The sequence below is a fragment of the Rhizobium zaerense genome (genome assembly GCF_051810725.1).
GTDB lineage: Bacteria > Pseudomonadota > Alphaproteobacteria > Rhizobiales > Rhizobiaceae > Rhizobium > Rhizobium leguminosarum_I.
The window spans coordinates 960,001-1,015,799 of the sequence record NZ_CM132690.1 but is presented as its reverse complement, the minus strand read 5'-3'; the positions used below and the strand labels follow the sequence as shown (position 1 = coordinate 1,015,799).

Annotated in this window: 51 protein-coding genes, 1 tRNA gene, 2 rRNA genes and 4 pseudogenes (1 of these 58 running past the window's edge); 28 read left to right on the top strand and 30 right to left on the bottom strand. The window is 59.1% G+C overall.

Going from position 1 to position 55,799, the window contains the following annotated elements; translation table 11 throughout:
* From ACS4RR_RS04960 to ACS4RR_RS04950, 3 genes and pseudogenes are all read left to right on the top strand, one after another.
* On the top strand, positions 1 to 670 hold the 3' portion of the coding sequence (locus ACS4RR_RS04960) for an AraC family transcriptional regulator (protein ID WP_170262965.1). The gene continues 320 nt to the left of window position 1, outside the view; 670 of the gene's 990 nt are visible here — the last part of the coding sequence; the start codon falls outside the window, past its left edge; it ends in the stop codon at positions 668 to 670.
* Positions 671 to 727: 57 nt separating this feature from the next.
* Entirely contained in the window at positions 728 to 1,936 is a 1,209-nt protein-coding gene (locus tag ACS4RR_RS04955; RefSeq protein WP_456189778.1) for an MFS transporter, read from the top strand.
* A 145-nt stretch (positions 1,937 to 2,081) separates the two neighbouring features.
* Positions 2,082 to 2,207, top strand: a pseudogene (locus ACS4RR_RS04950) (helix-turn-helix domain-containing protein); the annotation flags it as partial.
* Positions 2,208 to 2,259: 52 nt separating this feature from the next.
* Here the strand turns inward: ACS4RR_RS04950 and ACS4RR_RS04945 are convergent.
* Positions 2,260 to 2,418 (bottom strand): annotated as a pseudogene (locus ACS4RR_RS04945) (integrase); the annotation flags it as partial.
* A gap of 508 nt (positions 2,419 to 2,926) precedes the next feature.
* Entirely contained in the window at positions 2,927 to 3,964 is a 1,038-nt protein-coding gene (gene lov / locus ACS4RR_RS04940) for a blue-light-activated histidine kinase (protein ID WP_456189777.1), read from the bottom strand.
* Between the two features lie 207 nt (positions 3,965 to 4,171).
* Here lov and ACS4RR_RS04935 point away from each other — a divergent pair, with 207 nt between their 5' ends.
* On the top strand, positions 4,172 to 5,197 hold the full coding sequence (locus ACS4RR_RS04935; protein ID WP_456189776.1) for a sensor histidine kinase: 1,026 nt from the start codon (positions 4,172 to 4,174) through the stop codon (positions 5,195 to 5,197).
* A 51-nt stretch (positions 5,198 to 5,248) separates the two neighbouring features.
* On the opposite strand, the gene ACS4RR_RS04930 is transcribed toward ACS4RR_RS04935, so the two are convergent.
* From ACS4RR_RS04930 to ACS4RR_RS04920, 3 genes are read right to left on the bottom strand one after another with little or no spacing between them, the layout of a single operon-like run.
* Positions 5,249 to 5,752, bottom strand: a complete 504-nt coding sequence (locus ACS4RR_RS04930) for a gamma-glutamylcyclotransferase family protein (protein ID WP_456189775.1) — start codon at positions 5,750 to 5,752, stop codon at positions 5,249 to 5,251.
* A 2-nt stretch (positions 5,753 to 5,754) separates the two neighbouring features.
* Positions 5,755 to 6,018, bottom strand: a complete 264-nt coding sequence (locus ACS4RR_RS04925) for a hypothetical protein (RefSeq protein ID WP_456189774.1) — start codon at positions 6,016 to 6,018, stop codon at positions 5,755 to 5,757.
* A gap of 57 nt (positions 6,019 to 6,075) precedes the next feature.
* Positions 6,076 to 7,245 carry a zinc-dependent alcohol dehydrogenase gene (locus ACS4RR_RS04920; protein ID WP_456189773.1) on the bottom strand — a complete coding sequence of 390 codons (1,170 nt, stop codon included), beginning with the start codon at positions 7,243 to 7,245 and terminating at the stop codon, positions 6,076 to 6,078.
* 203 nt (positions 7,246 to 7,448) lie between these two features.
* Here ACS4RR_RS04920 and ACS4RR_RS04915 point away from each other — a divergent pair, with 203 nt between their 5' ends.
* The 4 genes from ACS4RR_RS04915 to ACS4RR_RS04900 all read left to right on the top strand — a co-directional run bounded on the left by ACS4RR_RS04915 (position 7,449) and on the right by ACS4RR_RS04900 (position 9,640).
* On the top strand, positions 7,449 to 8,225 hold the full coding sequence (locus tag ACS4RR_RS04915) for a cytochrome c oxidase assembly protein (protein WP_020486207.1): 777 nt from the start codon (positions 7,449 to 7,451) through the stop codon (positions 8,223 to 8,225).
* Positions 8,226 to 8,415: 190 nt separating this feature from the next.
* Positions 8,416 to 8,943 carry a DUF4142 domain-containing protein gene (locus ACS4RR_RS04910; RefSeq protein WP_017967272.1) on the top strand — a complete coding sequence of 176 codons (528 nt, stop codon included), beginning with the start codon at positions 8,416 to 8,418 and terminating at the stop codon, positions 8,941 to 8,943.
* Between the two features lie 114 nt (positions 8,944 to 9,057).
* A complete protein-coding gene (locus tag ACS4RR_RS04905; protein ID WP_456189772.1) occupies positions 9,058 to 9,318 on the top strand; it encodes a hypothetical protein in 261 nt (86 codons plus the stop codon).
* A gap of 67 nt (positions 9,319 to 9,385) precedes the next feature.
* Complete coding sequence (locus ACS4RR_RS04900) at positions 9,386 to 9,640, top strand: hypothetical protein (RefSeq protein WP_456189771.1); 255 nt, start codon at positions 9,386 to 9,388, stop codon at positions 9,638 to 9,640.
* Between the two features lie 23 nt (positions 9,641 to 9,663).
* On the opposite strand, the gene ACS4RR_RS04895 is transcribed toward ACS4RR_RS04900, so the two are convergent.
* Positions 9,664 to 10,806: a Crp/Fnr family transcriptional regulator gene (locus ACS4RR_RS04895; RefSeq protein WP_261327171.1), complete on the bottom strand. Its 1,143-nt coding sequence runs from the start codon at positions 10,804 to 10,806 to the stop codon at positions 9,664 to 9,666.
* Between the two features lie 412 nt (positions 10,807 to 11,218).
* On the opposite strand from ACS4RR_RS04895, the gene ACS4RR_RS04890 reads away from it, so the two are divergent.
* Positions 11,219 to 11,959 (top strand): Crp/Fnr family transcriptional regulator, encoded by a 741-nt coding sequence (locus ACS4RR_RS04890; RefSeq protein WP_222386961.1) that lies wholly within the window; start codon positions 11,219 to 11,221, stop codon positions 11,957 to 11,959.
* Here ACS4RR_RS04890 and ACS4RR_RS04885 read toward each other — a convergent pair.
* From ACS4RR_RS04885 to ACS4RR_RS04875, 3 genes are all read right to left on the bottom strand, one after another.
* Positions 11,943 to 12,182, bottom strand: a complete 240-nt coding sequence (locus ACS4RR_RS04885; protein ID WP_026154468.1) for a DUF6894 family protein — start codon at positions 12,180 to 12,182, stop codon at positions 11,943 to 11,945. The genes ACS4RR_RS04890 and ACS4RR_RS04885 overlap by 17 nt on opposite strands.
* Before the next feature lie 133 nt (positions 12,183 to 12,315).
* Positions 12,316 to 12,624, bottom strand: a complete 309-nt coding sequence (locus ACS4RR_RS04880) for a hypothetical protein (protein ID WP_261327172.1) — start codon at positions 12,622 to 12,624, stop codon at positions 12,316 to 12,318.
* Complete coding sequence (locus tag ACS4RR_RS04875) at positions 12,621 to 12,920, bottom strand: hypothetical protein (protein WP_222386962.1); 300 nt, start codon at positions 12,918 to 12,920, stop codon at positions 12,621 to 12,623. Before ACS4RR_RS04875 ends, ACS4RR_RS04880 begins: the two co-directional genes overlap by 4 nt.
* Before the next feature lie 256 nt (positions 12,921 to 13,176).
* Here ACS4RR_RS04875 and ACS4RR_RS04870 point away from each other — a divergent pair, with 256 nt between their 5' ends.
* Entirely contained in the window at positions 13,177 to 13,548 is a 372-nt protein-coding gene (locus tag ACS4RR_RS04870; protein WP_260297218.1) for a hypothetical protein, read from the top strand.
* Positions 13,549 to 13,905: 357 nt separating this feature from the next.
* Here ACS4RR_RS04870 and ACS4RR_RS04865 read toward each other — a convergent pair whose 3' ends face one another.
* Positions 13,906 to 14,625 (bottom strand): Crp/Fnr family transcriptional regulator, encoded by a 720-nt coding sequence (locus tag ACS4RR_RS04865; protein ID WP_456189770.1) that lies wholly within the window; start codon positions 14,623 to 14,625, stop codon positions 13,906 to 13,908.
* Positions 14,626 to 15,190: 565 nt separating this feature from the next.
* On the opposite strand from ACS4RR_RS04865, the gene ACS4RR_RS04860 reads away from it, so the two are divergent.
* Together ACS4RR_RS04860 and ACS4RR_RS04855 are read left to right on the top strand one after the other, a co-directional pair.
* The gene (locus ACS4RR_RS04860) at positions 15,191 to 15,637 is read left to right on the top strand and encodes a DUF2231 domain-containing protein (RefSeq protein ID WP_170258592.1); all 447 of its coding nucleotides are present in this window, start codon (positions 15,191 to 15,193) and stop codon (positions 15,635 to 15,637) included.
* The gene (locus ACS4RR_RS04855; protein WP_456190125.1) at positions 15,637 to 16,983 is read left to right on the top strand and encodes a PQQ-dependent sugar dehydrogenase; all 1,347 of its coding nucleotides are present in this window, start codon (positions 15,637 to 15,639) and stop codon (positions 16,981 to 16,983) included. The genes ACS4RR_RS04860 and ACS4RR_RS04855 overlap by 1 nt, the downstream gene beginning before the upstream one ends.
* A gap of 52 nt (positions 16,984 to 17,035) precedes the next feature.
* On the opposite strand, the gene ACS4RR_RS04850 is transcribed toward ACS4RR_RS04855, so the two are convergent.
* Positions 17,036 to 17,296 carry a hypothetical protein gene (locus tag ACS4RR_RS04850; protein ID WP_017967256.1) on the bottom strand — a complete coding sequence of 87 codons (261 nt, stop codon included), beginning with the start codon at positions 17,294 to 17,296 and terminating at the stop codon, positions 17,036 to 17,038.
* 353 nt (positions 17,297 to 17,649) lie between these two features.
* Between ACS4RR_RS04850 and ACS4RR_RS04845 the strand changes: the two genes are divergently transcribed.
* The 5 genes from ACS4RR_RS04845 (at position 17,650) to ACS4RR_RS04825 (ending at position 21,371) form a co-directional block, all read left to right on the top strand.
* The gene (locus ACS4RR_RS04845) at positions 17,650 to 18,069 is read left to right on the top strand and encodes a response regulator (RefSeq protein WP_017967255.1); all 420 of its coding nucleotides are present in this window, start codon (positions 17,650 to 17,652) and stop codon (positions 18,067 to 18,069) included.
* A gap of 59 nt (positions 18,070 to 18,128) precedes the next feature.
* Positions 18,129 to 18,281: a hypothetical protein gene (locus ACS4RR_RS04840; protein WP_017967254.1), complete on the top strand. Its 153-nt coding sequence runs from the start codon at positions 18,129 to 18,131 to the stop codon at positions 18,279 to 18,281.
* Entirely contained in the window at positions 18,281 to 18,451 is a 171-nt protein-coding gene (locus ACS4RR_RS04835) for a hypothetical protein (protein ID WP_456189769.1), read from the top strand. Before ACS4RR_RS04840 ends, ACS4RR_RS04835 begins: the two co-directional genes overlap by 1 nt.
* Before the next feature lie 114 nt (positions 18,452 to 18,565).
* The gene (locus tag ACS4RR_RS04830) at positions 18,566 to 20,368 is read left to right on the top strand and encodes a thiamine pyrophosphate-binding protein (protein ID WP_456189768.1); all 1,803 of its coding nucleotides are present in this window, start codon (positions 18,566 to 18,568) and stop codon (positions 20,366 to 20,368) included.
* Between the two features lie 163 nt (positions 20,369 to 20,531).
* Complete coding sequence (locus ACS4RR_RS04825) at positions 20,532 to 21,371, top strand: c-type cytochrome (RefSeq protein ID WP_456190124.1); 840 nt, start codon at positions 20,532 to 20,534, stop codon at positions 21,369 to 21,371.
* A 1-nt stretch (position 21,372) separates the two neighbouring features.
* On the opposite strand, the gene ACS4RR_RS04820 is transcribed toward ACS4RR_RS04825, so the two are convergent.
* The 7 genes from ACS4RR_RS04820 to ACS4RR_RS04790 form a co-directional block, all read right to left on the bottom strand.
* Positions 21,373 to 21,780 carry a c-type cytochrome gene (locus ACS4RR_RS04820; protein WP_017967250.1) on the bottom strand — a complete coding sequence of 136 codons (408 nt, stop codon included), beginning with the start codon at positions 21,778 to 21,780 and terminating at the stop codon, positions 21,373 to 21,375.
* Positions 21,781 to 22,171: 391 nt separating this feature from the next.
* Positions 22,172 to 22,774 carry a cytochrome c oxidase subunit 3 gene (locus ACS4RR_RS04815; protein ID WP_162115705.1) on the bottom strand — a complete coding sequence of 201 codons (603 nt, stop codon included), beginning with the start codon at positions 22,772 to 22,774 and terminating at the stop codon, positions 22,172 to 22,174.
* On the bottom strand, positions 22,771 to 24,684 hold the full coding sequence (ctaD, locus tag ACS4RR_RS04810) for a cytochrome c oxidase subunit I (protein WP_170258596.1): 1,914 nt from the start codon (positions 24,682 to 24,684) through the stop codon (positions 22,771 to 22,773). The genes ACS4RR_RS04815 and ctaD overlap by 4 nt, the downstream gene beginning before the upstream one ends.
* The gene (gene coxB / locus ACS4RR_RS04805) at positions 24,681 to 25,673 is read right to left on the bottom strand and encodes a cytochrome c oxidase subunit II (RefSeq protein WP_456189767.1); all 993 of its coding nucleotides are present in this window, start codon (positions 25,671 to 25,673) and stop codon (positions 24,681 to 24,683) included. The genes ctaD and coxB overlap by 4 nt, the downstream gene beginning before the upstream one ends.
* Positions 25,670 to 26,275, bottom strand: coding sequence for a c-type cytochrome (locus tag ACS4RR_RS04800; RefSeq protein ID WP_456189766.1), 606 nt, complete (start codon positions 26,273 to 26,275; stop codon positions 25,670 to 25,672). Before ACS4RR_RS04800 ends, coxB begins: the two co-directional genes overlap by 4 nt.
* 134 nt (positions 26,276 to 26,409) lie before the next feature.
* The gene (locus ACS4RR_RS04795; RefSeq protein ID WP_456190123.1) at positions 26,410 to 28,809 is read right to left on the bottom strand and encodes an FdhF/YdeP family oxidoreductase; all 2,400 of its coding nucleotides are present in this window, start codon (positions 28,807 to 28,809) and stop codon (positions 26,410 to 26,412) included.
* Between the two features lie 234 nt (positions 28,810 to 29,043).
* A complete protein-coding gene (locus ACS4RR_RS04790) occupies positions 29,044 to 29,601 on the bottom strand; it encodes a DUF1003 domain-containing protein (protein WP_170282042.1) in 558 nt (185 codons plus the stop codon).
* A gap of 206 nt (positions 29,602 to 29,807) precedes the next feature.
* Here ACS4RR_RS04790 and ACS4RR_RS04785 point away from each other — a divergent pair, with 206 nt between their 5' ends.
* On the top strand, positions 29,808 to 30,020 hold the full coding sequence (locus ACS4RR_RS04785) for a hypothetical protein (protein WP_170282043.1): 213 nt from the start codon (positions 29,808 to 29,810) through the stop codon (positions 30,018 to 30,020).
* Positions 30,021 to 30,059: 39 nt separating this feature from the next.
* Here ACS4RR_RS04785 and ACS4RR_RS04780 read toward each other — a convergent pair.
* Both ACS4RR_RS04780 and ACS4RR_RS04775 read right to left on the bottom strand, forming a co-directional pair.
* Positions 30,060 to 31,081: pseudogene (locus ACS4RR_RS04780) on the bottom strand (Gfo/Idh/MocA family protein).
* Entirely contained in the window at positions 31,081 to 32,067 is a 987-nt protein-coding gene (locus tag ACS4RR_RS04775) for an MDR/zinc-dependent alcohol dehydrogenase-like family protein (protein WP_456189765.1), read from the bottom strand. Before ACS4RR_RS04775 ends, ACS4RR_RS04780 begins: the two are co-directional and overlap by 1 nt.
* Positions 32,068 to 32,340: 273 nt before the next feature.
* Here ACS4RR_RS04775 and ACS4RR_RS04770 point away from each other — a divergent pair, with 273 nt between their 5' ends.
* From ACS4RR_RS04770 to ACS4RR_RS04735, 8 genes are read left to right on the top strand one after another with little or no spacing between them, the layout of a single operon-like run.
* Positions 32,341 to 33,447: an NAD-dependent epimerase/dehydratase family protein gene (locus ACS4RR_RS04770; protein WP_260297224.1), complete on the top strand. Its 1,107-nt coding sequence runs from the start codon at positions 32,341 to 32,343 to the stop codon at positions 33,445 to 33,447.
* Positions 33,444 to 35,486 (top strand): NAD-dependent epimerase/dehydratase family protein, encoded by a 2,043-nt coding sequence (locus ACS4RR_RS04765; protein ID WP_162115714.1) that lies wholly within the window; start codon positions 33,444 to 33,446, stop codon positions 35,484 to 35,486. Before ACS4RR_RS04770 ends, ACS4RR_RS04765 begins: the two co-directional genes overlap by 4 nt.
* A 23-nt stretch (positions 35,487 to 35,509) precedes the next feature.
* Positions 35,510 to 36,589, top strand: coding sequence for a glycosyltransferase family 4 protein (locus ACS4RR_RS04760; protein ID WP_260111077.1), 1,080 nt, complete (start codon positions 35,510 to 35,512; stop codon positions 36,587 to 36,589).
* Positions 36,586 to 37,716 (top strand): CgeB family protein, encoded by a 1,131-nt coding sequence (locus tag ACS4RR_RS04755; protein WP_260109544.1) that lies wholly within the window; start codon positions 36,586 to 36,588, stop codon positions 37,714 to 37,716. Before ACS4RR_RS04760 ends, ACS4RR_RS04755 begins: the two co-directional genes overlap by 4 nt.
* Positions 37,713 to 38,801 (top strand): CgeB family protein, encoded by a 1,089-nt coding sequence (locus tag ACS4RR_RS04750; protein WP_456189764.1) that lies wholly within the window; start codon positions 37,713 to 37,715, stop codon positions 38,799 to 38,801. The genes ACS4RR_RS04755 and ACS4RR_RS04750 overlap by 4 nt, the downstream gene beginning before the upstream one ends.
* Entirely contained in the window at positions 38,798 to 39,916 is a 1,119-nt protein-coding gene (locus ACS4RR_RS04745; protein ID WP_260109546.1) for a CgeB family protein, read from the top strand. The genes ACS4RR_RS04750 and ACS4RR_RS04745 overlap by 4 nt, the downstream gene beginning before the upstream one ends.
* 10 nt (positions 39,917 to 39,926) lie before the next feature.
* On the top strand, positions 39,927 to 40,982 hold the full coding sequence (locus tag ACS4RR_RS04740) for a UDP-glucuronic acid decarboxylase family protein (RefSeq protein WP_162115715.1): 1,056 nt from the start codon (positions 39,927 to 39,929) through the stop codon (positions 40,980 to 40,982).
* 33 nt (positions 40,983 to 41,015) lie between these two features.
* The gene (locus tag ACS4RR_RS04735; RefSeq protein ID WP_162115716.1) at positions 41,016 to 41,777 is read left to right on the top strand and encodes a TIGR04290 family methyltransferase; all 762 of its coding nucleotides are present in this window, start codon (positions 41,016 to 41,018) and stop codon (positions 41,775 to 41,777) included.
* 44 nt (positions 41,778 to 41,821) lie between these two features.
* On the opposite strand, the gene ACS4RR_RS04730 is transcribed toward ACS4RR_RS04735, so the two are convergent.
* Positions 41,822 to 43,219: a cytochrome P450 gene (locus ACS4RR_RS04730; RefSeq protein ID WP_456189763.1), complete on the bottom strand. Its 1,398-nt coding sequence runs from the start codon at positions 43,217 to 43,219 to the stop codon at positions 41,822 to 41,824.
* 175 nt (positions 43,220 to 43,394) lie between these two features.
* Here ACS4RR_RS04730 and ACS4RR_RS04725 point away from each other — a divergent pair, with 175 nt between their 5' ends.
* On the top strand, positions 43,395 to 44,495 hold the full coding sequence (locus ACS4RR_RS04725; protein WP_222280631.1) for a flavodoxin family protein: 1,101 nt from the start codon (positions 43,395 to 43,397) through the stop codon (positions 44,493 to 44,495).
* Positions 44,496 to 44,553: 58 nt separating this feature from the next.
* On the opposite strand, the gene ACS4RR_RS04720 is transcribed toward ACS4RR_RS04725, so the two are convergent.
* On the bottom strand, positions 44,554 to 45,354 hold the full coding sequence (locus ACS4RR_RS04720; protein WP_222280630.1) for an SDR family NAD(P)-dependent oxidoreductase: 801 nt from the start codon (positions 45,352 to 45,354) through the stop codon (positions 44,554 to 44,556).
* 195 nt (positions 45,355 to 45,549) lie between these two features.
* Positions 45,550 to 46,077 (bottom strand): sigma-70 family RNA polymerase sigma factor, encoded by a 528-nt coding sequence (locus ACS4RR_RS04715; RefSeq protein WP_170262995.1) that lies wholly within the window; start codon positions 46,075 to 46,077, stop codon positions 45,550 to 45,552.
* Positions 46,078 to 46,540: 463 nt separating this feature from the next.
* Here ACS4RR_RS04715 and ACS4RR_RS04710 point away from each other — a divergent pair, with 463 nt between their 5' ends.
* Positions 46,541 to 47,041, top strand: coding sequence for a YciE/YciF ferroxidase family protein (locus tag ACS4RR_RS04710; RefSeq protein WP_017967227.1), 501 nt, complete (start codon positions 46,541 to 46,543; stop codon positions 47,039 to 47,041).
* Positions 47,042 to 47,708: 667 nt separating this feature from the next.
* On the opposite strand, the pseudogene ACS4RR_RS04705 reads toward ACS4RR_RS04710, so the two are convergent.
* From ACS4RR_RS04705 to ACS4RR_RS04675, 7 genes and pseudogenes are all read right to left on the bottom strand, one after another.
* Positions 47,709 to 47,861: pseudogene (locus ACS4RR_RS04705) on the bottom strand (NADP-dependent oxidoreductase); the annotation flags it as partial.
* Between the two features lie 654 nt (positions 47,862 to 48,515).
* Positions 48,516 to 49,316 (bottom strand): ATP-dependent metallopeptidase FtsH/Yme1/Tma family protein, encoded by an 801-nt coding sequence (locus tag ACS4RR_RS04700; RefSeq protein WP_260109548.1) that lies wholly within the window; start codon positions 49,314 to 49,316, stop codon positions 48,516 to 48,518.
* Positions 49,313 to 51,169 carry an AAA family ATPase gene (locus tag ACS4RR_RS04695; protein ID WP_456189762.1) on the bottom strand — a complete coding sequence of 619 codons (1,857 nt, stop codon included), beginning with the start codon at positions 51,167 to 51,169 and terminating at the stop codon, positions 49,313 to 49,315. Before ACS4RR_RS04695 ends, ACS4RR_RS04700 begins: the two co-directional genes overlap by 4 nt.
* Before the next feature lie 18 nt (positions 51,170 to 51,187).
* Positions 51,188 to 51,742, bottom strand: coding sequence for a hypothetical protein (locus tag ACS4RR_RS04690; RefSeq protein ID WP_260109550.1), 555 nt, complete (start codon positions 51,740 to 51,742; stop codon positions 51,188 to 51,190).
* 226 nt (positions 51,743 to 51,968) lie between these two features.
* Positions 51,969 to 52,045: transfer RNA gene (locus ACS4RR_RS04685), tRNA-Met, on the bottom strand.
* A gap of 145 nt (positions 52,046 to 52,190) precedes the next feature.
* Positions 52,191 to 52,305, bottom strand: a 5S ribosomal RNA gene (rrf, locus tag ACS4RR_RS04680).
* 253 nt (positions 52,306 to 52,558) lie between these two features.
* Positions 52,559 to 55,436, bottom strand: a 23S ribosomal RNA gene (locus ACS4RR_RS04675).
* Positions 55,437 to 55,799 lie beyond the last annotated feature (363 nt).

Genomic DNA, 55,799 nt, shown 5'->3' with positions numbered 1-55,799 from the left:
AAGTCTGGGCAGCAACGTCTGCGAAGTGGTTCGGGAAGGAACGGGTGCGACCAGTACCCTCTTCTGCGGTTCTATGGCTTTGAGCGCGTATGCGCTTAATCCTTTGATCGCTTTGATGCCGCCAATCATCAAGGGCTGCGATGTGGCCGGCAATGACCCGATCGTTGGTCCCCTGCTGGCCGCGATGACGGCGGAGGCTTCACAGCCCCAGATGGGCAGCGCGACCGTCCTATCGCGTATGGCAGACTTGCTTGCAGCGCGGCTTATCCGCTGCTGGGTGAATTGCAGCGGAGCCTCGACCACCGGCTGGCTCGCCGCCATCCGCGACCCCCACATCGGTCGTGTGTTGGCAGCGATGCACCGGGACCCCGGCCATAACTGGACCCTCGAAAGCCTTGCGGCCGTGGCAGGCCAGTCGCGCTCGATCTTTGCCGAGCGCTTCAGCGCTATCTTAGGAGAAGGCGCGGCACGTTATCTTGGCCGTCTGCGGATGCAACTTGCCAGCGAGTTGCTGGGCCAAAGCGGCATGTCAGTTGCCGAAGTTGCTTCCCGTTTAGGTTATGAATCCGAGGCATCCTTCGCTCGCGCCTTCAAACGCATCACCAGCGTGTCGCCGGGCATTGTGCGTCGCACAAGTTCTGGACGAATCGACATGAATTTCGGATTTTAAGATACATAACATCTTAAGAAGTTCGTCTATGAAATCTCCAGACGTGGAGATAATTCAATGACGGACACGACATCAGAACTCGACGACGCGGCGATAGAGTTTGATACCGGCGAGCCAGCCGCCTGGAGTGCCGCGACTTGGTTTGCCGTTCTTTCGATGGCCGCAACCAGCTTTGCGCTGGTATCGGCTGAATTCCTGCCGGCGGGCCTGTTGACCCCAATGGCGCGCGATCTCAGGATTACCGAGGGGACAGCCGGACAGGTCGTCACCGCGACCGCTTCCGTCGGCGCCGTGACGGCCCTATTGAGCAATGTTCTTATCGGCACACTGAACCGCAAGGCGGTGCTGGTCGGTCTTAGCGCGTTGGCGATCGCATCCAATATTCTCGCAGCACTAGCGACCGATTTTTGGCTATTGTTGTTGGGACGGGCTGGGCTAGGCATCGCCCTTAGCGGCTTCTGGGCGCTTTCAGTCGCGGTCGTCGCTCGGTTGGCTGGCGCCAATGCAACAGGTCGGGGCATGGCTGTTGTCACCCTCGGCGTCTCGCTCGCCACCATAGCTGCGCCATCGATGGGCGCTTTGATCAGCGATTGGCTGGGATGGCGCATCGCCATGGCGATGACCGCCGGGCTTGCCGCACTTGCCATGGTGCTGCAGGCGCTCAGCTTGCCAACGCTGCCCGCAAGCACAAGCAACAGGCTCGCCGACGTGTTCCGGCTCACAAGCCGGCGTGGCGTTCAACTGGGAATGCTTGCCATCCTTTTGCTAATGACGGGGCATTTTGCTGGCTCGGTTTATGTGCGACCCTTCCTCGAACAAGTGACGCTCCTTAAAACCGAATGGATCGCCTTAGCGCTGCTTGGGTTTGGCATCGCCTCTGTGATCGGCAACGTCGCCGGTGGCCGAATGGCCGACGCAAGTATCCGCCTGGCGCTTGGTGTTACCGCCGCACTGATGGCGATTGCGGCGCTCGCCTTGGTGCTTTGGGGTGCTTATATCGGCGTTGCGTTCGCCTTCGTTTCGCTTTGGGGTCTAGCGTTCGGCATGGCGCCGGTGGTGCTGCCGACCAATCTGTCCCGCGGAGCAACCGACGCTCTGGAGGCAGCGGGGAGCCTGATGGTCGTCTCTTTTCAGGTCGCCATCAGTATCGGCGCGGTTTTCGGCGGCTATGTCGTCGATCACTGCGGCGCTGTCGGTCCTTTGACCGTTACCGCTGTCCTAGCCGCATCGACGGTCGCCTTGGCGCTGCTGCAGCCTCGCAGCTGATCTTCCCCTTCTGGGTTGAGCAAGTGCGACTCTCGTTGACAGGCAAGCGTCCTCGAGAGCTGGACACCGTGCCCGACCTGAGAGGTAGGTGACGTTTTGTACCGGAGACATGGGTAACACTTTCCGTTTTGAGCGGGAGGTGTTGATGCCGTGGAGAGAGACTTCGGTCATGGAGGAACGTCTTCGATTTGTCGCCCGGCTGCTTGAGGGCGAGGGTATGAGCGATGTTTGCCGGGAATTCGGCATCTCGCGCAAGGCCGGCTACAAGATCGGTCGCACTTTTGGTTCAGGGCTGTCAATCGGCCCTTTAATTGCGGGACTTAGTCAAGCCTTCGTAGCTTGCTGTCGATTGCGAGATCGAACAACGCCCGGTCTCTCATGCGCCTCTCCCTATCGAAGAAGAAACGAATTGCCCAAATCTGGCGCTGCTTCAAGGGCTTCTTTACGCCGACCTTCCGGCCGGCGTTCCATGCTGGTCGAATACGGTAGAAGGTTGCCGCACAGTTTAGTCCCGCATGAAAGTGCGAAGGAAGGAGCGAAGTCGTTGCTCCTTCGCCAATCCATTAAGCCGAGTCTCGGCATGCCAAGGGTCCCTCTTATCCTCGCAAGTAGCGTTCGCCATCTGCTGCGAAAACTCGGTCGCAGCAACAACACTAAAACCTTACTGCCCTTTCAACAAAGATGAGGAACGTTAGTGGCGACCGCCTGCGGCGTTGTGCAATAGCATGACGGCCTGGCGCACGATTCACATACTTAAAGGGGCGTTCTCAAAGCGAGGTTGCTTTCGGAACTGACGGGGTTGTGCGTCCGGTGCCCCGCACCCCGCCGGGCCTGGTGGATAAGGAAGCCTTCATTGAAATTGTCACAAAGGGATGAAGGAGCAAAGCTCCCTTCATCTTCCGCTGACGCCGCGAGAGCATGAAGTGGGCGACCTTTTATGGACCGCACCAATTCTGAGTCGTCAACTGCTGAGGCGAGTGCACAGATCCGTCACATGGAGGTCGAGCCTGCCGATGGGATCTCAATGTCGATAAGCAGCCCTTCATCCGACCAGATTTTCTGAAGACGTCCTTTAAGCTGCTTTTCAACCATTGCGCCGACAATCACCGTGCCAAAACCTCGTTTGGCTGATCTAGGCGGAGTGTCGATGCCCACCTCCTGCCACCGGATGTTAAAGCCTGCCCCGGACGGTCTTGGCTTCCAACTGATTGAAAGCTTACCTTGCGTAGCGGCAAGCGCACCGTGGTGGGCTGCGTTGACAGCGAGTTCATGGAGCACGAGCGCAAGGGGCTGGACGACCGGCGCAGCCATTTTGATATCGGGTCCGCTAAAAAAAGCGCGGGTGGCCGCAAACGGCGACACCTGCTGGCGAATGAGTTCCTCAAGAGAAACGCTTGTCCATCTTCGTGCAGCAAGCAAGGTATGGGCACGGGCGAGCGCCTGCACGCGGTGTTGAATAGCGGCGGCGTAAAGGGCCGGGTCATCGGCATTGCTCAGACGGACAATGCTGTCAACGATTGCCAGGACATTCTTGGACCGGTGGTCGACTTCCATCAGCAGGCGGTGCTCGGAGGCCTCCAGTGCCTCGATCCGCCGATATTCCGTCATATCGATCTGAGATCCAAAGAAATACAATATCCTTCCGTCATCCCCATGGATGGGACTTAGATGCAAGCGGTTCCAGAACTGCTCCCCGCTCTTCTTATAATTGAGGATCTCTACGCTGACCTCACGCTCGCCGGCGATGGCGGCACGAATTTCGGCGACGGCGATCGGAGACGTCGCAGGGCCCTGCAGGAAACGACAGTTGCGGCCTAACACTTCATGGGCCTCATAACTTGTCAATGCGAGGAATGCCTTGTTTGCAAGCACGATCGGCTGATCGGATTTGCGCGCGTCGGTGACGACCATCGGCATCCTGGTGCGTTCAAACGCGATCGCTGCCAGCTCTTTCCGATCGGCGGAGGCTGCTTTTGAAGATGCAGAAGGCAAATCCCCATGCAGTTTTTCTCTCGAATGGCCTGTCATGCTTTCACGCTCACTAAGACGTCGGCTGATAACGCGGCTCGCGTATCTTTGTTTCCGAGAAGGTCGCTCGTTTGAGTGCGTGATTCACTCATCCGACACCTGCCCGGCGAAGAGCCACATCCGCATCTTGGCCAACACGATGGCCTCCGCTATAGAATCGGGATGTGGTCGATCGGCCTTGCAGCTCCGGAGGATCAGGCGCACCATATGATCATGAAACTCTTTTCCAATTCCAGCCGGTCACGGGAGCGCTTTCTCGAAGCCATCCTGCAAAGCGCGATCGAGTATGCGATCATCTCCACGGACTTGGATGGGCTGATAACCACATGGAACGAGGGCGCGCGCCGGATTCTCGGATGGGATGAGCCCGAGATTATCGGCCAGCCCGCGGCCATGATCTTCACCGCGGAAGACCGGCAGGCCGGGATTCTCCAGCGGGAAATGGCTGCCGCTTTAACGGAAGGTCATGGCAATGATGAGCGCTGGCACGTTCGCAAGGACGGCTCATCGTTCTGGGCATCCGGGCAGATGATGGCGTTGACGTCGGACAACGGGGAAGTCGAGGGCTTCGTAAAGATTCTGAGAGATCGCACCGAGCAGCGAGAGAATGAGGAGCGACAGCGCGTCCTGATGCACGAACTCTCTCACCGCATGAAGAATACGCTGGCCGTCGTTCAGGCTATCACCAGCCAATCCTTCCGAAACGCCAGCTCTATGGAGGATGCGGAGCAGTCGATCGCGGCACGCATCAATGCTTATTCGAAGGCGCACGACATTTTGCTTCAGCAAAACTGGCTGGGCACGACCATGGCGACGATCGTCGAGGCGACCGCGATCAATCTTGGGCTTGAGGCATCACGACGTTTCGAAGCACGCGGTCCTGCGGTGGAACTGGGGCCTCAGGCGGCTCTTTCGTTTTCCCTCGTGCTTCACGAACTTGTCACCAATGCCAACAAGTACGGCGCGCTGTCGGTCGATACCGGGACGATTGAAATCGAGTGGTCTGTGCGCGGCGCGGCGGGCGAAAAGCGCCTGGACTTCAGGTGGCAAGAAGCCGGGGGCCCGGCGGTGGTGGCGCCGAACAACAAGGGGTTTGGCACGCGCCTCGTCAACTCCAGCCTTGCGGCCTTCGGAGAGGTCGCTCTTGATTACCCGCCGACAGGGTTCATCCTGAAGCTCGATGCGTCGCTCCAGAAGCTGCAATACAAGACCTATTCCGACGCCGAGGAATAAGTGGAATGTTGAGCGGGCATTGGGGAAACCACACGGCAGGCTGCAGGCGTCTCAGTCTCTCCGATCGAATGGGATAAACCGCCTGTCCTCATAGACTCGCAAATAGTTCGAGTGAACAGGTTCGGCGAGCCGACGCGATTTCATGTACACCAGTGCTGAACATATTGGCCCGCCGGCGACTGGTTCCACGTCTAGCACTACGCGCAGGTTGTCGGGTATGCCGATCGATTCCAGCCGATCCAACCTTGCTATCGTATCCTCGCCAGGCTCATAAAGTTCACCGACGACGCGATAGCCAATGCCCGGTTCATTGAACATCATCGGAGCGAACCAAGGGCCGGCAATCAGCATCGGATAACATTCCCGCGTCCGGAAAATTCCAAGAAACCTGGCGCGGAAAAGTCCCTGCTCATGAAGAGGAAAGCCTTTTTTTAAAGTTCCAAAAACGAACAGGTTCCGTGTCATCCGGGCCAGCCCCATGCGTGATCGGCTAATCCCCCAAAAGTTTGAAGCGATCGTGATCGCCTGCGTTTCCATCACGCCGACGAGGATCACGCTTAGTCACGCTTCATCACGGGTGGCGCCGTCGCCAGGTTGTCTGCTGCGTCTGTTTCGGGCAATCCTTCTACCCTTTCATTGTCCGGCTGGGCGCGGTGCGGCGCCCATCTCTCCGAAGGACGGCCGGATCGCGCTTTAACGCGCTTGCCGACAACTGCACCGGGGTCTTCACCTCCACCTTCGGAGCGGATCGGCTCGAGCTCCATCTCCGGTGGGCGCAGCTTATTCCGGTCTTCGATAGGGCCGTTTGATTTCTTCTGCATGATCCATCGAGCCTTTCTTCAATGCCGGCGGTGATCCCAGGACGTCAGCGGCTTTCCCTACGGCTTGAGAACGACCTTTATGCAGCCGTCCTTCTTGTCGCGGAAAGTCTTGTAGAGATCCGGACCTTCTGCGAGAGTCGCGCGATGCGTGATAATGAACGACGGATCGATTTCGCCCTTTTGGATGCGTTCCATGAGTAGTGGCAGGTAGTGCTGCACCGGGGTCTGCGCCATTCGGAACGTCAGGCCGCGATTGATCGCCGAACCCATCGGGATCTTATCGAGGAACCCGCCATAGACGCCAACGATCGACACCGTGCCGAAATTGCGGCAGCAATGGATTGCCTGGCGAAGAACGTGGGGGCGATCGGTTCCCATGAACGTAGCGATCTTGATGCGGTCAAGCCTTGAGTCCCAGCTCGCCGACGGATCGGCTTCGGTGCCAACCGCGTCGATGCACGCGTCGGCGCCGCGCCCGTTGGTCAGCTCCATGAGCTTGTCGTAGATGTCTTCGTCCATGAAATCGAGGGTGGTTGCTCCCGACGCTTCGGCAAGAGCAAGCCGCTCCGGCACGGTATCGATTGCGATAACGCGTTCGGCGCCGAGGATGAAGGCCGACTTGATCGCCATCTGTCCGACAGGGCCGCAGCCCCAGATCGCAATCGTGTCCCCCGGCTGGATATTGCAGAAGTCAGCCGCCATGTAGCCCGTCGGAAAGATGTCGGAGAGAAAGAGCACCTGCTCATCTGTCAGTCCGTCCGGCACCTTTATCGGTCCGACGTCCGCATAAGGCACGCGCAGGAACTCCGCCTGACCTCCACTGAAGCCGCCAAGAAGATGCGTGTAGCCGAACAGGCCCGCGGGTGAATTCCCCCACATCTTCTTGACCTTCGACGGATCGGGGTTGCTGCGTTCACATCCGGAATAAAAGCCGCGCTGGCAGAAGAAGCATTCGCCGCAGGAGATGGTGAAAGGCACCACGACACGGTCACCGACCTTGAGCTTTTTATTGTCATTGCCGACTTCGACGACCTCGCCCATGGTCTCGTGGCCCATGATGTCGCCGCTATGCATATCCGGCATCACACCGTTGAACAGATGGAGATCCGACCCGCAGATCGCGCAGGCTGTCACCCTGATGATAGCGTCGCGCCCTTCCTCGATTTGAGGATCGGGAACGCTCTCGCATCGGATGTCATGTTTGCCATGCCAGGTAAGTGCTTTCATGTCTTCGCCTGCCTTTCGATCGGAAGCGCAAAACCAACACGCCGCCTTGCCCATTCGGCCTTCATCCCTCGGTCTGAAAATTCAAGACAGCCAAACCGTGATCCGCGGGAGTTGTTCCATCAGAAAGCGAGACGGACCCGTTTGGCGGGAACAAATCCGCGTTAGGCTTGTTTAGCGGCCGAATCGACAATGGCGGGCATGAAATGACCTTCAATCTTGATCCGTATTGCGGCAGCGCGCCGGCACCTCAGTTGCTGATGTCGGATTGGAATTTCGATCCCTATCTGCTGCTTGCGATAGGCATTGCGACTGCGTTGACTTGGTTGCCGGCGCGTCGGGACAAGCGCGTCGGGCAGTGGCTTACCGCCATCGCTCTTTTCACCGTCGCCTTCGTTTCCCCGCTTTGTGCGCTCAGTTCAGCGTTGTTCTCGGCAAGGGCAGTTCATCATATCGTGTTGATCTCGCTCGTTGCGCCGCTTACGTGGCGCTTTCTCTTCAGCCACGCGATGCTCCTGGATCGAGTGCCGTCGATCTTCATATTCGTCTTTCACACGACGATGCTCTGGCTATGGCATTTGCCCCTGCCCTACGCCTGGGCTCTCTCTGGGAGCATTCCCTATTGGATCATGGAAATCCCGCTTTTCCTGTCGGCGGCTTGGCTGTGGAAGGAAATCCTCGATGCTCGACGGCCTTCAGGCGGCGCACTTGTGGTCTGCGCCGCAACCCTTCTGCAGATGACAGCGCTCGGTGCGTACCTGACCTTTGCATCCCATCCTCTGTTCAGTCCGCACTTCCTGGCGGCGCCGGCCTATGGCCTGTCGCCGCTTGAAGATCAGCAACTCGCAGGTCTGTTGATGTGGATTCCCGCATCACTGCCCTTTGCCGCGGCCTTCCTGTTCAGGATCGCTCAAGCCATCACCCGGCCAGACGGAGGGCTCTCAGCCGGACGGTACCCAGTCGCGGCGAGATTGCCTCGTTAGGCTTCGGCGCATGGCCGGAGCGTTTCGCCGAGGCAGCGCCGCGCCATCGTGGTCTCTTTGTGCAGCCGCCCGACGGCAGGCATGCCGTTTGCGTCTGATAAGGCCAGCGGGCGCCGTGACAATTGCTGAGCGGGCAGGGAACAGTTTGGCGCTTTTGAAGTTCTGATGCCACCAACCAGGAGACCAGACCATGAAGAAAATCATCATCGCCTCCATCGCGGTTTCGCTTGCTGGACCCGTTATGGCCCAATCAGCCGCGGAAAAGACCGGAGTCAACTCGCTGATCGGCGTTGCACCGAAGACGGCGGACTTCGTGAAGGAGGCCGCCACCAGCGACATGTTCGAGATCGAATCCAGCAAGCTGGCACTCGAGCGTGGCGATGCGGCAACCAAGACCTTTGCCCAGCAGATGGTGACGGACCATGAGAAAACGAGCAGCGAGCTCAAGGCGCTGATTTCCGGCGGCAAGGTTAAGGCGCAGCTGCCAGCCGCCATGACCAGCGCCCAGCAGAAAATGCTCGACAAGCTGAAGGGCCTTCAAGGTAGTGATTTCATCAAGCAATATCATTCCGATCAGGAATCCGCGCACGAAGATGCGGTCGACCTCTTCAAGCGCTATGGCGAAGGCGGCGACAATGCGGAGCTGAAAGCTTGGGCGGCAAGCACGAGGCCTGCGCTTGAACACCATCTGCAGATGGCGGAGGAGCTTAACAAATAAGATTGCGCCGAAGCTGCGATGGAGCATTTCCGTGACTTGGAGAGAACGGAAATGCTCCAGGAACCTTTCTTTCCCCTCCAGGGTTAGGCGGCCGGACATTGGGAGCCTATGCTGATGAATTATCTCTGGCTGTTTGCGGTGGCAGGAGGAGCAGCGCTTCTCGGAATTGCCCTTGCTTTCGGAATGATCAAGCAGGACGGGCGACGGTCTGTCTTCGCCATAGCCGGTGCTTTCATCGTGGCGATCGGCGCGCTAGGAGCGGGCGTCTATATTGCCCGGGCGCCGGCGGCCCCGGTGCGCGGCTCGGACAGGGAGCAGTCGCAGCAAAGGCTTCCAGGTGCTGGGACGACCGAGAAGGACCTGCCGGGAAAGTGACGCCCAAACAATTGCCGATCAGTGCTTTCTGGCTAAGGCCCAGAAACGCGCCATCGGCAGGAGGTGCATGGTGATGAATTTTGCGGCTGTCTCGGAGCGTGAGTTCGCCTTGGCTCTCGAGGCAATGACGGACGACGAGCTTTTCGAACTGGTGGCTGATCTGGAGAAGCGGAGTGAAGCATTGAATCGAGCTTCGCCGACCGATGAGATCTTCGCAAAAATCGTTCTGACGGAGAACGCGATCGAAAGGCGGTTTCCCGGCCAGATGCTGTTGCCATACAAGGAATGGAAGGATCGGCCCGACCGGTTGACGCTGCAATAGCGCCCACATCTTATATCAATGAACTACTGAACCGCAGCCAATGAGCGATGGCCGGAATCCGGCCAACTGCGGCCTGATACTCCCGGAACATCGTAGGCGTCAGCTGCGAACGCTTCCAGGGATGTGCGATTGCGAACGATAACAAGCCCCCGGTGAGAATAGATGAAGTGCTCGCCTTCGAGGATGTGCAGCGCTTCGGTGACGCTGGAGCGGCGCACTCCGAGCATGGTCGCCATATATTCATGCGTCAGCTCGATTTCCTCGCCATCCATACGGTCATGGCACATCAATATCCACTTCGCCAATCGGACGTCGATCTTGTGAACGGCATTGGAAAGCGCATTGTAGGCGACCTGTGCGAAGAAGCCTTGAAGAAAGCGTGCTAGCAGTTGCCGAACGGCGGGCTGATCAAACAGAAACCCTGCCAGAGCGCGCGCTTCCACGCGACGTCCCGCGCCACCGACCTGCATCATTACGTCAAACGAAAATGCCTCCGCCTCCATCGTCAGGGCCGGCGGCGATACGCCGTCTCTGCCGACCAGGCCGATCTCGGCTTTCTTGCCTTCGGGCGAAGTTGCCACCATGGAGGCGATGCCGCTTTCCAGGAAATAATAGTGGCTGACCGGCAGCCCTATAGAGGCGAGTTCGAAATCGCGCGGCAAAGCGAGCGGCTCGAGAATTCTCTCGAAAACCAAAAGCTGTGGCGCCGTCAAATGGAGCAGGAAGAGATTTTTGCTTTCGAAAGGAGGCATCGCCTTGCCCTCTTGTGTGGCAAGAGCGGATCGTCTCCCAGCCGTCGGCGCCAAGAATTCTGCCAACGATGATCGAAGTATGGGCCGCAAGAGACCCCATTGCAAGTCGTTTGTCCATCGGCCCCGAATGTGGGCGGGCCATCTATCGCTTTCCGCGTCGCGGTGCTGGTCGTTCCTATCTTTGTACGCAAACGACTTGCAGCGAAATCGCCGTAGGAGGTGCGAATGTAAGCCGGCGCCAGCCGCATACGAGACGGTGGATTTGGCGGACTTCCTGTCGAACCTCTGCCAATGCCTGCGGCAGTCTGCCTCCCAGCACACAGTATCCGTCGAGATGGAGCCACGCGCCGTCGATGCCGATCGCGCAATAGAGATCGCCCTTCTCATCAACGGGTTGGTGACGAACGCCTTCAAACACGCCTACCCTGATGTCCCCCGGCACGGTTATCGTCAGGGCGCATAGTACCGACGACCAAATTCCTTGAAATCGCCGATGGCGGAAAAGGCCTGCCGCCGGAATTTTCGTCCTTTGAAAACGACGTCAAAAGCCTGGGAATGAGGGTGGTACGCGGTCTCGTGCAGCAGTTGAAAGCCAAGATCGAAGATCAACGGCCGAGTGCGCGATTTTTGATCCGCTTGCCTCGCAATCCATAACAATTGTCCCGGGCGATGAATCGGTTCTGGCGCCTCGTAGCGGAATTGTCAAAACCGCACAAAGCCCCTTCCGAATATGGCTATACCAGCCCTTTTGACGCATAAGCTGATCATTACCACGATCGTGACGGCTGCTGGTATGAGCGCGGGCTCTCTCCCGAAGGAGACGTGCATGCCCGCACCCGACCAGCGTAACGTTCGTAACTTGCTGCTGAAGGCTCTGCCCGTCGATGCCTTCGACCTGCTCACTGCAGATGCCGAAACGGTCCACCTGCCGAACAGGCATGTCCTGGTCGAATCCGATCAGCCGAATGAGCATGTCTGTTTCATCGAGGAGGGTCTGGCGTCGATGGTGGCGACCAGCGCCGAAGACGAAGCTGTCGAAGTCGGGCATGTCGGATACGAGGGCATGGTGGGAGCCCATGTCGTCCTGAAGACCGATACGACGCCCAACCGCACCTTCCTTCAAGTCGCCGGCTCTGGCCTGCTCGTCGCCGTCAAAACCCTCAAGCGGGTGTCGGCCGAATTTCCGGCGGTCAACGATCTGCTTCTCAATTACGTGCATTGTTGCGACATACAGCTGTCCCAATCGGCTCTTGCCAACGGGCGCTACAATATGCATGAGCGGCTCGCTCGCTGGCTGCTGATGTGCCATGATCGTCTGGTCGGAAACGATCTGCCCCTCACTCATGAATTCCTGTCGCTTATGCTTGGCGTACGCCGATCGGGGGTCACCAACGAGCTGCATATTATCGAAGGGATAAAGGCGATCAGGGCCACCCGCGGAAATGTCAGGATCATCGATCGGGCAAAATTGGAAGAAATCGCCGCGGGCAGTTACGGCATACCGGAGCGGGAATATGAACGCCTGATTGGCCTGCCGATCCGGCGATCGGTTACTCGAAAGGTCTGATCGTTTCCGTGAAAGGGACGATCAATAGAACAGCGCCCTCTTCGTTACAAACCTGGATTTCCCTGGCTGAGATATCTTTCCCAGAAAGCACTGCTTGGCTCATCAGCGCTCTGGCGTCGCGTACAGCCTCATGCCTGGCGTCCTCGAGCGTCGCTAGCTCGGTACCTTCGAAGTCGGCGATCGTCCCTGCGCCGGAAACGATGTTGAAATAAAATCTTGGCATCGCCCGCCCCATCGCTGCGGAATCAATGCCATAAATTTCTAGTCAGTTCCTTAGAAATATTTCGCCTGCTGTCTCGGTTCGAAGATAGCGGAAGACGATCAAGAGGGTCCTGCCCACGACTGTTTTAGGCGCCTCAATGGGAAATCCTGCTGCTCTGGCCGCCCTTCAAATCGACCATTGTCGCGCGAAGTTGTAGGAGCTCATCAACGATCCTCTGCCAACACTCGTCGTCGGCTCTGGCGATCGATAGCATCGAAGCGCGGATCGTCTGAAGCAGACGAATGAGCGCCGGGTATCGACCGGCACCGCCGCCTGCAGCGTCGCCATCGCAGATTTCTTGAAGTTCATCAACGATCTGCCCCACGACAATCTGCCGATCGACGGCATCGAGCGCGCCCGGATCCGCGGCGATCGCCTTGAAATAGAGAAGTCTGTCCATCATAGCACACTGGTTAAGCCAATATTGACGGCAGGACGCAGCGTTTCGCAATGCGGTGCTTTCGTCGAGGTCGATACGCTGTCGAAATCCATATGCATATATCGCATCAGGCCACTGAGTTTGCGCTGGTCTCGAATGCCGCACTCGAACCAAGATACAAGTTCCCTCGCGACATGCTGCGCCGCCGGACTGGTAATCCCATATGACTTCTCTTGACACCATCCCTGCAAAACAGCCTGCAACATGGCGATATCACCAGGCTGCAGAGCAGGCTTCGTAATTCCAGAGTGCTGCGTCATCGTGTTCCTCCCAAGCATATGAGACGATCCTAAAATTCCAAATTTTCGATTTCAACCGCTGGTGCGGAACCGTACGAGTCCGGATCCCTTTCACCTTGCCGTCGGCCAGGGAACCAACGCGGCACGATCGGGTTCGGCGGATTAAATGAACATGGTATGGCAAGCTTGAATATGATACCCACAGCCCTGCCAGAGCGGCCTGAAATGCCATTTGGCGGCATGATCACGGTCCAACCGACTTTTGCAGGCGTCCGCTATGAAATCGCTCAGTCCGGTCGCTGGAAAGACGATCGTCATCATCGGAGGCCCCGGCTTTGTCTCAGACGGCGTCAAGGAGGCATGGGCCGCCCGCCAAGCCATGGTCGTCATCAGCAGCGTCGATGTGGTCGCGATGCATAGCTCAGATGAAACCTTGGCATGCGACGCCGCGATCATCGACGTCACCATCCCCGACCAGGCGATGCTGACAATGAACGAATGGCTGGAGACGCGGCGAATACCCTTCGTCTTCGCGCAAGGGCATCGGTCCGAAGCGCTCTCAGCCGGCTTCGTCCTCAGCGATCGCCCCGCCGATATCAACGCGATCGTCGCCGCATTGTTCGGACCCGGTTCGGGTTACTATCACTAGATCCGTGCGCTTGCGTACGCAGCGTTGCACTTGATGTGTGCGGACCTCATGATGATGGCTGCATAATTCGAAGCCTTTATTCGAGGAAAGGCACTATGCTCGATTCTCAGTCTGCTCACTTGATGGCCCTTGATTCAGCTGACCTCAGTCATCTTCGGGCGATTTTGAACACCATATGTCGCGAGACGGGAAAGCCTCTGCGAGCGCCTGAGACGCAGGAGATCGCGGCTTTGCTGATCAGCCTTTACCGACGTGGAGTGGCAGACCAGAACAAATTGCTTTCGGTGGGTCGCCTGGCATCGGTCCGCAAGCGCCGCCGCTGACCGCGCATCACAACCCGGTTTGATCAAAAGATCCTCAGCGCGCAAGTGGGCTGCCGATCAGCCGTCGATATTCCTCCTCCGCCGCCCCGTAGGAGCCATGCGCCTCTTCGATCAATCCGCGCCTGTTAAGGATGACGATCTGCCTTCGGGTGGACCGGATCAGACCTTTGCCTTCCAGCAGATGCAACGCGACCGTCACTCCGGCGCGGCGGACCCCCAGCATCACGGCGAGAAACTCGTGCGTCAGGGATATCGTCATGCCGTCCGTCCGGTCATGGACCATCAGCAACCACCGCGCGAGCCGCTCTTCGAGTTTGGCGTGACCATTGGCCAGCACCGTCGACGTCGTTTGCGCAAGCAGCGTCTGGACATAGGCGAGAAGCAGGCTGCGCAAGGCGCGGCTTTCTTCCATGGCCGCGGAAAGGATGGGTGCCGGCAATTTGAACCCGTGGCCTGAGACCTGCATGAATGTCCGGTTGGCGGACTGGTCGCCGCCGAGCATCACCGCGGCACCTGTCATTCCCTCCCGGCCGACGATGCCCACTTCGATATCGCGCCCGCCTGGAAACCGCGCCACGATCGATGCAAGTCCGGATTCAAGAATGTACACGTCGCCGACCGGCGTTCTCTCCATCTCAAGGATCAAGGGGACATCGAGAGTGATTGGCTCCATATGAGGCACGATCAGATCGCGCTCTTGTGGGCCCAAAGCCCGCAACAGCTCATTTCTAAAATTCAATTGCTCGTCATCCATGTTTCGTCCACATGCGGCCGTCCTTCGCCCGTTGCTGCTGCGAACCTAACCATCTAGAATCGTTGAGCAATACACTGTGCCATACCGTACAGACGGTTCGAAGTCTGCGCGACCCTGTTCGCCGTGAACAAGAGGGCCTGACGGTTTCGATGGCCGAAACCACTCGAATGACGGCCCGTCGGCTACCCCTCGTCGGCAGCCCCTTTCCGGTGGAAGTGGCCAGGCGACGAGGGCTATTTTCAGATGGAGAGCGTGAGCCGGAGCAGTCGGTCTCAGCGTTGGATTGGGGAGCGCCAAGACGGCATCGAGATCAGGACCTCGGACAATCCGCCCTCCAGGTAGCACACCAAGGCAGAGCCAAACGCGATTTGAACCCTCGGCATGACTCTTCTCAGTCGCAATGATTAAACATCAGATTATGTCGGACTTCAAAGCGCAAGGCGCGCTTTACACCTCTCAAGGACCCGCGCCACCGCGTGGTTGCACGAGCCACGACACCCTTTGCGGGAACAATTCGCAATGGCGAAGGTTAGCTGCACCTGAGCGCCTCATGTGGATCTAAGACATGACCTATCCAACCCCTTCTTCGCGCGTACTCATCTATTCTCACCCGTTTCGCGCTGTCCCACTTCATTTTTCAGCGGCGTGTTTTGTCGGAGCGTTGGCCACGGATATCGCCTATTGGCGGACCGCGGAGATGATGTGGACGAACTTTTCGTCATGGCTGCTGGCCGCTGGCCTGCTGCTTGGCGGAATCGCCGCAATCGGAGGCATTGCCGATTTCGCGACTGGGCGGCTGCCGTTAAGAGCAGGCATCGGATTGCTCTACGCGCTCGGCAATCTCGCGGTCTTTGTACTCGCGCTCTTCAACGCCTTCGTTCACAGCCGCGACGCATGGACATCCGTGGTTCCGACCGGCTTGACGCTGTCGGCGGTGACGGTGGTCGTCATTGTCATCAATGCGGTTCTTGGGCGGATGGTACAGCGGCAGTTTTTTGAGGACGCTGCATGATGAGCCGATCTTTTCTCTCCCGCAATCTCCGTGTCCTGGCCTTCTCGCTGCTTTGCGGTTGCAGCCTCGGCCTGACAGCCTGCAGCGAGGATGAAGCCGATCCCAGCAGCGAAATCGGTGCCAATCCGAAACTGCCCGCACAATCGCAATATCTCCTCCCGCCGATGCATATCGCCTCGGTCGTCGGGTGGAAGGAAAGCGAGACGCCAGTGGTTCCGAAGGGTCTTCAGATCAAGGCTTTCGCCACAGGACTGAAACATCCTCGCGCCGTCTACCTGCTGCCGAATGGCGACATTCTCGCAATCGAATCGGTCGCGCCGCCGGAGGCGGCCATCAAGCGCCCGAAGGACCTTGTCATGGGGTGGATCGAGGCAATGGCAACGTCAGGCGGCAAAGCGAGCACCGAAGGGAGCAACCGCATCACTTTGCTTCGCGATGCCGACGGTGATGGCGTGGCCGAGGTCAAGGAGACTTTTCTCGATCATCTCAACTCGCCATTCGGCGTGGCGCTTGTCGGCAACGATCTCTATGTTGCGGCGACCGACGCGATCATCCGTTATCCCTATCAATCGGGTGAAACCAAGATCAGCGCGCCGGGCACGGTACTGACGGACCTTCCGGGTGGACCGATCGACCACCACTGGACGAAGAGCCTCGTTGCCAGTGAGGACGGCAGGTTGCTCTATGTCGGCGTCGGTTCGAACAGCAATATCACGGAGAATGGCTTGGAGGCGGAGAAGGATCGTGCGTCGATCTGGGAGGTCGACAGACAGACGGGACGCCACCGCATTTTTGCAGACGGCTTGCGCAATCCCAACGGATTGAGCTGGGAACCACAGACCCATGCTCTTTGGACCGTGGTCAACGAACGTGATGAACTCGGCCCCAATCTGGTTCCGGACTACATGACGTCGGTCAAGGATGGCGGCTTTTACGGATGGCCCTACAGCTATTTCGGCCAGAATGTCGACCCGCGGGTCGAGCCCCAGCGGCCCGACCTTGTCGCCAAGGCGATCATTCCCGACTACGCGCTGAGCTCCCATGTCGCGCCTCTCGGCATGGTGTTTTACACCGCCGAAAATCTGCCGGCGCAATATCAAGGCGGAGCGTTCATCGGCGAACATGGAAGTTGGAACCGTTATCAATTCAACGGCTACAAGGTAGTCTATGTGCCCTTCAAGGACGGGCGTCCGAGCGGCAAACCGGAGGATGTCGTCACCGGCTTCCTGCGAGGCGAGGACGAAACACACGGCCGGCCGGTCGGACTTGCCGTCGACAAGGCCGGGGCGCTGTTAATCGCGGACGACGTCGGCGATACGATCTGGCGCGTCACCGGCGCGCTTTAGCTCCTGGCGAACATAGAGATGGCAGCACGGCCTATTCGACGATGTCAGCCAATCATTTTCGACTGACGAATTTGTTGAACCGGCTTGTCCCATCCTCGGTCTTGTCCTGATAAAGAAAGGCCAGCTCGTTTTCATCGAAAATGGCGAAGAATTCGTCCCAGGAGATCTTTTCCAGGTTCTCTTCCGGCTCTCCGAAGTCAATCCGCAGTATGCCACCTTGCTTGGCGCCTTTGACACGGGAGGGTTGTCCCTTGCGCGCTTCCACCCATTTGCGAATTGCCGAATGATCGGTCGTTGTAGTTGCGGTTGTCATTGAAACCTCCGTTCGATTTCGGCCCCGCGGTCTCTCGCGGCACGGTGCCGAACCGATCTCACGAGGGAAAGTTCCAGGCGATAGCGTGCCTCAACATGACGCGGGGCAAGAGGCAGAGATCGTCTCGCGCTGGAGCGGAGCTTCCGACACCTATGGAAAATCTGAGGAGGAATATGAGCGACTGATTAAGCCTCTCAGAAGATCGAAACGATGAAGGATCGCGATGGTACTGATATTTGATAACCGACATGCCGCAACAGATGCTCAGGTGAGATGACGGTGCGATAGCGCACGATCCCTGCATTTTGGCCGGAAAGGTTTATTGTATCACCCTGTATTTTAGGAGTTTGGCCATGAACGTTGCAGGGACGACGTCCATCCTTCTGATGGAGGATGAGATTTTCATCGCGATGGACGTGGAAGACATCCTTCATGGCGCCGGCTTCGATCGGATAGAGACAGTGTCGTCTTGTCGAGCAGCCGAAGAGTGGCTGACAGCGAACGATCCCGATCTCGTGGTGATGGACATCGAATTGACGGACGGGGTCGCTGGAGCGATTGCCAGATCTTTGCGCGACCGCAATATCCCATTCATCGTTTACACCGGTGCTCAGCGGAAGATGCACCCGGATGCCTTATCATTTTCCGAAGGCGTGTGGTTGGAAAAACCATGCGAGCCGGCGACATTGCTGACGGAGGTTATGCGCTGCATACGTCAGGGGCCGACGTCGATTGTGGTCGATGGCTGCAGGGAAAGCAAAAAGACGCGATAAGGCCATCTGGCGGGAACATTGCCGTTGTTCTTTGGTTTGGCGAACCAAGGGAGAGGCAGATGAACCAGGAATCGGACGGTCGGGCTTTGATCATCTACATCGGCGCCAACACGTTAGTCGGGCTTTTGATCGTTTTCGGCTCAATAATCTCGTTTACCGCAAGCGGCAGAAATGACGAGCCTGCAAAGATTTCGACGGAAGTGAAGCCCTGATGGACAGGCCCGAAAACGATCCCATTCAGGCAACCCATACCAGCGCTGAACAACAGCGAAATAGCCTTTCAGGTGGGCGGATTGCGGTCATCTTGATCGCGACCGTGGCCGCCATCGCCTTCCTGCTTTACACCATGATCCTCGTCTACGGGCTGGCGCACAGAACGTGACTGCATCCGTGGCGGATCTGCCTGGCATATTTGGGTGCTGGCCCAAGGACGCAAGCTCGGAACCTTTCATTGCGACAAAGGTTTGCGGTCTTTGACAAGCAGAGGACGAGTTCGATGCCCAATGCCGCCGATATATTGATAGACACGCTGATCGAGTGGGACGTGAAGGTCATCTTCGGCCTTCCTGGAGACGGGATCAACGGGGTCATGGAGGCGTTGCGCAAGCGCCAAGATCAGATCCGCTTCATCCAGGTCCGGCATGAGGAATCGGCCGCCTTCATGGCGAGCGCCTACGCCAAGTTCACCGGAAATCTCGGCGTTTGCCTTGCGACGTCTGGACCGGGAGGCACGCATCTGCTGACGGGTCTCTACGATGCCAAGCTCGACCAGATGCCGGTGCTTGCGATCACCGGAACGCAGTTTCACGACCTGATCGAGACCTTCACCCAGCAGGACGTCGACCTGACCCGCGTTTTCGACAATGTCGCTATCTACAATGCGCATGTCAGTGATGCCTCGCATATGGAAAATCTCGCCAGCCTTGCCTGTCGTTCTGCGCTTTCGCGCCGCAGTGTTGCGCATCTCTCCATCGCCAACGACATCCAGGAGATGGACTCGAAATCGCGCTCGAAACGCAACCGGCCAAAACACGTGCCGAACCGCTTTTTCGGCGGCCGCCAAGTGCCCGACGATAGCGAGCTCGATCATGCCGCCGAGATATTGAATAGCGCCCGCAAGGTTGCCATCCTCGCTGGCCGGGGCGCCGTCGGCGCCCAGGAAGAATTGCGCGAGACTGCCGACCTGCTCGCCGCGCCGGTCGCCAAAGCCTTGCTCGGCAAAACGGCTCTCGCCGACGACGATCCATTGACGACCGGCGGAATCGGAATTCTTGGCACTGGACCGTCGCAAGAGGTCATGGAGCAATGCGACTCCGTGCTGATCGTCGGCTCCTCCTTTCCCTATATCGAATATTATCCGCGACCCGAAGCCGCCCGTGGCGTGCAGGTCGACAGTGACCCCCAGCGGATGGGTCTGCGCTTCCCTATCGATGCTGGCCTAGTGGGCGACGCGAGGGAAACGCTGCGGCTCCTCAATGTCAGGCTGAGGAGGAAGACGGATCGCTCGTTTCTGGAACAGGCGCAAACAGCAATGTCCGGCTGGCGCCGAAAGATGGAAATGATGGAGACGGAGCGAAGTGCGCCCTTGAAGGCGCAGGCGGTGGTCCGCGCCTTCGGCAATCGCATTGCACCTGACGGTGTCCTCGTAGCCGATTCCGGACAGAACACCGAACTCGCGGCCCGCCATATTGATCTCGGCACGGGGAACCGGTTCGCCGTCTCGGGCGCGCTCGCCTCGATGGCCTCGGGCCTGCCTTACGCGATCGCCGCTGGCGTTGCCGATCCGAAACGACCGATTTACGCGGTCGTCGGCGATGGCGGGTTCGGCATGCAGCTCGGAGAGTTCTCGACGGCCGTCCGTCTCGCTCTCCCGCTGAAATTGCTGGTGATTTGCAACGGCATGCTCAATCAGATTGCCTGGGAACAGATGATGTTTCTTGGAAATCCGCAATTCGCCTGCGAGTTGGCACCGATCGATTTCGCCCTCGCCGCAGAAGCAATGGGAGGCCGCGGCTTCACGATCCGGGAGTTCGATCAGATCGAACCGACTTTGACTGAAGCTTTCTCAGTTGCCGGGCCTGTCGTCGTCCAAGCCTTCGTCGACCAATACGAGCCGATGATGCCGCCTAGGATGCCGAAAGACTACGCCAAGAACTTTCGCGATGCTCTTCCCGAGACGCCTGGTCATGAGGCGATCGAGGCAAACATATCCCGCTCGCCGCTTCGCGAGATGATGATCGCTGGCGAACAGCAACAGGAGATATCCGAAACTACGACCGATTTGCCGGGCACGCCGTGAACTGTGAGCTGGCGGAAAGAACATTGTGAGCAGTTTGTCTACTATCGATGACTGTCTTCGCGGCGTAGCGCATCGCTTGCGCAGCTTGTTGTCGCCCCTACCAATTGGGCTAATAGCCGGGGTTCTGGCTTGCGCTTTCGCCTTGGTTTTTCTCTTTCGCTACATCATCGATGCTGATCCGCACTTCGATTCAAAGACCGCCGCGTTAACGGCTGGCGACGCAACGAAAGGAAAATTGGTTTTTTTGGCCGCCGACTGCACGTCTTGCCACGCGACCCCGGGCCAGCCCGACCGATTGAAATTAGGTGGCGGTCTGGCTCTCGCCTCACCGTTCGGAATATTCAGGCCGCCGAACATCTCGCCGGATCCAACGGACGGAATCGGAGCGTGGTCGGTCGCCGATCTCGCCAATGCATTGATCGCCGGCGTTTCTCCCCGTGGCGAGCACTACTATCCGGCATTCCCCTATCCAAGCTATACCGGCATGTCGCTCGACGATGTGAGAGACCTTTACGCCTACCTGCAGACGTTGCCGCCGGTAGCCGGACGGCCGCCACCACACGATCTGGCTCTGCCGCTCAAATTTCGCCGTCTCCTTGCGTTTTGGAAGCTGCTGTTCTTCCGCGAGGGTAAGTCGGGGGCGACGGTCGGGGGCAACGCCGCTGATCGCGGCGCTTATCTGGTCGAAACGCTCGGCCACTGCGCCGACTGTCATTCGACCCGGAACGTGCTTGGCGCCATCAAGCCGTCGACACGCTTTGCCGGAGGCTCGGACCCCGAGGGCACCGGCTTTGTGCCGAACATCACTCCGCGCCGGATAGGCCACTGGTCTGAGGCGCAGATCGCCCTCATGCTTAGCACCGGTGAGACGCCGGACCATGGCCGGGTTGGCTCGTCAATGGCGGATGTCGTCATCAACACTGCACAGCTCCCGCAAGGCGATCGTGATGCGATTGCACGCTATGTCAAATCGCTGCCGCCTCGGCCGACGCCGCATCCGTGAGTTACTGCTCGTAGAGATAGGCGGCGAGATCCCTTGCCTCGGCCTCGGAAATCCCGGTTGCCGGCATGGCCGAATTCGCCGAAAACCGTTGCGGAAAAACGATCCATTGCACGAGGTTCTCCGGCGTGTTGTTGACGACGCCGCCGATGTAGACGCGTTGCCGTAGATCGGTCAGCGGCCCGCCGACCTTCCCGTCGGCGCCGGGAACGCCTGGGATAATGTGGCATCCCACACATCCATAGCGGCGAAATATCTCCGCCGCCCGCGTGGGGTCGCCTGATGTCATGGCAATGGCAACGTTCTGCCGCCTCTCCCGGTCTTTGACGATATTGGCTGCGACGCCGATCGAGACCAGTATCAGGACGACACCGGCCATGACGTAGCTAAGGCGAGCATAAGAGATCTGCATTGGCGCCTCTCTTGTCTATTGTATCGATCTGCAGCAACGCCATATCGAGCACCGCAGAACCGGGATCATCAGGATGAAGGTGATCAGTGCGCGCATGGATTCAGCAGCAGCGTCGCCGCCCCCTGTAGAATGAGAGCAAAGGCGAAGACGGCCCCAAACAAGACACCCACATTGCTGATGAAGCTGGCGCTGCGTGAGACAGCGGAGAGATGGCTCCGCCATGAGATCAGCGCGCCTGCCATAGCCAGAGCAGCTGACAGAAAAGTTGCGAATATGATCCATCCGGTTCCCGTGTCGCAATCTGCGGAGGGAAGCATCTGCCCGAGCTGGGTGCTTACGGCCCAGGCGGCCGGGGACAGTGTCAATCCTGAAATTCTTGCGATAGCGACACTCATTGGCGAGGCACCCAATAGATGCAGAGGTAGAGCGGAAGCCAGGCAATGACGACAAAGTTCCAATAAAGCGCGTTGTCCTGGACGTCGCCGTAACGACGGGCGTTGTCGCCGTGCCGGGAAAACATCAGACATGTCAGCACCAGCGTGTCGATCAGATCGGTAAGGATATGCGTCGTATGCAGTCCGAGCAGGGTCCAGACGATCGAGCCATAGGCGTTGTCATCCCAACTGATATGAAGAGCCGGAAATTCGAAAACGCGCAAAGCAAGCGGAGCAATGCCCAAGAGCGACATCACCACGAGGCCGAGCTGTACCCTTCTCAGTTTCTTATGCTTTGCCCAACGCGATACCATCATATTAGGGATGACGCTGATAAGAAGCAGGCCTGTCAGACACGTACCGGCCAGCAAGTCTGGCGGTGGCGCATCGATCGGCCACTGCGGTGCGAGGCTCATCAGGTAGAAGTAGACGGCAATCGCCAGGCCGAAGCCCGACCCTTCGATGAGCATGAAGGCTCCCGTCGCCCACCACGTCGGAGACGCAGTGCCCATCCCGTGCAGGGACAGTTTCGAGACGTCGAGCACAATCCGATCCTTCATGATTCATCCTCCGGGCTGCCCTTTGGCCAGAACCATCCGATCAATGTGACAGCAATCGGAATGGAGCCCCAGACGACGGCCCAAGGCGAGAACATCGACCAGATCAACATGACCGCTGTGGCGATCGCCGCCCAGAGCGGCCAGACGCTGTCACGTGGCGACGACTCGCGCGCTTCCGGCAGCGCTTCGACCACACTCGTCACCAGAAGCTCCCGACGATCCGTTCTCAGCCCGCTTGCAACCGCCAGCTCGCCATCGTTCGGCGAAAGCGCTTCGCGCGCATCCACGACGGGAATGCGGCGAAAATTATAGGACGGCGGCGGCGAAGATGTCGCCCATTCCAGGGTCGTTGCCTTCCAGGGATTGGGGCCGGCGGGCAGGCCGTTTCGCCAGCTGCGGACGACGTCGACGAAGAAAACGAGGAAGCCCAGTGCCAACAGGACCGCACTCAGACTGATGAACAGGTTCAGACCGGCCCAGGGCAGCTCGGGCTGATAAGTGTAGACGCGACGCGGCATGCCCAGCAGGCCGAGAAGATGCATCGGAAAAAACGTCAGGTGAAAACCGATGAAGATCAACCAGAACGCCCAACGGCCCAGCCGTTCGCTCATCATCCTGCCGGTCATCTTGGGAAACCAGTAGTAAATGGCGGCTATCAAGGGAAAGACAGCGCCGCCGATCAGCACGTAATGAAAATGTGCGACGACGAAATAGGTGTCGTGCACTTGGGTGTCAAAAGGAACCGACGCCACCATGACTCCGGTCAGACCGCCGATTACGAATGTGGCGATGAAGCCGATCACGAACAGCAGCGGCGTTCGAAAGACCGGTCGCCCCGCCCACATCGTCGCCAGCCAGCAGAAGATCTGGATACCGGCCGGGATGGAAATCGCCATGCTGGACGCAGTGAAAAAGCTCTCTCCGAGCCGCGGCAGCCCGACCGTAAACATATGATGGACCCAGAGCCCGAACGACAGCACGCCGGTGGCGATCATCGCCATCACCAGCGGGAGATAACCAAAGAGCGGACGCCCGACGAACGCCGGCAGGATGGTCGACACCATTCCGACGGCTGGCAGAAAGATGATGTAGACCTCGGGGTGGCCGAAGAACCAGAACAGATGCTGCCACAGCAGCGCATCGCCCCCTTCCGCCGGGTTGTAGAACTGCGTTCCGACGAGGCGGTCGAGGATCAGCGTCGAACTGGCGAACATGATCGCCGGCATGGCCATGATGACGAGGAACGACATGACAAGCATCGCCCAGACAAGCACCGGGATCCGGTCCAACGACATACCCGGTGCCCGTTGCTTAAAGACGGTGACCACGATTTCAACGGCGACCGCGAGCGCCGAGAGTTCGGTGAAGGTGATCATCTGCGCCCAGATATCGGCGCGTTTGCCCGCACTATATTCGGGTCCCGATAGCGGCACGTAGGCAAACCAGCCGACATCGGGGGCGGTGTCGAGCGCGAAGGACAGCCAGAGCAGGACTCCCCCGAAAAGGAATACCCAATAGGAAAAGGCGTTCAGCCTCGGGAACGCGATGTTGCGGGTGCCGACCATGAGAGGCACGAAGTAAACGCCGATGGCTTCCATCACCGGGACGGCGAAGAGGAACATCATGTTCGACCCGTGCATGGTGAAAATCTGGTTGTAACGGTCGGGGCTGATGAAGCGGGCTTCCGGCTGCGCCAATTGCAGGCGCATGGCGAGCGCAAGCAATCCGCCGAGGATGAGGAAGATGAAGGCCGTCACGATGTAGCGTCGGGCGATGACCTTGTGATCGACGGATGCGACGGCGCCCCAGAAACCCGGGCGCGAGCCCCAGATTGTCGTAAGCTGGCGCTCGACCTCGGCATCGGCAAGCCCGGTATCGGCCGGAACCGCTGAGGCTTGATCCTTTTTCATCGGAGACTTTCCATGTAGGCGGAAAGCTGCCGCAGCTCATCGGTCGTCAGCGGTACCATCGGCATGTTGTTTCCGGGTTTCAGGGTCTGGGGATCGGCAATCCAGGCGGCGAACGAGCCGCGGGTGGTCTCAAGCAGGCCGGCTGCGATAGTGCGCCGCCCCGCGACATGGGTGAGGTCGGGTCCGGTTGATCCCGATGCGGACGTTCCGCGGATCGCGTGACAGGCGGCGCACTGTTTTGCCAGAAAGACCCCTTGCCCGGCGATCGCCTCGGCTTCGGTCGGCGTTGCGGCATCGAGGCGTTGCCTGGCCAACCAGCGCTGATAGTCCGCATCGTCTTCTGCAATGACGGCGAAGGCCATGTGGCCATGCTGAAGACCGCAGAATTCGGCGCACTGGCCACGATAGATACCTGGCCTTTCGGCCCGCAAGGTCAGGATATTTTCCCGTCCCGGGATAAGATCCAACTTGCCTGCGAGGCTCGGCACCCAGAAGGAATGAATGACATCGACCGCCTGAAGTCGAAGGCGGATGGTTTTACCCACGGGGATGTGAAGCTCGTTCGCCGTCTGGAATATCTGCGTTTGATCGTGATCGGCATAAATGAACTGCCACCACCACTGCTGGGCCCGGACAACGACCGTCACATCGGCGTTTCCACCGCTGTTCAAGGCGCGGGTCGTATAGAAACTTGCTACAGTCAGGATGCCGATGATGAGCGCAGTGGCAGCAGTGGCCGTCGCAACGGCGATCGTCATCGTCCGCTCCGAGCGATTATCCGGGCCCGCGGAGTGGTTCCTGCGGGGCACCAGCGCGAATGTCAAAAAACCCACCACGGCGAGCCAAATGATGGCAGCTACCCACGCAATGAAGATGATCAGGTTCTTCAGCGCAATGGCCGCTTCACCATGAGCGTGGAGTACCGACTGCGCAGTGCTGCACCCGGAAAGCATGATCAATAGCGCGAGCGGCAGACAGCGGAGCTTCACGGCGATGGCCCCTGCTGAGGATGCAGCGGGATTGGACCTTCCTCGAAAAATTTGGCGGCGGGCGCTCGGTTTTCGGCCGGGCGCGTATATCGATCGTCGTTGCGGCCGGGGGCGACAGGGTTGGCGGAATAGGCTCCGATCGTCTTGACATAGCCGGCGAGCTGCCAGATCTGATCGATCGTCATCCTGTCTTTGAAGGCCGGCATCCCATGCGGCCGTCCGTCGCGAATGGAGGCGACGATCGACACCATTGAAGGGCCATAGAGCCACCATCCGTCGAGGAGCGACGGACCAGCCCCGCCTCTGCCGTCACCGTGACAGGACGCACAACCGAACCAGCTGTAGAGCCGCTTACCCTGGCTTAGGTCGTAGCCAGTCGCCTCATAAGGCTTGTTGAGCGCAAAATAGATTTCCGGGGGCGCGCCGCTGATCCCGTTTGCCATCAACCGGATACCGTCCAGCGCCGCCGCTACCGGCGGGTCGACACGGTACTGCCTCGGCTCCCGCAGCCAACCGATAGCGGCGGCCAAGATGATGGCAAGGATTAAAACTAAGATGCTCGAATACCAGCCAAGGCTCCCCTTCAAAATCTTCTCCGGCATCGCTTGATCCTCTAGAGCATGATCCCGAACGCATGACCGGATTTCGGATGACATCATGCTCCAGCTATGTATTGTGAAACAGAATTCGGTCTTGGGCCGACTGATCTCCTAAAATCATCCTGTTTATAAGCCATTCACTCGAGTGGTGCTGTTTCACATCGACTGAGGCGGACTGGCAGCAGCTTGTAAGATGGCGTTTTGGCCTTCTCGTCGTGGTGGTCGAGTGGAAAGAGCGGATTGGCTTCAGGGTAATAGGCTGCGCAACATCCGACCGGAATGTCGTAGGGGACAATTCTGAAGCCGGAGATCATGCGTCTAGTCTCGGGCTCAATGGCCGTCGACAGATCGACAAAGTCTCCGGCGACAAAACCCAACCGGGCAATATCGGCGGCGTTCACAAAAACTACGCGGCGCGTACCGTCGATGCCCCGGAAGCGGTCACTGTAACCATAAATCGTCGTGTTGAACTGATCGTTTGACCGTAAGGTCATAAGGTGAAGAACTCGTTCGTCGCCAACGCCTTCGAACTGCGGAAACAGGCGTTGCGGAGTGATGAAATTCGCCTTGCCGTTCGGAGTCACCCAGCGGCGCTCCCTGGCTGGCAGCGGCCGTGGAAAACCGCCGGGCTGGAAGAGCCGCCGGTTGAATCCCTTGAAGGTCTCCGGATATGTCCGCTCGATGGCATCGCGAATCTCGGAATAATCCGCAACCCAGCTATCCCAAGGCACGGGGCTTTCCGGCAACGTCGCCTTCGCGATGCCGGCGATGATGGCCGGCTCGGACAGCAGGTCCGGGCTGGCAGGCGTCGCCCTGCCCCGCGAGCCGTGGAAATGTGCCACCGAACTTTCCATCGACACCGCCTGCGGGCCGCTTGCCTGCTTATCGATCTCCAACCGGCCAAGACACGGAAGAAGGTAAGCGATCTCGCCATGGATGACATGGCTTCGGTTAAGCTTAGTGGCAATCTGCACGGTCAGGCGTAGCTTTCGCCATGCAGCTTCCATCGCCTCCGTCTCAGGGGCTGCGCGCAGGAAATTGCCGCCGAGGCCGACGAAGGCCCGGCTTTCGCCGCCCAGAATGGCTTTGCAGACATCGACGGTCGTGTGACCCTTCCAGCGCGGCGGATCGAAATGATAAAGTTCCGCCAGCTTGTCCAGCGGTACAAGACCCGGCTTTTCGGTTATGCCGACCGTGCGCTGCCCCTGGACATTGGAGTGGCCTCTGACGGCGCAGATATTGGCGCCGGGCTTGCCAATATTGCCCCGCAACAGGGCAAGATTAACCACCATCTGAACATTTTGAACGCCCATGACATGCTGTGTCAGCCCCATCCCATAGACCATAAGAACCGCATCGGAAGCGGCATAGGTACGGGCCGCGTGCGCCATCTGCTCGCGGGTCAACCCTGATACTCGTTCCAATTCTGGCCACTGATAGCCCCGCGCGGCGGCGGCGAACTCCTCGAAGCCGGAGGTGTGTTCGGTGATGAAATCATGGTCCAGGACGTGTTTTCTATCGACCGCCCGCATCGAGGCCGCAAAGGCAACGGCTGCCGCATTGGCAGGATCGCCGGGCACTGCATCGGATCCAGCGACTCTGCTGAAACCGGAGCTATGCAGGGCGTCGTCGGCCTCTATCAAAGCCTTGCAGACGCCAAAGATGGCCGCGACGTCCCCGCCGTTCTTGACTTGATAATATTCGCTGGAAATCGGTGTTTCCTTACCCGTCAGCATCTGGCTCGGCGCCTGCGGATTGATGAAGCGCAGTAGCCCCGGTTCTCTCAGCGGATTAAAGGTTACGATCTTCACACCACGGTCGACCGCATCCTGAAGGTCATGCAGCAGACGTGGCGACGACGTTCCGACATTCTGGCCGATATAGAATATGCAGTCGCAATTTTGAAAGTCGGAAAGAACCGCCGTGCCGACGGAAGCGCCGATGCTTTCCGGCAGCGCGACGGATGAACTCTCGTGACACATGTTGGAGGAGTCGGGCAGATTATTGCTGCCGAAGATGCGAGCGAAGAGCTGATACATGTAGCATGTCTCGAGCGAAGCCCTGCCCGACGTATAGAAGTCCACCTTCTCCGGCGAAATCGCCCGCAATTCGCGGCCGATCTCTTCGAAAGCGGCAGCCCACGAGACCGGAACATATTTATCCGCTGTCGGATCCCATCGCATCGGATGGGTGAGACGCCCCTGTTCCTCCAGGTCGTGGTCGCGCCAGCTTTCGAGTTCGGTCAGGGTATGCGCCGCGAAAAAAGCCCGATCTGCTCGTTGATTTGTCGTCTCCCATGTCGTCGCCTTGGCGCCGTTCTCGCAAAATTCAAGCGGATGGGTCTTGGCGGGTTTGGCCCAGGCGCAGCTTACGCACATATATCCATCCGGCTTGTTCTGATGCGCCAAGAGCGCTGGGCCCGAGAGGGGGATATGTTCGCGGACAAGGATTTCTCCCACCGATTTTGCCGAGCCCCATCCGCCCGCTGGCCCGCTGTCAAATCCGATCTTCGGTGTTCTTCTGGGTTTTGACGTCATGGTTTGAACTATCCCGAGAGTTACTTCGCAACTGCTGCTGATGCCCTGCGGGGCAGCCGCCGGTCGGACATCCAGTCCTGACACTGGAAGGTCGAATCGACTGCCGCCAGTGTTGCTGCCAAACTCCCGAAAGGACCCGTTGTTCCGCAGTCGCGGAGATGCGGTTGGGACCCGCCGGAATTCTGCCACATCATGCGGTAGTGCACCGATGATCAGGCGGGCCTTGGGCCCCTTTTACGCTGGCGGCGGTTTTGTAGTTCCCCGCCGGTGCATTTTCTCTTCGATCTCGTCCAGTACCTCTTCCGGCCTCACCTGCTCCTTTAGTTCCTCGAGCTCTTCTGTCGTCTCGATTTCGATGCCGAGCTTCTCGGCAATGGCTGAGACCAGGGTCAGCAACTCCGTCGTCTCATGCTCTGCCAGAAGACAGATCTGCAGGTTGAGATCGGCGCGCTTGTCGTCAGCTTCCGCCATACGATTTTGGCTGATCAGCACGAATGTCGAGACGAAAATGGCTTCGACGGAAGCGACCATCGCCAGAATGACAAATGACGGGTCGAAGACCGGCATGAGCGGAAGCAGGCCGGTATTGAAGATGATCCAGAGCGTAACGACCAGCAGGTGCAGGTAGACGAACTTCATCGATCCCGCGAAACGGGTAATGGCATCGGCCACCCGCTCCTGCCGGCTCGATTGTCGCGCCTCCTCCTCTCGCCGCTTCAGCAGAGCCTCGATGTTGCGGTCGAGACGTCTCGATATCGTGCTTTGCTTCTGCTCGGATCTCGGCACCGACATTGAATCTTCCATATTGGGAAATCCAAACCTCCTTGAAAGCAGAGAGTTCCGCGCGTTAGCAGTGCTGCTCATTTCACCGGCGAACCGGCGATTCGCGATGGCTTGGCTTCCCGCTCCCGCCGCTTTCACAGCTGTTCAGAGACGACCGGATGAATTCCACGGCCCGCTTACCTATGCCGGGAAGCGCCAGGAGTTCGTCGTCGGTCATGGAGGACAATTTACTGACACGCTTGATGCCGCTGGAAAAAAGCGCCTTGACGATCCAGGCAGGAATTTTGCTGCGGGCGAGCATATCGCTCGAGGCTCCCGGCGGCTTTGATGTCTTCCCTGCTGTTCGAGAGGCCATGTTCATCCCGCAGATGATTTGCGACCGCCAAAACCGGAAAGAGGCTCGGCGGTTCCAGCCGATTCACCGATGACCGCAAACAATTTCGTCCGGTCGCCCCGACGCCGCCGCTTCATCCGCGCCGATAGATGTCGTCGATGATTTCGGCGACCTCGACAAGGCGTTCGCAGGACGGATCGTAAGCCTGACCACTGGCGAGCCGGGCGGCCCAGTCCGCTGCCGCCCGGCCACCCCAATCGTCGGGAGGCCGGACAATTTCTTCGGTCGATGTGCCGCGGAAGCGATAGGCCGCAAAGTCATAGAACGACCCGCCGACGTTCCTGAAAGATGCACCCCCGATGTTCCGAAGAAGTCGGCGCCGATGACCGCATCGCATCCTGCCTGCAGCCGCCAGGAGCAGGCGAGGCGGAGGACCGCGCCAGTCGCCAACGTCAGGGTGGCAACAGCGAAATCTTCGACATCCCCCGTTGCGCTGATTGGCTCGCCGCCTTTCATCAGGATACTCGTGGTGTCGACCACCTCGGGAAAGTCGAGGCACCAGAGCGCCATGTCGATGAGGTGGACGCCGAGGTCGATCACGCATCCTCCGCCCGACAGCGATTTGTCGTAAAACCAGGATTTGTCGGGACCGTAGGCATTGTGGAAGACCAGATCGGCGGCGAAGACCGTGCCAAGCTCGCCTGATCTGAGCAAATCGCGGATGCGCTGCATGCCTTGCGTGTAACGATAGGAGAAATCGACGCTCAACAGCCTGTCGGCTGATCTGGCGGCGGCCACGACCGCTGCCGCTTCCGCGCCAGATCGGCCGAGTGGCTTCTGACAGAATACTGCAACCCCAGCCTGTAGCGCCCGGATCGACTGCCCGGCGTGCAGGGCGCTCGGAGTGGCGATGACGACGCCGTCGAGGTCGAGCGACAGGAGCGCATCGAGATCGGCGACGATTTCCGCATCCGGCGCAAGGCGCAGGGCTTCTTTCCGCATGTCTTCGGAGGGATCGGCGATGGCAACAGCTTTGGCCATCTGCGTGCGGAGGATTGCTTCCATTCTATTTCTGCCGATCCAGCCGACACCGAGGAAGCCGAGTCTGACAGGCTTGACCCGCATCTGCAGAGAGCGCTCTACCAACCTGTTCATCAGCACGTCACCATCGCCTTGAGGAAACCATCCGGCCTGTCCCGAGTGGCGTCGAGCGCCTCGCCCAGGCCCTCGAGCGGATAAACATGGGTATAGAGCGATGATGGATCGAGCCTGCCGGAAACGACCGCTTCGATCGCCTGGCGCATGCCGCTGATATAAATCCTTGGATCGCGTTCATGAGCATTGATGACGTCGAGGCCACGCCAGTTCCAGAGCTGCATATTGACCTGCCTCGGACCGTCCTGATGGTATCCGGCCACAACCAGCCGGCCGCGCTCCGCGGTCAGTTCGCCGGCGAGATCGAGCGGCCACTGTTTGCCGACCGCCTCTATGACGCGGTCGCAGAAAGCACCGTTGGTCAACACTCTCACAGCTTCGATGATCCGCCAGTGGTCGTCCATCGCCAGTACTTCGGCGGCGCCCATGCGCTTGGCGGTCTCGAGGGAAAACGGACGGCGCGAGATGGCGATGACGCGCGCACCGGCGCCGCTGGCAAGCTGCGTCAGCAAGGCGCCGAGAAATCCGATACCGATAATGGCGACGGTCTGGCCCGGCTCGATGCGGCTGCGCCGGAATATGTTCATCGCGCAGCCGAGCGGTTCGCCCGGAAAGGGTTGGCCGTCGAGCGCCGGCGGCAGCGGCACGACCATGTCGGCATCCGCGAAATCGTGGGTTGCGTAGGCATGATATGAGAGTGCAGCGACGTGGTCTCCCAGGCTGAGGCCAGACACCCCTTCCCCAAGCGCATCGATCCTGCCCCATCCCTCGTGACCGAGACCACCCGGCTCCGTCGGAAAGGTCATCCATTCTGGCCCTGCCCAGGGCGCAAGATTGGAAGCGCACACGCCCGACCCTTCGATCCTGATCCTGACCTGGCCCGGCCCTGGCTGGGGAAGAGGCCTCTCTTCGACCGATATTTGTCCGGGGCCGGTGATGATTGCCGCCCGGATCGCTCCCTCGGTCGCCCTTGGCAACACGTTCATGAGTTGCTCCTTCATCTAATTGGCCGGCTTGGTGTTGGCAGACGTCGTTGCCGCAGTGGGGCTCCGATTCCGACCATCGACCTCTCACCAGGTCGCCGCTTCTCAATCTTCGAGACGTTATTTCGCTTATAGATTGGCCGCCGAACCAGCGACGCCGCCAGTTGTTCCGGACGATGTCAAAGAACATGTCAAAGAAGATGACATTGATGCAGGAACAATCTTCGCCTCGGTTGGTTCGGCAGGTCATCTTCAACTTGAGCGGACGGAAATCAGATGGCGATGATCCTTGTAACTGGCGGCTGCGGCTTCATCGGAAGACATGTTGTCGAGGAGCTTCTCGACAATAGGTATGAGGTACGGGTTCTCGATGCATTGATCGATCAGGTTCACGGCGATGCTGAAACGTCGCTGCCGGAGGCTGCCGAAATCATCCGCGGCGACGTCAGAGACAAGACTGCGGTCGAACGGGCTCTGTTGGGTGCCGATGGCGTCATCCACCTCGCTGCGGAGGTCGGTGTCGGACAGTCAATGTACGAGATCGCTCGATATGTCGGGGGCAATGATCTTGGCACCGCGGTTCTTCTGGAGGCGATGATCGGCCGCCGACCCAAACGCGTTGTCGTCGCCTCGTCTATGAGCGTCTATGGCGAGGGCCGCTATGAAACCGCCGACGGTGCGCAGCTCGACCTGGTCAGGCGGCGCAGCGACGAGATCAAGGCCGGTCAATGGAATCCGCGCGGCGCTGACGGCAAAGTCCTGAGGCCGGTTGCGACGGATGAAGAAAAGCCGGTGGATCTCTCCTCGATTTATGCGCTGACCAAGTATGCGCAGGAAAAACAGGTCCTGATCTTTGGCGAAGCCTATGGCCTCGAGGCGGTGGCGCTCCGTCTCTTCAACGTGTTCGGCGCCGGCCAGGCCTTGTCCAATCCCTATACCGGAGTGTTGGCGAACTTCGCTTCAAGGCTCGCCAATGGTCAGCCGCCGATGATCTTTGAGGATGGCGAGCAGCGGCGAGATTTCGTGCATGTGCGCGACGTCGCGCGCGCTTTCCGCCTGGCGCTCGAAAAACCCAATGCGCCGGGACATGTGATCAATATCGGCAGCGGTCAGGCCTATACGATCGCGGAAGTCGCAACGCTTCTCGCCGATGCGATGGGCGTGCCTGAGATCCTGCCCGAAATCATGAACAAGGCGAGGTCCGGCGATATCCGCAACTGCTTTGCCGACATTGCGAAGGCGCGTGAACTGCTCGGCTTTGAGCCGCGCTTCATGCTGGAAAACGCGCTCGGACCTTTCGTCGATTGGGTGAAACAGACCGGAGCGATCGATCGCGGCGCGGAAATGAAGCGGCAGTTGGAGGAAAGGGGGCTGGTATCATGACCATAGCCGCATTGTCCGCCGCGACCGGCACGTCCTCAAGATCCTATGGCTTCGTCGAATGGTTCCGCCCGGGCGAATACGAGCGGACGTCGCAGACGATCGCAGACGTCCGCATCAGCGGCGCCAGCTACTTGCGCACCCATCTGTCATGGGCCGAATACCTCGCTCCGGGTGGCGAAGCATGGTTTGACTGGCTGATCCCGAAGCTTGGCCGCGAGATCGATCTCCTGCCCTGCCTTCACTACACGCCGCCGTCCTTGTCGCGGACCGGAAGGTCCTCCGGCGCACCGGCCGATCTCAAATCCTATGCCGACTTCGTCGACCACGTGCTCACCCGATACGGTCAGTATTTCAGTCATATCGAATTGTGGAACGAGCCTAACAACCTGCTCGACTGGGATTGGCGCGAGGACAAGGACTTCCTGCTGTTTTGCGAGATGGTCGGCGCCGCCGCCTACTGGGCCAAACATCGCGGCTGGCAGCCGGTGCTCGGCGGGCCATGCCCCTTCGACCCCTATTGGCTTAACCTGATGGGCGAGCGCGGTGTGCTCGGCGTCGTCGATGCCGTCGGCTTCCACGGTTTTCCCGGCACGTGGGACAGCGAGGAAGGCACCTGGGGCGGCTGGGACATGCATCTCGGCGAGATGCGAAACATTATCGACCGCTTTAATGACAAGGCCGAGATCTGGATTACCGAAACCGGTTATTCGACCTGGCGCAACGACGAGATGGAGCAGGCACGGCGTTTCGTGAGGGCTCTGAGCGTGCCGGCCGACCGGATGTATTGGTATTCCTGGCGCGATGTGCCGCCGGACGTGCCGGTGCAGGAGGGCCTGTGGTTCGATCCGCGGCACTATCATCTTGGTGCCGTCACCCACGAGAATCAGCCGAAGCTGCTCGCGCGTTTGCTGATGGAAGGCGGCGTCGATCGGCTCGAGCAGGTCGCGCGGCTCGCCACGCCCAACCTCGACAAGGGAGCCGCCCCGATCGTCATCACCGGAGGCTGCGGCTTCATCGGCTCGAACCTCGCCGACAGCTACCTCCAGGACGGCGAAGACGTCGTCGTGCTCGACAATCTCGGGCGGCCCGGCGTCGACCAAAACCTCGGCTGGCTGACCGAGAGGCATGGGTCAAGGCTACATCCGGTGCTTGCCGACGTGCGCGACGCCAGAAGCATCGAGGCAGCCTTCGCCGACGCCAAAGCAGTCTTTCATTTCGCCGCCCAGACCGCGGTCACCACCAGCCTCATTCACCCGATCAATGACTTCGAGGCCAATGCGCGCGGCACGATCAATGTGCTGGAATCGGTGCGAAAGGCCGGTCGCCAGGCTCCGGTGATCTTTGCCAGCACCAACAAAGTGTATGGCGGGCTCGACGACCTTGCCATGCGGGAGGCCGAGGACCGCTACATGCCGGTCGATGAGACCGTCCGATCATACGGGATCGGCGAAGACAGGCCGCTTGATTTCTGCACCCCCTATGGCTGCTCGAAAGGCGTGGCCGACCAATACGTGCTGGACTATGCGAAATCCTTCTCCATCCCGACGGCCGTGCTGCGCATGAGCTGCATCTACGGCCCGCGCCAATTCGGCACCGAGGACCAGGGTTGGGTGGCGCATTTCCTGATCCGGGCGCTCGCCGGCGAACCGGTCTCAATTTACGGCGACGGCAAGCAGGTTCGCGATATTCTTCACGTCGCGGATGCGATTGCCGCCTATCGCGGCGTTCTCGATGGCATTGACGGGATCAAAGGCCGCGTCTTCAATCTGGGCGGCGGTCCGGCGAATGCCGTCAGCGTGCTTGCAGTCCTGCGCGCGATCGGCAGGCTGATTGGGCACCCGGTCGAAACCTCCTTCGACGACTGGCGATCAGGCGATCAGTATTTCTTCGTCGCCGACACCCGCAAGCTGCAACAGACTCTCGGCTGGAGTGCGCGTGTCGGCTGGGAAAGCGGACTGCAGCACCTCGCGGAGTGGCTTGTCGAAAATCGTTTCGGCGGCCGACCGCTCCTGCGCCGCGATCGGAGGGCCTCCGCATGATCCGTCGACGAGTCCGGATTTTGATGACCCTGGATGCGGTTGGCGGCGTCTGGCGCTATGCGATGGATCTCGCCGCCGGGCTTCGGCGCCAGGGGATGGAAATCGTCTTTGCCGGTCTCGGCCCCGCACCGTCGGCAACGCAGACCGCAGAGGCGAAAGCGCTGGGACAGCTGGTATGGCTCGATGCCCCTCTCGACTGGATGGCGTCGAGCAGGGCCGAAATATCAGCCGCGCCCACCGAAATTTCCCGCATTGCCAGGGATTATCACGTCGATCTGCTGCATCTCAACCTGCCGTCCCAGGCCGCCGGGATCGACACGCCGCTGCCCGTAGTCGTCGTGTCCCATTCCTGCGTCGTCACCTGGTTTGCCGCGGTGCGCCAGACGCTGGTGCCGCCGGATTGGGGATGGCAGTGCGATGCAAACAAAGAAGGTTTCGACCGCGCCGATGCCGTCCTTGCGCCAAGCATGAGCCATGCGGATGCACTGCAAGCCGCCTATGGTCCGCTCTCGCGGCTGAGGGTGGTCTACAATGCGAGCCGCGTCGGATCCGACCAGCGTCCAAAGAAGACTTTCGTCTTCGCGGCCGGGCGCTGGTGGGATGACGGCAAGAACGGGGTCGTCCTCGACAGGGCGGCAGCAGCAATGCCCTTGCCCGTCGTCATGGCAGGCTCTTGCTCAGGTCCCAATGGGCAGCGATTGCAGCTCAAAGACGCCGACGATCGTGGGCCGCTCCCCTATCCGAAGACCATCGCCTTGATGCAGAGCGCGCAAATTGTCGTATCGCCGTCCGTTTACGAGCCCTTCGGCCTGACCGCTCTCGAGGCGGCGCGATGCGGCGCGGCTCTGGTGCTGTCTGATATCCCAACCTATCGCGAGCTGTGGGATGGGTGCGCGCTGTTCTTCGATCCGCATGATCCCCAGTCCCTTGCAGCAGCGTGCATGCGCCTCTGCGAAGACGAGCAATTGCTCGCCGAACTCGTGGTGCGATCGCTGGAGCGCTCGCGAGCCTTCAGTTTGGAACGCCAGGCGGCATCGATGCTCGAAACATACGCGCGACTGATGAACGACATTTTCACCCCGGCAACGGCGGAGCAATCATGAAATTCCTGTTTTACACCCATTCGCTTGTTTCGGATTGGAACCACGGCAACGCTCACTTCCTGCGCGGCATCATGCGGGAGCTGACACGCCGCGATCACCAGGCGCTAGCGCTCGAACCCGAGGAATCCTGGAGCCGGAGCAACCTGCTCAGCGATCAAGGGCCGAGGGCGGTCGAGAAATTTCACGAGACGTTCCCGCAGCTTCGTTCGCAAATGTACGGACCGCATTTCGATCACGAGGCGGCGATCGCCGAGGCGGACGTCGTAGTCGTCCATGAATGGACGGAGCCGGCTCTGGTGGAACGGATCGGCCAAGCCCGGCGCAGCGGCGCCGATTTCACCCTGTTGTTCCACGACACACATCACCGCGCCGTGTCGGCAAAGAGCGACATCGCCGGACTGACGCTTGAGGATTATGACGGCGTGCTCGCCTTCGGCGAGACGCTGCGGCAGCGCTATCTGCAGGCCGGTTGGGGCAGATCGGTGTTCACCTGGCATGAGGCGGCTGACGACGCGCTGTTTTATCCGAGGCCGGAGATCGAAAAGACAGGCGATCTCATCTGGATCGGCAATTGGGGCGATGACGAGCGCTCCGCCGAGCTGATGGAATTCCTCGTCCGCCCCGCGCGTGAGCTCGGGTTGAAGACGACCGTTCGCGGGGTGCGCTATCCCAAACAGGCGTTTGACGCTCTTGAGGATGCAGGCATCGACTATGGCGGCTGGATCGCCAATGCAGAGGCGCCGCTCGCTTTCGCCGGCCACAAAGCGACCGTGCATATTCCGCGGCGCCCTTATGTCGAAAACCTCCCCGGCATTCCGACGATCCGTGTCTTCGAAGCGCTGGCCTGCGGCATCCCGCTGATCTCAGCACCCTGGCAAGATGCCGAGGCGCTTTTCAGCTCGGGCAGGGATTATCTCGTCGCCGAGAATGGCCGGGAGATGTCGCGCCTGTTGCGTGAGGTGCTAACGGACGATGCTCTCGCGGCTGCGCTGGTCACATCCGGTCTCGAGACGATCCGGGCGCGGCACACCTGCCGGCATCGCGTCGATGAACTCTTCTCCATTCTGGAGCAATGCGGCACGGCGGGCGTCGTCGGCCAGCTGCCAGCCAAGGAGGCTGCCGAATGAAAATCGCCTTTTACGGATCAAGCCTGGTTTCCGCCTACTGGAACGGTGCCGCCACTTACTATCGCGGCCTGCTGCGCGCTCTGGCGCAGAAGGGCTACGACATCACCTTCTACGAGCCCGACGTCTACGAGCGGCAGAAAAACCGTGATATCGATCCGCCCGAATGGTGCAAGGTCGTCGTCTACCAAGGCACCGTCGAGGCGCTGAAGGAGGTGACGGCGGCTGCGGCCGAGGCCGATATCGTCGTCAAAGCCAGCGGCGTCGGTTTCGAGGACGATCTCCTGCTGCAGGAAGTCCTTCGCCATGCCAGACAAGGGGCTCTGAAAATCTTTTGGGATGTGGATGCGCCGGCAACGCTCTCAGAGCTGCGGCAGAGTCCCGAGCACCCGCTTCGCAAATCCCTGGGCCGGATCGACCTCGTCCTCACCTATGGCGGCGGCAACCCCGTGGTCGACGCCTATCGCAGCCTCGGGGCAGCCGACTGTGTGCCGATCTATAACGCGCTCGATCCTCAAACCCATTATCCGGTGCAGGAGGAGGCGCGGTTCACCGCGGATCTTGCCTTTCTCGGAAACCGTCTCCCTGACCGCGAAGCGCGGGTCGAGCAATTTTTCCTCGAGCCGGCTGCCCGCTTGCCACAGCAAAATTTCCTGCTCGGCGGGTCCGGCTGGAGCGACAAATCCATGTCTTCGAATACCGTTCACATCGGGCATGTCCCGACCCGTGACCACAATGCTTTCAATGCGACGCCGAAAGCCGTGCTCAATATTTCCCGCGCCAGCATGGCCGAAAACGGCTTTTCGCCGGCAACCCGCGTTTTCGAAGCCGCCGGCGCCGGCGCCTGCCTGATCACCGACTACTGGCAGGGCATAGACCTGTTTCTCAAGCCCGGTGACGAAATCCTGGTGGCGCGGGACGGCAAGGATGTCACCGATCTTCTGACCGGCCTGACATGGCCGCAGGCCAAGGCGATCGGACAGCGGGCGCTGAGACGCGTGCTTGCCGAACATACCTATAGCAATCGCGCCGAGACCGCCGATGCCATCTTCCGCGCCCGCGCCACGCGAGCGGAGGCTGCCGAATGACCAGTCCTCTTGATATCGTCATCCTCGGCCTCTCCTTGTCGTCGTCCTGGGGCAATGGTCACGCAACGACCTATCGCGCCCTCATCGGCGGCTTGCGCGCTGAGGGGCACCGGGTGCTGTTCCTGGAACACGATGTGCCCTGGTATGCAGCGCATCGAGATCTTCCCGACCCTGACTTCTGCCAGCTCGTCCACTACAGCGACATCGATGAGATGATCGAAAAACATGCCGATCGTATCAAGGCGGCGGACGCGGTCGTCATCGGGTCTTATGTGCCCTCTGGCGTGACGGTCATCGACAGGATCACCGCCCTGAAGCCGCGGCGCCTTTGCTTTTACGACATCGATACGCCGGTCACGCTGGCGAAACTCGACCGTGGCGACGAGGAGTATCTGGCGCGCCGACAGCTTGCGACCTTCGACGGCTACTTCTCGTTTTCCGGCGGTGACGTGTTGGCTAGGCTCGAACGCAGATACGGCGCGCGCAAAGCGATCGCTCTCTACTGCTCCGTCGATGCGAGCCGATACAAATCGACCGGCGAAGCCTTCCGCTGGGATTTCGGCTATCTCGGCACCTATAGCCCCGACCGGCAGCCAACGCTGGAGCGGCTGCTGATCGAGCCTGCCCGGCAGCTGCCGCATCTAAGCTTCGTGGTTGCCGGTCCTCAATATCCCGGGGATATCGACTGGCCGCCAAACGTCGAGCGCATCGAGCACCTGCCTCCCCCTGATCATCCGAGCTTCTACAGCCGGCAGCGTTTTACGCTGAACGTCACTCGAAGCGACATGATCGCAGCGGGCTGGTCGCCGAGCGTGCGGTTGTTCGAGGCCGCTGCCTGCGGCACGCCGATCATCAGCGACGACTGGCGCGGCCTGGACGAGCTCTTTGCCGACCGTCAGGCAATCATCATCGCCAAAGGATCGGGGGATGTCGTCGACGCCCTGACAACCACCTCTGCCGCAGGGCGTCGTGCGCTGGCTTCGGCCGCCGCGGCGACGGTGATGCAGCGCCATACCGGCGAGGTGCGGGCTCGTGAACTCGCCGCCGCCCTGCGAGAACTGCCAGAAGAAGGGGTGAACGACAGCGCCCCCGAACCTCAATCCATTTCAGCCTAGGAGACGCATGATGCTGCAAAGGACGCGAAACGGAAGAGTGAAGACTGTGCTGGTCGCCGGAGGAGCCGGTTTCGTCGGTTCGCATTTATGCGATGCGCTGCTGGCACGCGGCGACCGAGTGATCTGTGTCGACAGCTATATCACCGGATCGGAGGACAATGTCCGGCCGTTGATCAACCATCCGAAGTTTCGTTTGGTCGAAAAGGACATCTGCCATCTCCATAGCCTCGACGAGCCTTTGGACCAGATCTACAACCTCGCCTGTGCGGCATCGCCCCCACAATACCAGGCAGACCCGGTGCATACGATGATGACCTGTGTCGCGGGCACCGGCAATTTGCTTTCGCTGGCCGAACAGCATCATGCCTCGCTCCTGCAGGCGTCGACGAGCGAGGTCTATGGCGATCCCGTCGAGCATCCGCAGACGGAGGACTATCGCGGCAATGTCAGCTGCATAGGCCCGCGCGCTTGCTACGACGAAGGCAAGCGGGCGGCGGAAGCGCTTTGCTTCGATACGCTGCGGGCCGGCAAGGTGGACGCACGTGTTGCCCGCATCTTCAACACCTATGGGCCGCGTATGCAGCCGAGCGACGGGCGGATCATCTCCAATCTGCTGGTGCAGTCCATATCAGGCGCGCCGCTGACGATCTATGGAAGCGGCGATCAGACGCGCTCCTTCTGCTTCGTCAGCGACCTCGTCGCGGGCCTGATGGCGCTGATGGATGTCGATCCCAATCCGGGCGTCCCGGTCAATCTCGGCAATCCCGGCGAATTCACGATCAACCAGCTGGTCGATATGGTGTTGGCCATGGTGCCGTCGACATCCGTTGTCGTCCACAAGCCGCTGCCGGAAGACGACCCTCAGCGCAGACGGCCCGATATCTCACGGGCAAAAGAACTTCTCGACTGGCATCCGACGATTCCGCTTGCCGAAGGTCTTCGTCTGACCGCCGAGTGGTTCATCGCCGCGGCCCGTCCTGACGGCGGCTTCGATGGCGCGCAGGTCACGCGGCGGTCGACTTGGCGGCGGCGTGCAAAAGCCGGACGCACCGCGATCGGCGTCTGACATGCGAGCGATAAATGACAAAGGAGAGCCGAGATGGATGCAGCACAGCCGACGAGAGATCAGGAGCTGCAAAAGCGGATTCAGGAACTCGGGCCGTGGTTTCAGAATTTGAACATCGGCGGCCACATGACAGCGGCCGATCATTTCCTCGGAGATTATCCCACCTTCAAATGGAAAGGGTTCCAGCATGTGCTGCCGGCCGATCTCAGCGGCTTCACCGTGCTCGATGTCGGCTGCAACGCCGGCTTCTATTCCCTCGAGATGAAACGCCGCAACGCCGCCCGTGTCGTCGGCATCGATCCCGACCCGCGCTACCTGGCGCAGGCCCGCTTCGCGGCGGAACAATTGCAAGCGGAAATCGAATTCCGGCAGATGTCGGTCTATGACGTCGCCCGACTAGGCGAGAAATTCGATCTGGTAATCTTCATGGGTGTGCTCTATCACCTGCGACACCCCCTGCTGGCGCTGGATCTTCTTTATGAACACGCTGTCGGTGACATGATGCTGTTCCAATGCCTCCAGCGCGGCGACGAGCGCATTCCCGACCTTAGGGAAGATTACGACTTTTCAGAATGGAACATCTTCGACCAGCCTGAATATCCGAAGCTTTTCTTTGTCGAAGAACGCTATGCATCCGATCCGACAAACTGGTTCATTCCCAACCAGGCGGCGGCCGAGGCAATGCTGCGCAGCGCCGGCTTTCGAATTGACGCCCATCCGGAACGCGAGGTCTATCTTTGCCGACGAGGCCAACGCCATTATGCGGTAGAGCCGCCCCTGGTAGTAATGATCTAAAGACTATCGTTGCTGCGGATCGCCACTGCGACGAGGAATGGATTTCAATGAGGCGGAAAGCCTGCCGCAGCATGCGGTGCACTGGCCCCAACCCGCTGCCTGCTGAGCCGTAGCCGAATATCGAAATGGTTGAGGGTGCCGGGCAGATCGTCGACTGTCAGAGATGGCTGAAGCAGCGTGACATCAGTCCCCGACAACAGCGTGCCAATGGCAAGGCTTGCAATCGTCGGTACGAGGTTGTGGGCTGGACATATGGCAGCGCCGGCGCTGAAAGGCACGAATCCGATCGCCGGCAACGCGTCGTTCGGTCCCCAGATACTCGGTTCCATGCGGTTGGCATAAGCCAACTCCGGATCCCGGTGAAAAAAAGGCGCGAAGATAACGACGCCAGTGCCGCGCGCCACGGTCCTATCGCCGGTTTTGATATCCGCCGTCAGCTCTCTGAGAATGACGGGGGTCGTCGGCCAGAGGCGCAGCGCCTCGAGCAGGCAATTGCGCGTGAAAGGACGATCAAGTTCGGGATCTTTGGCTTCGTCAACGGCTTTGGCCCAGTAGCTCGGATGGCAGGCAAGCAGCGCAAGCGTCCGGAAAATGGTAATTCCGGCAGCGTCGAAGGCAAACAGCCATTGGGCCACTTGGCTTTCCAAACCGAAATCGCTGCCTTTCGGCAGCCGACCGATCAGACTGCCCTCTCCCGGCTGGCGCAGATATTGGCCGAGCTGCTGCTGAAACTGCCGGCGCTTGCGCCGATCGATGGAAGCTGCAAAAGCCCAATTCGCCCGGCTTCGAAGGTCGTTCAAGGTCTTGGTCAAAGTGACGTCGTTGCGTGCGAGATCGCCGAGTACGATCCGGCGGACAATCCGGAACCAGGCTTGCGAGAAAGCTGACCAATCGAGTTCGTTCCGGCCGTCGGAACCGATGCCGTTCAAAACCTCCAGGAGTTCGGTATCAACGATGGCCTTGAAGCGGGCCGTAGATGGATGCAGCCGGTCCGCGCTTGCCAAAGCATGTTCATGGATCGGCCGAAGCTCGGCTCGCTGCGAGGCGTCTGAAATGAGCACGTTTTCCGGTTCGAAATGCGCAAGAGCGGCACGCTTCTCCCGGGTTGCCGTGTCAAATGGCTGGGGCGAACACTGGAGCACCGTCGAGACGTCGACAGGGTCAAGGATAAGCAACTGCGGCCGGAATGGTATAGGCAAAAGGAGAGGTGCCCGACCATATTTTTTCACCAGCCGCGGCATCTGCTTGACGGCGCCGGTATCCAGACCCTGCCGCTGTGCCAGGCGTTCCATAATCGGGCGGCGAATGATGATGCCTTTGGCAGCCGTCGGAACCATGACAGCCGCAACCACGCGCAGTGTGTCGATCCAGCTGGCGCGATTTATGCGGGCGAAGCCGGCGGGTCTTGCATTGGAAAAGACGGCTTGGTTGCGAGAATTCATGACCGCAAAGCCCCTTGCTGCATGGGATATTTGATCGGCTTCATTTCCGAACCAGGACAACGGCCGATTGTTCCGGTCTGAATCACTGATCCTTGATACATGATGCAACTTGGAGACAGCGGAACAGAAGTCGGCTCACCGCGTTGTGTCGAGCGCATAGATGCGTGGAGGCCCCATGCCTGACGAACCAGCCGCAGACGCACCTGACCTCGAACCGCGAAAAGGCAGCCCAAGCCCTCGCCTCGACGAGAGCGAATTCAAGACGCGTTTCCTGAGCCAGTTCATGGATGCAGCGTATCAGCCCCTGGAAGCCGAACTCGGCAAACTCGCCGCGGCTGCCTGGGATGCTTACGCCCATTCGCGAAAGAGTCCCATAACCAGAAAGGCTGGACCAGGCTTTGCCGATCCAGACTATGATCTCGCCGTGGATTGGATTGTGGCCAGCGGCGAAATTCGCGCTGCGCAAGCGCGCTTCGAGGACGAGCGCGCGCCATCGCGCGTCCTTCTCATCAACGGTTCGTCGCGAAGCGAACATACCTGTCCGGGCGAGCTTTCGAAAAGTTTTCGGATGGTCGAAATCGCCAAGGAGGTGTTCGCCGCCGCCGGCGCCATCGTCAATGTCCTCGACCTCAGTCGCATCGCTTCCGAATACGGCCGACAGATCCATCCGTGCAAGGCGTGCTTCTCGACATCGGCCGCACTCTGTCATTGGCCGTGCTCCTGCTATCCGAATTACTCGCTCGGACAGATCCACGATTGGATGAACGATATCTACCCAATGTGGGTCGAGGCCCATGGCATCATGATCGTCAGTCCGGTGAATTGGTACCAGACGTCCTCGCCGCTGAAACTGATGATCGACCGGCTTGTCTGCGCCGACGGAGGCAATCCGGATCCGACAAGCACGCATGGAAAACATGCCAAGGAGGCCAAAGAGCTTGAGATGCAGGGATGGGACTATCCTCGCCATCTTTCCGGCCGCCTGTTTTCGGTCGTCGTCCACGGCGATACCGAAGGTGTCGAGAATGTCCGCCACAGCGTTTCGAACTGGCTGACGTCGATGGACCTCATACCGGCAGGAGCATTGGCCGAGGTCGAACGCTACATCGGCTATTGGGAGCCCTACGCCACCAGCCACGACGCCTTCGAAAGAGATAAAGCCTTTCAGGAGGAAGTGCGCAATGCCGCCCGGACGCTGTTGGAAGGCATCACGTCACGACGCAACAGCAAGATGGTGACGGCGGGAAGGCGGTTGAAGCAGCCGCGTGAGAAATGAGCGGCAGCCCGACGGGTCTAGACGTGATTGCCGATCTCGTTAGACCCGTCGGGATAATCTACTCCTTGCCCGAACCTGGTTCAGCCATCTTGGCATGCTGATGCGCAAGAATGCTCGCCGGCGTCACCTTGGCAACGGCTGCCTGCAGCTTATTCTTCCAGCCGCTCACGACATCGCCTTCGCCGTCCATCATGGCGTCAAAGCCGATCTTGGCAACCTCGGCGGGATCATCCTTTTTGGCCTGTCCGACGGAGGTATCCATGAGGTCGGCGCGCCTGAAAAATTCGGTGTCGGTCGCGCCGGGCATCAGGCAGCTGACGGTCACGCCGGTCTCTTTCAACTCCTCGCGCAACGCGAAAGAGAAGCTGTTGATGAAAGCCTTTGTGCCATTGTAGACGGCCTGATAGGAACCAGGCATGAAACCGGCGATGGAGCCGGTCAGCAGAATGCGACCCTCGCCGCGGCTGCGCATCAGGTTGCCGATCTGTTGGACGAGATAAATGGTGCCGACGATGTTCGTATCGACGACTTTCCGGACCTGCGCAAAATCCTGGTCGAGGAAACCGTTGCCGAGGCCGCGCCCGGCATTGGCCATCAGCAGATCGACCGACCGCCCAGAAGCTTCGATGGCTTCCATCAGCCGGTCGACGCCTTCTTCGGTGGAAAGATCGGTTTCGATCGCCTCGACCGAAGTGCCAAATTCCTTGAGGCTCGCCGCTGCTTGCTGGATGCGTCTCTCGTCGGCGGCGATAATCACATCATAGCCTTCCTGCGCCGCGCATTTGGCAAGTTCATAGCCAATACCCGTCGAGGCGCCGGTGATCACCGCGAGACCTTTGCCAGGTTCATTCCTATCCATGTTTTGTCTCCTAGAGTTCGGAAAAGCTGCAGCCACCGAACCTGAAAAGAGAGGGTATGTTCCGGCGAGGGGCGGCGTCTCGAACGTGTGGTGCGGGAGCCTCGGTGGTGCGCCATGTGGCTCCCGATGTTCAGCCGCATAAAAGGACGGCTGTGTGATGATTGCTGATTGGCGGCTGGCGGAACAGGAGCGGCATCAGTCGATGAGTTGGTTCCCCAGCAGCGATTGCAGGGTTTCGCGGGCGCGGCTGACGCGGCTTTTCAAGGTGCCAACCCGGCAGCCGCAGATCCTGGCGGCCTCTTCATAACTCGTTCCGGCGGCGACCAGCGTCAGGGCACGGCGTCTGTCGTCGGAGAGGCGCGTCAATGCCTGTCGCAGTTCGCGCTCGCGAAGCGCCCACTCCTGGCTTGGCGCGATTGCGACTTGCTCCATCGTCACATCCATCCCGACCGGCTCGCGCTGCCGGCGACGATAGTTGCTGCAGAACGTATTTCGAAGGATGGTGAAGAGCCAGGATTTAAGAGAGGTGCCGGGATGGTAGAGATGAATTGAATTCAGTGCCTTCAGCAGCGTTTCCTGCACGAGATCATCGATGTCGTCCTCACTGCGCAGGAATCTTCGGGCAAACGCGTGCAACGCCGGTGTCAGTTCAACAATCTCCAGCTCGACCGAGGATGTTTTTTGGCAATGCGACGCGGGACGTGGTGAAGATAAAGACGTCATTTTTCTCTCCTGGGATGAAAGGAAAGTTCCGGACATCTTAATTGTTGCTGTACGATAACGGACGAAAATCTCATTTTCGCTCATCGGCATACCTCTTCCAAAGCAACAGGACGCACAAAGATGCCGGAAGGCAGTGGCAGATCGTCCAAAGGCATCGCTGGTAGGCGACACGATCCAGACTTGAAACGACGATCCGGCAAAAATCGTTCCTGCGGCGATGCCGCAGCATTGATAACGCTCACGTTATCCGGCGAGGTCCGTGCGTAAGGTGCCAGATCTCGTGAAAAGATAGGCAGGGCAGGAACAACAAACGCCGGCAATGGTTTGATCTATCGCCGACTGCAACCCTTTGAGTCGGCCTCGTCCTTGGCCGGACAGAGATGGCGCCGCCGTTACCGGGGCGTCATCTCCGCGCTCAAATGTTCGACCGGCGAGAGCTCATTAACAGCCATAGGAGGACTCAATGGCAACCGAGAAGACCCTAAACGATCTGTTCCTCGACACGCTCAAGGATATTTATTACGCCGAAAAACAGATCCTGAAGGCGCTGCCGAAAATGGCCCGCGCCGCCCAGTCGGAGGAAGGCAAAGCCGGTTTTCTGCAGCATCGGGACGAGACCCAGGCCCAGGTCGAACGTCTCGAACAGGTGTTTGAAATGATCGGCAAGCCGGCACGTGGCAAGACCTGCGAAGCCATTCAGGGAATCATTGCCGAAGCTGATGAGATCATGGAGGAGTTCAAGGGCACGGTTGCCCTGGATGCCGGACTGATCTCTTCGGCTCAGGCCGTGGAGCACTACGAGATCGCTCGCTATGGCACGCTGATCGCATGGGCAAAGCAACTCGGCCTCAAGGACGCCGTCCCGCTGCTGCAGGCAACACTTGCGGAAGAAGAGGCGACCGACAAGAAACTCACGCAGATTGCCGAGTCCACAGCAAATGCCAAGGGAAAGCGAGCGGCCTGATACGGTAACGCGCCTTCACGGCCGCCGCATGGCGGCCGTTTATCGTCGGCTTTGCACTCGGCCTCGGCGATAGACGGCAAGCCATCATGCCCCAATGCTAGATGAGTTCGATATGAGCGTAATCAGTTTCGATAAACTCCGCGACAGGCGCGAACGGCCTGACGCTCAATTCGTCCGAACGGACGACCACGGGCAGGTAATGTATCTCTTCGCACTTGAATACGAGATGGGCCAATCGACTTGGTCTGCCAAGATCTGGGCCTATTCATTTGAAGATGCCGAAATGCGGGTGAAGGCAATGCGTGAGAGCCTTACGGTCTGCGGGCAGATGCATACGTCGATAGGCGCTTAATCGACCGAAAAGCAATCGATCGACGGTGGACAGCTAGATCCGCCGCTCCTGACTTTCCTGATAAGGCTGGCAACGCGGCGTCGCATGCCCTACCGAGAGCTGCAACACTCTCCGTTGCCTCGCGAACATATCGGCTCCGGCGGCTCATAGGCGAGTCGCGCGCGCAAGGCGCGATGCGTTTCAACAGAAAGATCACAAATGGTGACCGCCGGCAGTGACATCATCCTCTCACAAACAACAACGGACCGCTGACGCGCCTCCGGCGAACGGGACCAGCGCACTCGCGGCACAGTGCTCAGCGCCTTCCGTTGTTTTTCACGGGAGAATGCGGATGACCGTCTTTCCCGCGCGCCGCTCCGTCGAATTGAAGGCGGCGACCGCATCGTCCAGACTTGGAACTTTGCCGATGTTCGTCCGAACTCTTCCGTCCCGGACCCGCTGAACGAGCTCGGACAGCTGGGTACGATCGCCCGGTCCGACCGAAGAACGGGCGATGCGCTCGTCCAGGCGCGCCAATGCGAGGCCGGGGCGAGAAATCGGCCGCAGCAGCCGCAGCAGGGTCCGGGTCGGCAATTTTGAGAGATCGTAAGGCATTGAAGATATGGTAAATAAGCAATTAACCAGAAGCGATATGCGATTTATCTTCCGCCATGGCCGTAAATTTTAAATCAGATCCTGACCAGCGATAAGTACTGGTTATCGATGGTTATATTTTCTATAATAAAAGGAGAAATTATATTAATTCTAGACGCTAGAACTTCTTCTATGGCTATTTTATTTAACTTTTCCCGAAATTCACCCTGAATTATTCTTAATATTATTATCTACCGGCGTCGGATCCGCGGCTGCCTCGCGTTCAGCTCGCGCTGAGACTGAGGTGCTAAGTGTTTCCCTCTTGTTGTCGTTGATAGCCGTCGATGGAGAGAGGACCGGCGCAAGGCGTTTGTCGCAGAAACGGAATCTTCAGGTTCTGAATCGGATTTCCGTGGCATTGAAATAAATGAGCTCAATTTGTTTCAACGTGCCCGCAACCAAAGGCGACGTGGATCGCAGGACGGCCAAGTCCTGATAGTGTTCGCACGCCGCCGTCTGAGCAGTGGCGTGCTGGTCTATGATAGCCTTTCAGGCCGGCGCGCCTAGAATCGCGGCGACCGCATCCCCATCGAGCGCCTGGTGATCAAAGAGTTCCCGCGCCAGCCGGTCGAAGGCGGCTCGGTTTTCGCGGATCACCTCGGTTGCCCTTGCCTGCGCAAACTCCAGCCGCCGATGAACTCGATCTGCGAGCTCGACGTCGCGCGTCAGGGCAACGGTTAGATCCCGGTGTGCGAGATAGAGCAAGGGATGATGACCGCCGAAGCCGAGGGCCTGCTCCATGTCGAGAGCGATCCATGTCGCACGGGCGAGATCGCTGTGCTCTGCGCCGCCGGAACCGGCCGACGCAGATTTGAGCACGATCAGTTCGGCCGCGCGTCCGGCTAGTAACATGGCGAGGAGCCGCTCATACCATTCCGCGGTATCCGGTGCGCCAGTCGCGAAAGACACCGCGTTGTGGCCCCCGTCCTTGGTATCAATCGTTAGGCCCTTGATGGATCCGAGACGCAGAGCGTGATGGACGATGGCATGACCTGCCTCGTGGATCGCAAATCGCCAGCGGACGTCATAAGGAACCGGCGGTCGATGACCGCGGATGCCGGCTTCGATATCGTCATAAGTCAGGCGCCGCTTTTCGCATCGCGCCTTTAGCCTTGCCTCGGGCACGATGCGTTCAATGTCGGCGCCGGTGAGGCCCATCGCCCGCGTTGCCAGACGCAGGAGAGTTTGCGCAACGAGGTTGTCTCTTTCATGCCGATCCGCCCCGTTACTTCCTTCCCGAGCGCTATCGGGCCGAAACGTTTCGCGTCTGGTTTCCGTGATCCTGATCATGGCTGCGCTCCTTCCAGACCTTCCACTCCCACGATGATGTCGAGATCGGGACCGAGTTGATGGGCGAGAATGCCAGCGAGCGGCAGAATGTCGGGCCGTGGGATGTCGATGTGCGTCTCCAGCCTCCCTGATCGACGGATCGCTTCGTCGATCTCATTCGGCCGGTTGGTGGCGCCGACAACGATGACGCCCTCGCTCTTCACCGCGCCATCGAGGAGCTCAAGCAGCTTGTTGACGCAAGCGTTCCAGTAGTCCGCGTACTGCCTCCAAGCGCTTACCCTCATGCCGATGCCATCGATCTCGTCGACGAAGAGGATGCACGGCGCCTGTGCCCTCGCTTGGGTAAAAGTGTCCGCCATACGATCAAGCACTGCATGAAGATACTCTCCTTGCAGCCAGGTCGAGACGGAGGTGACGACCAGAGGCACTTGCAGACTATTGCATAAAGCGCGTGCAAAGGTCGTCTTGCCGATTCCCGGTGGGCCGGACAAGAGAAGCTTGGTGCTCATATCGGACCAGGCAAGATCCCCGGCAAGATAATCCGCCAGGTCCGATTTCAACCCGAGCGCCCAGTCCTTTGCCGCGCCGTATCCGGTCAAGGTCTCGACCAGCAGCGCCGGTCCACCCTTTCCCGACACTCCACGGTCGGCAGGCTCTGGCTGGATGACCTCCGCACCGGTCGGCTTGCCTTTCGATCCGCCTTTGCGTTTGTCCGTCGATGAGGACGAGGCGTCGCCATCGGCGGTGCGCTCCTGCGATGTCTGGCGCGCTCGATCAGTGGGGCTCTGCATGATCAGCCGCCGCGCGGAGGCAGTAGTGTCTCTGTCTTTTTCACCGTCGCGATCCTCGCGATTGTGGTCCGCCAGCCCGGCCAGCGCATCAATGCTGGCAAGCAGCGCTCGGCTAGGCCGGATGGCGATGGCAAGATCGTCCAGAGTCAATGCGCCCGCGTCGATCTCGGCAATGGAGCCGGCATGGGACGAGACGGTGCCGCTTCCGTATACCGCTTCCAGCAGATCCGTGATGAGGATAGTGTCGATTCCGCTGCCGCTAAGCCGCACGTCGCAAGTCAGATCGATTTGATCCGGAACGCCCTGATCAGTCTCCGATACGGCAAGAACCGGCGAGCCGTGCGCCACGGCCCAGAGCAACTGGCGCCGCATGGACGAGCGGCTTGGGCGGTCAGTCCGGGCGACCGGAATCTGCAGGAAGACACGTTTGGTTTCGCCTTCTACCCACCTCCAGATTTCGTCAACAAAGGTAAAATCCGCGGCCATGCCGACATAGGGGCCGAACGGCATAAAGGCTGTCGCTTCGACAAGCTGCGGCAGCGCCCGCTCGAACCCTTCGACCAGCACCTCCACGGCGAAGACTGCAGCAGGCCGACGAAGGAGCGAGACCACATCGCGCAGCTCAACACCCGATTCCTCCATGGTCGCTGCGAGCAAAAGCACTGTCGCCATGTCTTTGATGCTCGGCACCTCACCGGCTTCGCCGACAGCCCTCACCGCATAGATAGGCGTCGTATCATCGACGCCGCTTCCGGTTGGAGAGTGTCGCTTGAGATGCGCCGGCCAGACAGATGCGGGGGACAGGAGGTCGGGCCGCCTGCTCGCGTCCATCGGGGCCTCGATCAGGAAGGATGCGAGATGATCGCGCACCCACTGCCGATCTCGCTCGGCCTCGCCCGTCAGATAGGACTGATCGAAGGCCGGCGTAAAGCGGCCGACGACATGGCCGTCGACGATGGCGGCGGTCATGGTCAGCAGGCCGGTACGGACGGCCAACCGCCGGGTCTTACGGCGCTGGACATGACGCAGGCGTCGAAGCAGGAAAGAAGAGAGACGATCCATCAGCCTTCCTCCATCGCATCAACCAAAGAAGCGGAAACAATTTCCGCAGCACCAGCACGAGGCATGGCAGCGTGAAGATCGCTCAAGGCGGCCCAATGGGTCCTGAACTGCATTCCGGTGGCGTTCTACTCGATGGAGATTTTCGATCGCATTTCGCAGAGGATGATTACGCATAAGGTCAACCTCCTGAAGCAGTCGCCTTCCCAACGGGATGAGCTGACGGCCGCGCTGAAGGCGACCACCCAACGCCAGAACAGCATCATCCAGCAGATCAGCGATCGAGCTGCGGAAGGCCGCCCTCGCCTCGCCGCGCTCGACGATCAATTGGACGAACTGGAAGCGACGCGCGAGAAGCTGGCGGCGGACCTGAATGCACTGGCAGAGCCGGTGGAGGATTTTCAGGAGAAGATCGCCAAGCTCAAGGCGCAGTTCAATCCCACTAATATGGAGATCATCATCCGCAAGCTCATCTTCCTCGCTCGCCACAATGCCGATGAACAAGCCAAGCAGCGGCTGATGCCCATAGTGCGCGATTTGATCCAGACCGTCGTGATCGGCAAGACGCCGGGCCATCAGCCGGCATCCCTGCAGGTCCACGGATCAATCGCCAACATCATGGCATCCATGGAGGCGATTGACGTGCTCGAGCAGCAATTTCTGGCTGCCGCCCAGAACGACCTGATGGCGAAGATTGCCTCCGGCGAGATCGACACGGAAGCCAAAAAACAAAAGCTCCTCGACGCTTACGCGGAGGAACTCAAGAGCAAATACCCGGAGTGGGCAAATTTGCAAGTTTCAGTGGTTGCGGGGGCAGGATTTGAACCTGCGGCCTTCAGGTTATGAGCCTGACGAGCTACCGGGCTGCTCCACCCCGCGCCATTTTATTTTGCCTATGGCAAATATGGTATTTCTTGTCTGTCTGTTCAACGCAGAAGGGCCGCTTGTGAGCGGCCCTTTTGCGACGGCATGGGCCGTTTGTTTTGTTTAGAGAAGATTGTTTTATCAAAGTTGCGTTTTGCAGACCTGGCAGCGACCTACTCTCCCGCGTCTTAAGACGAAGTACCATGGGCGCAGGGGCGTTTCACGGCCGTGTTCGGAAAGGGAACGGGTGCAGCCACCCCGCCATAACCACCAGGTCGGCAAAGCGCAACTTTGTTGTTTTGAGAAGCTGGATTTGGAGCGAATAGGGAGTAGCCAATAGCGAATAGCGTTATTTGGTTCTCTTTCGCTGGTTTTGAACACGTCTTTTGGAACCTCTTCCGGCTGCGGGTGCTTGTGGCACCCATACAGGCCAGAGGCCGTCGCCAATCGTTTGGCGGGCCGTCCGCAGCGCCATGGCGCGTCAGGACAAAGGTCTGGCACATCGATCGATGAGCATAGTCAATGAGAACGATCAAGCCGATCGAGCTATTAGTACCGGTAAGCTTCATGCGTTGCCGCACTTCCACACCCGGCCTATCAACGTGGTCGTCTTCCACGGCTCTGATAGGGAATACTCGTTTTCAGGTGGGTTTCCCGCTTAGATGCCTTCAGCGGTTATCCCGTCCATATGTAGCTACCCTGCTATGCCCTTGGCAGGACAACAGGTCCACCAGAGATATGTCCATCCCGGTCCTCTCGTACTAGGGACAGATCCTGTCAATATTCCTACACCCACGGCAGATAGGGACCGAACTGTCTCACGACGTTCTGAACCCAGCTCACGTACCGCTTTAATTGGCGAACAGCCAAACCCTTGGGACCTGCTCCAGCCCCAGGATGCGATGAGCCGACATCGAGGTGCCAAACAACCCCGTCGATATGGACTCTTGGGGGTCATCAGCCTGTTATCCCCGGCGTACCTTTTATCCGTTGAGCGATGGCCCTTCCACGCGGGACCACCGGATCACTATGACCGACTTTCGTCTCTGCTCGACTTGTCAGTCTCGCAGTCAGGCGGGCTTATGCCATTGCACTCGACGACCGATTTCCGACCGGTCTGAGCCCACCATCGCGCGCCTCCGTTACTCTTTCGGAGGCGACCGCCCCAGTCAAACTACCCACCATACACTGTCCCGGACCCGGATAACGGGCCGCGGTTAGACATCCATGACGATAAGGGTGGTATTTCAAGGATGGCTCCACGGAAACTGGCGTCCCCGCTTCAAAGCCTACCACCTATCCTACACATGCCGACACGAATGCCAGTGTAAAGCTATAGTAAAGGTGCACGGGGTCTTTCCGTCTGACCGCAGGAACCCCGCATCTTCACGGGGAATTCAATTTCACTGAGTCTATGTTGGAGACAGCGGGGAAGTCGTTACGCCATTCGTGCAGGTCGGAACTTACCCGACAAGGAATTTCGCTACCTTAGGACCGTTATAGTTACGGCCGCCGTTTACTGGGGCTTCGATTCAAAGCTTGCACCTCTCCTCTTAACCTTCCAGCACCGGGCAGGCGTCAGACCCTATACGTCGTCTTGCGACTTCGCAGAGCCCTGTGTTTTTGATAAACAGTCGCTACCCCCTGGTCTGTGCCACCCCATAATAGTTGCCTACCATGGGGTCACGCTTCTTCCGAAGTTACGCGTGCAATTTGCCGAGTTCCTTCAACATAGTTCTCTCAAGCGCCTTGGTATACTCTACCTGACCACCTGTGTCGGTTTCGGGTACGGTCTATACGGTGGAGCTATTTCCTGGAACCGCTCCGCTGCCCTGATAATCCAATAAACCAGAACAACTTGTGCAATCCGTCACTACCACCAGGCCCACGAATATTAACGTGGTTCCCATCGACTACGCATTTCTGCCTCGCCTTAGGGGCCGGCTAACCCTGCTCAGATTAACTTTAAGCAGGAACCCTTGGTCTTTCGGCGAGAGGGTCTCTCACCCTCTTTATCGTTACTCATGTCAACATTCGCACTTCCGATACCTCCAGGAGCCCTCACGGGTCTCCCTTCATCAGCTTACGGAACGCTCCGCTACCACGTGTATTGCTACACATCCTCAGCTTCGGTGCATGGCTTCAGCCCCGTTACATTTTCGGCGCAAAGACCCTTATTTAGACCAGTGAGCTGTTACGCTTTCTTTAAATGATGGCTGCTTCTAAGCCAACATCCTGGTTGTTTTGGGATCCTCACATCCTTTCCCACTTAGCCATGACTTGGGGACCTTAGCTGGAGGTTAGGGTTGTTGCCCTTTTCACGACGGACGTTAGCACCCGCCGTGTGTCTGCCGAGTAGTACTCCCCGGTATTCGGAGTTTGGTTAGGATCAGTAAGACGGTGAGTCCCCATAGCCCATCCAGTGCTCTACCCCCGGGGGTATTCGCTCGACGCTCTACCTAAATAGATTTCGCGGAGAACCAGCTATTTCCGAGTTTGATTGGCCTTTCACCCCTAGCCACAAGTCATCCCAATCTATTGCAACAGATGCGGGTTCGGTCCTCCAGTTGGTGTTACCCAACCTTCAACCTGCTCATGGCTAGATCACTCGGTTTCGGGTCTAATGCAACAAACTAAATCGCCCTATTCAGACTCGCTTTCGCTTCGCCTACACCTACCGGCTTAAGCTTGCTTGTTACACTAAGTCGTTGACCCATTATACAAAAGGTACGCCGTCACCCTTTCGGGCTCCGACTGTTTGTAGGCATCCGGTTTCAGGTTCTATTTCACTCCCCTTGTCGGGGTGCTTTTCACCTTTCCCTCACGGTACTTGTTCGCTATCGGTCATGCACGAGTACTTAGGCTTGGAGAGTGGTCTCCCCATGTTCAGACAGGATTTCTCGTGTCCCGCCCTACTCTAGGACAATCATGATATCTACGCGTACGGGGCTGTCACCCACTACGGCCGCACTTTCCAGAGCGTTCCACTTTAATCACAATTGCCACTGGCCTGGTCCGCGTTCGCTCGCCACTACTTGCGGAGTCTCGGTTGATGTCCTTTCCTGCAGGTACTTAGATGTTTCAGTTCCCTGCGTTCGCTTCTTACACCCTATGTATTCAGGTGCAGATACCTTATCACAATGCTTGGAACCTGGCGTCGCCTTGCGACGCAGCGAATAGTTGTTAGCGAATAGCGAATAGAATTTAAAAACTATTCGCTACTCACTATTCGCTATTCGCGGCGCCTGCGGCGCCAGATTCCCAAGCATTTAAGGTGGGTTGCCCCATTCGGAGATCCATGGATCAAAGCTCATTCGCAGCTCCCCACGGCTTTTCGCAGCGTATCACGTCCTTCATCGCCTGTGCATGCCAAGGCATCCACCAAATGCCCTTACGACACTTAATCGTTCTCATTGCCAATGCTCATCGTCTCGTTGCCCGTTCCGCAAGGAACGGCAACAGACCGGGTTACCTTTTACAACCCAGTCAATCCAACAATGCCATCGACGTGTTCGACAGGGCTGCTTTATTGGAGCTACGCCGAGCAGCTCGCTTGCAGCCTGTCTTAAGACCAGCTTCTCGAGATATGATCCGATACCGCGCGGTCAGGCAACGGTAATCCGATCGTTCATCAGACGAAGCCCAAAGGCAACGAACAACAAACGATCCAGAGTGACAAGCTTCCCTCCTACCTCCAGTCCTTCACCCATATCCGGCCGGCTAGGCCATTCATGGGATCATCAGAACTGGGCTCGGACGACAAGTTAAA

Excerpts from the sequence above, each read along its gene's own strand:
- ACS4RR_RS04755 (WP_260109544.1), top strand. The coding sequence starts at position 36,586 with ATGAAATTCCTGTTTTACACCCATTCGCTTGTTTCGGATTGGAACCAC.
- ctaD (WP_170258596.1), bottom strand. The coding sequence starts at position 24,684 with ATGAAAAAGGATCAAGCCTCAGCGGTTCCGGCCGATACCGGGCTTGCC.
- ACS4RR_RS04760 (WP_260111077.1), top strand. The coding sequence starts at position 35,510 with ATGACCCTGGATGCGGTTGGCGGCGTCTGGCGCTATGCGATGGATCTC.
- ACS4RR_RS04745 (WP_260109546.1), top strand. The coding sequence starts at position 38,798 with ATGACCAGTCCTCTTGATATCGTCATCCTCGGCCTCTCCTTGTCGTCG.
- ACS4RR_RS04750 (WP_456189764.1), top strand. The coding sequence starts at position 37,713 with ATGAAAATCGCCTTTTACGGATCAAGCCTGGTTTCCGCCTACTGGAAC.
- ACS4RR_RS04820 (WP_017967250.1), bottom strand. The coding sequence starts at position 21,780 with ATGCAGATCTCTTATGCTCGCCTTAGCTACGTCATGGCCGGTGTCGTC.
- ACS4RR_RS04795 (WP_456190123.1), bottom strand. The coding sequence starts at position 28,809 with ATGACGTCAAAACCCAGAAGAACACCGAAGATCGGATTTGACAGCGGG.
- ACS4RR_RS04775 (WP_456189765.1), bottom strand. The coding sequence starts at position 32,067 with ATGAACGTGTTGCCAAGGGCGACCGAGGGAGCGATCCGGGCGGCAATC.
- ACS4RR_RS04740 (WP_162115715.1), top strand. The coding sequence starts at position 39,927 with ATGCTGCAAAGGACGCGAAACGGAAGAGTGAAGACTGTGCTGGTCGCC.
- lov (WP_456189777.1), bottom strand. The coding sequence starts at position 3,964 with ATGACAGGCCATTCGAGAGAAAAACTGCATGGGGATTTGCCTTCTGCA.
- ACS4RR_RS04720 (WP_222280630.1), bottom strand. The coding sequence starts at position 45,354 with ATGGATAGGAATGAACCTGGCAAAGGTCTCGCGGTGATCACCGGCGCC.
- ACS4RR_RS04850 (WP_017967256.1), bottom strand. The coding sequence starts at position 17,296 with ATGACAACCGCAACTACAACGACCGATCATTCGGCAATTCGCAAATGG.
- ACS4RR_RS04690 (WP_260109550.1), bottom strand. The coding sequence starts at position 51,742 with ATGGCCCGGCGTCTTGCCGATCACGACGGTCTGGATCAAATCGCGCAC.
- ACS4RR_RS04935 (WP_456189776.1), top strand. The coding sequence starts at position 4,172 with ATGATCATGAAACTCTTTTCCAATTCCAGCCGGTCACGGGAGCGCTTT.
- ACS4RR_RS04710 (WP_017967227.1), top strand. The coding sequence starts at position 46,541 with ATGGCAACCGAGAAGACCCTAAACGATCTGTTCCTCGACACGCTCAAG.
- ACS4RR_RS04770 (WP_260297224.1), top strand. The coding sequence starts at position 32,341 with ATGGCGATGATCCTTGTAACTGGCGGCTGCGGCTTCATCGGAAGACAT.
- ACS4RR_RS04855 (WP_456190125.1), top strand. The coding sequence starts at position 15,637 with ATGAGCCGATCTTTTCTCTCCCGCAATCTCCGTGTCCTGGCCTTCTCG.
- ACS4RR_RS04765 (WP_162115714.1), top strand. The coding sequence starts at position 33,444 with ATGACCATAGCCGCATTGTCCGCCGCGACCGGCACGTCCTCAAGATCC.
- ACS4RR_RS04910 (WP_017967272.1), top strand. The coding sequence starts at position 8,416 with ATGAAGAAAATCATCATCGCCTCCATCGCGGTTTCGCTTGCTGGACCC.
- ACS4RR_RS04885 (WP_026154468.1), bottom strand. The coding sequence starts at position 12,182 with ATGCCAAGATTTTATTTCAACATCGTTTCCGGCGCAGGGACGATCGCC.
- ACS4RR_RS04925 (WP_456189774.1), bottom strand. The coding sequence starts at position 6,018 with ATGCAGAAGAAATCAAACGGCCCTATCGAAGACCGGAATAAGCTGCGC.
- ACS4RR_RS04715 (WP_170262995.1), bottom strand. The coding sequence starts at position 46,077 with ATGACGTCTTTATCTTCACCACGTCCCGCGTCGCATTGCCAAAAAACA.
- ACS4RR_RS04840 (WP_017967254.1), top strand. The coding sequence starts at position 18,129 with ATGAACCAGGAATCGGACGGTCGGGCTTTGATCATCTACATCGGCGCC.
- ACS4RR_RS04890 (WP_222386961.1), top strand. The coding sequence starts at position 11,219 with ATGCCCGCACCCGACCAGCGTAACGTTCGTAACTTGCTGCTGAAGGCT.
- ACS4RR_RS04815 (WP_162115705.1), bottom strand. The coding sequence starts at position 22,774 with ATGAAGGATCGGATTGTGCTCGACGTCTCGAAACTGTCCCTGCACGGG.
- ACS4RR_RS04835 (WP_456189769.1), top strand. The coding sequence starts at position 18,281 with ATGGACAGGCCCGAAAACGATCCCATTCAGGCAACCCATACCAGCGCT.
- ACS4RR_RS04865 (WP_456189770.1), bottom strand. The coding sequence starts at position 14,625 with ATGGATGACGAGCAATTGAATTTTAGAAATGAGCTGTTGCGGGCTTTG.
- ACS4RR_RS04830 (WP_456189768.1), top strand. The coding sequence starts at position 18,566 with ATGCCCAATGCCGCCGATATATTGATAGACACGCTGATCGAGTGGGAC.
- ACS4RR_RS04725 (WP_222280631.1), top strand. The coding sequence starts at position 43,395 with ATGCCTGACGAACCAGCCGCAGACGCACCTGACCTCGAACCGCGAAAA.
- ACS4RR_RS04730 (WP_456189763.1), bottom strand. The coding sequence starts at position 43,219 with ATGAATTCTCGCAACCAAGCCGTCTTTTCCAATGCAAGACCCGCCGGC.
- ACS4RR_RS04860 (WP_170258592.1), top strand. The coding sequence starts at position 15,191 with ATGACCTATCCAACCCCTTCTTCGCGCGTACTCATCTATTCTCACCCG.
- ACS4RR_RS04880 (WP_261327172.1), bottom strand. The coding sequence starts at position 12,624 with ATGATGGACAGACTTCTCTATTTCAAGGCGATCGCCGCGGATCCGGGC.
- ACS4RR_RS04870 (WP_260297218.1), top strand. The coding sequence starts at position 13,177 with ATGAAATCGCTCAGTCCGGTCGCTGGAAAGACGATCGTCATCATCGGA.
- ACS4RR_RS04735 (WP_162115716.1), top strand. The coding sequence starts at position 41,016 with ATGGATGCAGCACAGCCGACGAGAGATCAGGAGCTGCAAAAGCGGATT.
- ACS4RR_RS04915 (WP_020486207.1), top strand. The coding sequence starts at position 7,449 with ATGACCTTCAATCTTGATCCGTATTGCGGCAGCGCGCCGGCACCTCAG.
- ACS4RR_RS04800 (WP_456189766.1), bottom strand. The coding sequence starts at position 26,275 with ATGCCGGAGAAGATTTTGAAGGGGAGCCTTGGCTGGTATTCGAGCATC.
- ACS4RR_RS04785 (WP_170282043.1), top strand. The coding sequence starts at position 29,808 with ATGGAGGACAATTTACTGACACGCTTGATGCCGCTGGAAAAAAGCGCC.
- ACS4RR_RS04695 (WP_456189762.1), bottom strand. The coding sequence starts at position 51,169 with ATGGATCGTCTCTCTTCTTTCCTGCTTCGACGCCTGCGTCATGTCCAG.
- ACS4RR_RS04955 (WP_456189778.1), top strand. The coding sequence starts at position 728 with ATGACGGACACGACATCAGAACTCGACGACGCGGCGATAGAGTTTGAT.
- ACS4RR_RS04905 (WP_456189772.1), top strand. The coding sequence starts at position 9,058 with ATGAATTATCTCTGGCTGTTTGCGGTGGCAGGAGGAGCAGCGCTTCTC.
- ACS4RR_RS04875 (WP_222386962.1), bottom strand. The coding sequence starts at position 12,920 with ATGACGCAGCACTCTGGAATTACGAAGCCTGCTCTGCAGCCTGGTGAT.
- ACS4RR_RS04920 (WP_456189773.1), bottom strand. The coding sequence starts at position 7,245 with ATGAAAGCACTTACCTGGCATGGCAAACATGACATCCGATGCGAGAGC.
- ACS4RR_RS04845 (WP_017967255.1), top strand. The coding sequence starts at position 17,650 with ATGAACGTTGCAGGGACGACGTCCATCCTTCTGATGGAGGATGAGATT.
- ACS4RR_RS04700 (WP_260109548.1), bottom strand. The coding sequence starts at position 49,316 with ATGATCAGGATCACGGAAACCAGACGCGAAACGTTTCGGCCCGATAGC.
- ACS4RR_RS04900 (WP_456189771.1), top strand. The coding sequence starts at position 9,386 with ATGGTGATGAATTTTGCGGCTGTCTCGGAGCGTGAGTTCGCCTTGGCT.
- ACS4RR_RS04790 (WP_170282042.1), bottom strand. The coding sequence starts at position 29,601 with ATGTCGGTGCCGAGATCCGAGCAGAAGCAAAGCACGATATCGAGACGT.